This is a genomic window from Rhizobium sp. SRDI969, assembly GCF_025152725.1.
In the GTDB taxonomy this organism is placed as follows: domain Bacteria; phylum Pseudomonadota; class Alphaproteobacteria; order Rhizobiales; family Rhizobiaceae; genus Rhizobium; species Rhizobium leguminosarum_I.
This window is the reverse complement of the sequence record NZ_CP104035.1, coordinates 4417551-4473321: the sequence shown is the minus strand read 5'-3', so window position 1 is coordinate 4473321 and position 55771 is coordinate 4417551. Positions and strand designations below refer to the sequence as shown.

The following is a 55771-nucleotide window of genomic DNA, read 5'->3' as shown; positions in this document are numbered from 1 at the left end:
TCCCGCAACTGCTACTTTGAAACCCATTTCTCAAGCTCTCTTTCTCTTCTCTCCTCTTGTCCGGTGAGGGGAAAGGCGCGATCAATCGCGTCTTCCTGTCCCCAGCCGAGCCGGGGAGAGAGCGGCAGGCCAGAGACGTCAGACGGTTTTCGTCGTCGTTTTGGCCTTGATTTTGGCAGAAACCGGAACGGCAATATCCACCCCGGCAACCCGTGCCCGGTCATTGCATTCGGCAATGGCGTGTTCGTCGCGAACCATGGAGATTCCTTTTCCGCTGTTGCTCTTAGAAGGTTTTCCACAGGAGTCAAGGTTTTTGCGCTCAGAGCCTGCAGGTGAAAGCGGCGGCCGCAATCCTGCGACATTTTGTCATGCCGATGTCATCCTCGGGAGGTATCCCGGCCGGGTTGTTAATGTCTGCAACGAAAACGGGGGTTTTCCATGCGTACGCTTCTCGCCGCCTTTGCGGCCACCACCATCCTTGCGGGCGCCGCTCAGGCGACGACGGTCTATCCGCTTGATCGCGCGACGATCCTTGCCGGTTCGCCGTTCGATTTCAAGGTCGAGCTCAACAAGCAGGTTAAGGCCGAAGATGTGAAGATTACGGTCAATGGCCAGGACTACAAGGCCGTGCTCGAGGGCGAGGCGCAGTTCGTCGAACTGGAAAAAGGCAAGGACGACAAGGCTCTCGGTTCCGCTATCCTGCTGCGCGGCCTGAAGATTTCCGCGCCGGGCGACTACAAGATCGAAGTCGCGGCCGGAGACGAAACGAAGTCCGTCACCTGGAACGTTTACGAAACGGCAGCCCAGCCGAAGGCCAAGAACATCATCTTCCTGCTCGGCGACGGGCTTTCCGTTGCACATCGCACCGCTGCCCGCATCATGTCCAAGGGCATGACCGAAGGTAAGGCGAATGGCCGCCTGAATATGGACGATCTCGATCGCATGGCTTTCATCGGCACGTCGGCGACGAATGCCGTTGCCACGGACTCGGCCAACACCATGTCCGCCTACATGACGGGCCACAAGACAGCCGTCAACGCGATCGGCGTTTATGCGGACCGTACGCCGGCCTCCCTCGATGACCCGCGTGTTGAAACCTTCGCAGAAGCCGTTCGCCGCCTGACCAAGAAGGCGATCGGCATCGTTGCAACGGCGGAGGTCGAAGACGCCACGCCGGCCGCGGTCGTTTCCCACACCCGCAACCGCGGCGATAAGGCCGACATCGTCGGCATGCTGCTCGACGTCAAGCCGGAAGTCCTGCTCGGCGGCGGCTCGGCCTATTTCCTCGGCAAGGAAGTTCCCGGTTCCAAGCGCAAGGACAATCAGGATTACATCAAGCTTTTCCAGGATGCCGGCTACAAGCTAGCGACCGACAAGAACGAGCTCGCAGCCAATGCATCGGCTGAAGGCAATCTCCTTGGCCTGTTCCACACCGGCAATATGGACGTCACGCTTGATCGCGAGTTCCTGAAGAAGGGTACCGTCGACAAGTTCCCGAACCAGCCGGGTCTCGTCGCCATGACCAAGGTTGCGCTCGACCGCCTTTCCAAGAATCCTGATGGCTTCTTCCTGATGGTCGAAGGCTCGTCGATCGACAAAATGTCCCATCCGCTCGATTGGGATCGCGCCGTTATCGAAACCATCGAATTCGACCAGGCGATCGGCGTTGCCCGCGACTTCCAGAAGGCGCATCCGGACACGCTGATCGTCGTCACCGGCGACCACACGCATGGCGTATCCATCATCGGCACCGTCGATGATGAGAAGCCCGGTACGGAAATGCGCGAAAAAGTCGGGACCTATGCCGAAGCCGGCTTCCCGAACTACAAGGACGAAAACGGCGACGGCTATCCCGATAAGATCGACGTCAGCCGCCGACTGTTTCTCAGCGCCAACAACGGCCCTGACCACTATGAGACCTTCCGTCCGAAGCTCGATGGTCCCTTCGTTCCGGCCGTCCAGAACGAAAAGAAGGAATACGTCGCCAACGAACAGTACAAGGATGTTCCAGGCGCAGTCTTCGTTCAGGGCAATCTTCCCAAAAGCAGCGAGAGCGGCGTCCACGCGGTCGACGACGTCGTTCTGCAGTCGGCTGGTCCGGGCGCTGAAGGCTTCCACGGCTACCTGGAACAGAGCGACGTCTATCGCGTGCTCGCCGACGTCTTCGCTCTCGGCGCCAAGCAGACCAACTGATCTGGCAAGGCCGCTTGCCGGCCTTGCCTCTTTCATCGATCATGGTCCCGGCCGTTCAGCGGCCGGGATTTGCTTCTTGGAGGTCGCCATGGAAACAGTTTCTTCGTTGCATCTCAGCCGCCGCCGGCTGATAGGCGCCGCCATTATGCTTCCCCTCACCGCTTCCCTCGTTCGCGCTGCCGATTCTTCGCTTGCATTCGGTGAGCTCTACGGCAAGTTCGGCGTGCTCGGCCTTGAATTCTCAGACAAGGTGAAGCGCCTTGCCGGTCAGGACATCAGTATGAAGGGCTTCATGGCGCCGCCATTGAAGGCCGAGGCCCAGTTCTTCGTGCTGACCGAAGTGCCGATGTCGCTCTGCCCCTTTTGTTCCTCGGATGCGGACTGGCCTGATAATATCGTGGTCGTCTATCTCTTGGAGAAACAGACCTTCGTGCAGTCGCGCCAGACGATCCAAGTGCGCGGCACGCTGGAATATGGTTCGTGGACGGATCCGGACACCGGCTTTGTCAGCCTGCTGCGAATCCGCCAGGCCGAATATTTCGCCGTCTGAACCGATATGCTCGCTCTCGATATCGAAAACCTGACCGTCACCTTCCCGGGCCTGTCCTCGCCGGCACTGGCGATCGGCCGCCTGTCGATCGATGCAGGCAGCAGGGTCGCCATTACAGGCGCGTCAGGCTCCGGCAAGAGCACCTTCGTCAATATCGTTGCCGGGCTGGAGCGGACACGGCAAGGCCGCATCCGCTGGAACGGCGAGGATATCGCGGCTTTTTCAGAAAGCCGGCGCGACCGGTTCCGTGCCGCCAATATCGGCCTGGTCATGCAGGAGTTCCATCTCTTTCCCGGCCTGTCGGCGGTGGAAAACGTGCTGCTGCCGGCGCGGCTCGCCGGCGCTGCGACAGGTGATGTCATCGAGCGGGCGCATGCACTTTTGAGGACGGTCGGTCTTTCCCGCCCCGGCCAGAAAATCGAAACCATGTCACGCGGCGAGATGCAGCGCGTGGCGATCGGCCGAGCGCTGCTGCGCAAGCCTGGCGTCATCATCGCCGACGAGCCGACCGCAAGCCTCGATGCCGAAAGCGGCGAGGCGGTCGGCGATCTCATCCTCGATCTGGCCATTGCCGAGGGCAGCACGCTGATCGTCGTTTCACACGACCATCGCTTGGCCAACCGCCTCGACCGGCGCATCACCTTCGGTTCCGGTCGGATCAGCGAAGATTCCGCGACGACGGCGGGAGAGGCTGCATGATCCGCTTCATCCTTTCCGATCTTCGTCGCCTCTGGGCGGGGTCGCTGGTGGTCGTGCTGCTCGTGGCGCTTGCGACCGCGCTTGGCGTTTCCGTCGTCCTGCAGGAGCGGGCGCTTCGCCTCGGCAGCGCCCGCGCTGCCGACAAGTTCGATCTTGTGATCGGCGCCGGCGGCAGCGAGACGCAGCTCGTACTGTCCTCCGTCTTCCTGCAGCCCTCGCCGCTGCCGCTGATGCCGGGCGAGGTCCTGGGCAAGCTTGCCGCGGATCCACGGGTCGATTGGGCAGCCCCGATCGGCTTTGGCGATTCCTTCTCCGGCTATTCGATCGTCGGCACAACGACCATGCTGGCGGAGAACCTGTCCGGCGGTTTAGCAGAAGGCAAGATTTTTGCGCGCGAGGGCGAGGCAGTGATCGGCTCGGCCGTCAAGCTGCCGCTCGGCGGCGAGATCAAGCCGATGCACGGATCGCTGGAAGAGGGCGGCGAGACCCATACCGAGCTCGTCTATCATATCGCCGGCCGTTTGCGGCCGACCGGCACCACCTGGGACCGAGCGATTCTTGTTCCGATCCAGGCCGTCTGGCACATCCATGGCATGGAGGCGGAGGAGCATGCGGAGAATGGCGCCGAGGCTCTACATGATGATGAGCATGAGGAAGCCAGCGCCGATCATGGGCATGGGCATCACGGGAAAGCCGATCCCGATGCCGCGCTTGATGAGAGCTGGACTGCGGAAGCTCCCGGCCTTCCCGCCATTCTCGTCAAGCCGAAGACGATCGCCGATGCCTACAAGCTGCGGCAGGACTATCGCAGCGGCAATACCGTCGCCGTCTTTCCCGGCGAGGTGCTGACCAATCTCTATGCCACGCTCGGCGACGCCAAACAGATCCTCGTCGCGGTCGCCTCCGGCGCGCAAGCTCTCGTCGCAGCCTCGCTGGTGCTGGTCACGGTCATCCATATCGGCCAGCGCCGCCGTCAGATTGGCGCGCTGAGGGCCTTCGGCGCCCCGCGCGGCGCGATTTTCGGCATCGTCTGGCTCGAATTCTTCTTCCTGGTGGCAATTGGCATCGCACTCGGATTCGCGCTCGGTTATGCCGCGGCCCTCATCTTGTCCGGCATGCTCTCACAAACGAGTGGGGTCGCCATGCCGGTCGGCTTCGCGCGGGAAGACGCCTGGCTTGCGGCAGTGCTGCTTGCCTTTGCCACAATTCTTGCCGCGCTGCCGGCAGTGCTCGCCTACCGGCAATCGCCGGCGCAGGCGTTGAGAGCGTAACGGTCCACATCACAATCCGCGGCGAAGCCTTCTTCCAAACCTCCGGCAGCTCCATCGTCACGGCGGTGGCGAGCTTGATGCGCATGACAAAGCGTGGCGCCATTAGACTAAAGTCATAATCCCAAAGCATCTCTCTTTTTGATCTGTCGTTTCTGGCACACTCTCGTCAGGCGTGTCGTGGCCAGGGGTATGCTTTGAGGAAAGTAGGCCGCGCGCGTGCTCATCACTCTGTGGAGGACAGACAATGGCAAATGTCGCAAGCGTCGACGGCGCGAAGGCCGGTCCGATGACCGGCGAGGAGAAGAAGGTCATCTTCGCATCTTCGCTCGGCACCGTTTTCGAATGGTACGATTTCTATCTCTATGGTTCGCTCGCCACCTATATCGGCGCGACCTATTTCACCCAATATCCTGAGGCAACGCGCAACATCTTCACGCTGCTTGCCTTTGCCGCCGGCTTCCTGGTACGCCCCTTCGGCGCGCTGGTGTTTGGCCGTCTCGGCGATCTCGTCGGGCGCAAATACACCTTCCTGGTGACGATCATGATCATGGGTCTGTCGACCTTCCTCGTCGGCGTCCTGCCGGGCGCCGCCACGATCGGCATCGCCGCCCCGATCATCCTGATTGGGCTGCGCCTGCTCCAGGGTCTGGCGCTGGGTGGTGAATATGGCGGTGCGGCGACCTATGTCGCCGAACATGCGCCGAACGGGCGCCGCGGCTACTTCACCTCGTGGATCCAGACAACGGCGACGCTTGGCCTGTTCCTGTCGCTGATCGTCATCGTCTTTGTGCAATATCTGATGGGTGCGGCTCAGTTTGCCGCCTGGGGTTGGCGCATTCCGTTCCTGGTCTCGGTCGTCTTGCTCGGCGTTTCCGTCTGGATCCGCTTGAAGATGAACGAATCGCCGGCGTTCCAGCGGATGAAGGCGGAAGGCAAAGGCTCCAAGGCGCCGCTGACCGAGGCCTTCGGGACGTGGAAAAATGCCAAGATCGCGATCATCGCGCTGCTCGGCGCCACCATGGGCCAGGCGGTCGTCTGGTACGGCGGCCAGTTCTATGCGTTGTTCTTCCTGCAGAACGTGCTGAAGGTGGATCTGTTCTCGGCCAATGTCATGGTCGCCATCGCACTCCTCCTCGGCACGCCGTTCTTCGTCATCTTCGGCGGTCTCTCCGACAAAATCGGCCGCAAACCGATCATCATGGCAGGTCTTCTCATCGCGGCGGTGACCTATAATCCGCTGTTTAAGGCGATGACCTGGACGGCGAACCCGGCGCTTGCCGAAGCGCAGGCTTCGATTCGGGCAACGGTGACTGCTGATCCGGCGGATTGCCGGTTCCAGTTCAACCCGACCGGTACGGCCAAGTTCACCAGCTCCTGCGACGTGGCAACGGCGTTCCTGACGAAAAACTCGGTGCCTTACGATGTCGTGCCCGGTACCGCCGGGCAGCCGGCAACGGTGAAGGTCGGCAACGCGACGATCCCAAGCTTCGACGTCGTCGCTGCCGGCGACAAGGCCAAGAGCATGACCGCCGCCTTCGAAAAGGGTGTCAACATCGCGCTCCACGATGCCGGCTACCCGCTGAACCGCGGCGCCGTCAAAGTGCCGGATGCCAAGCTCGATGCCTTTATCGCAGCCAATCCGGAACTGTCGCTCAACGCCGATGCCGTGCGCGCCGGCGAGAAGGAAACCGTGCCGGCGGCCAAGCTGGTCGAGACCAAGCTGCTGACTGCGGATGAGGCCAATGGCGTCACCGACATGGCGGTCTATAACATCGCCAATGGCGGTAGCTTCGCCATGGTCGCCGATCCCAACCGCGTCAACTGGATCGGCACGATCGCCGTGCTGTTCGTCCTCGTCCTCTATGTGACGATGGTCTACGGCCCGATCGCCGCTCTGCTGGTCGAGCTCTTCCCGACCCGCATCCGCTATACCGGCATGTCGCTGCCCTATCACATCGGCAATGGCTGGTTCGGCGGCCTGCTGCCGGCGACGGCCTTCGCGATGAGCGCTGCCGCAGGCGATATCTACTACGGTCTCTGGTACCCGATTGTCTTTGCGACGATCACGCTGGTGATCGGCCTGATCTTCCTGCCGGAAACGAAGAACAGGGATATCCACGCAATGGATTGAGAGGCGCGTCAGCGCTCAAGAAAAGAAGCCCGGCGCTCACAAGGCGCCGGGTTTTTTCGCGTCGGGGAACAAGCGCTTGGCGAGCGGCCAGCCATCCGGCGCCAGCTTGAAGAGCAGGCCACAGCGCGCAAAGACGATCGCCGTCAGCAGCGAGAACCAGGCGCCGAAGGCAAGGCCGGCGATGACGTCGCTCGGATAGTGGGCGCCGACCATGACACGTGTCATGCCGAGCCAGATCGCGCAGACGATGAAGGCAACGCGATAGCGCGGAAACAGCAGTGCGAAGGCGGCGAAGAAGGCGCCGACCGTGGTGGAATGGCCGGACGGGAAACTTTCGAAAGCGGCATGGCCTGAGAAGGGCGTGAAGGAAAAGATGCCGTAGTCGTGGAAATGATCGGGACGCGCCCTGCCGATCGCCCGCTTCAGCAGATTGGCGAGCAGGCCTGAGAAGACGACCGTGGTGAAGAGATAGGCGCCGATCCAGCTGATATAGAGCGCCTGCGCCTTGGAGCGCGCCGTCTTGACAAGCTTGTAGCCTGCCCGTCCCTGAAAGAACAGCAGGATGCTGATGTAGATCAGCCAGGCGGAATCACCGAAGCCGGTCAGCATCTCGCCGAGGTGCTTCACCGGTGCAGGAGCCTCGCTGGCGCCGATCGGCGCGTCGAAGAGCAGCATGGAAAGGATCACGGCATTGAGTGTGACGAAGAGGCAGGCCTGCCAGCGCAAAGGCGGCATGCCAGCGCCATTCCGGCGCCAGCGCCTGTTCAGGGAAGCCCAAAATGCCCGCATTCCGTCGTCCGTTCAAATTTGCCCTAAAGTGCCACGACGCGCTAAGGACGCTCTATTATTTTGAGTTGGCGCATAATCCATTGGAAGATCGCTTCCAATGGATTATGCGCCCGTTAAAATCCGGCGCAAAAATACACGAGATTGTGGCCGAGGATAGTCGGTTTGGGATAATTCGACCAAGCCGATGCGGTTCGCGGCCTTGAGAAAAAAGCCCTCCGCAAGAATGCTGCGAAGGGCCGGAACTGTTTCACGTGAAATATCAGGCAGAAAGCGTCTTGAATTCGGCGAGGATCGTATCGCCCATCTCGACGGTGCCGACCTGTCTTGCGCCGTCGGCCATGATGTCGCCAGTGCGGATGCCCTTGTCGAGCACGTTGGCGATCGCCTTTTCCAGATCGTCGGCTTCCTTCACCAGATTGAAGGAGTAACGCAGGCACATGGCGAATGAGGCGATCATGGCGATCGGATTGGCGATGCCCTTGCCGGCAATGTCGGGGGCCGAGCCATGCACCGGCTCGTAGAGCGCCTTGCGCTTGCCGGTCTTGCCGTCAGGCGCGCCGAGCGAGGCCGACGGCAGCATGCCGAGCGAGCCGGTCAGCATGGCGGCGACGTCTGAGAGCATGTCACCGAAGAGGTTGTCGGTGACGATCACGTCGAACTGCTTGGGCTGGCGCACCAGCTGCATGCCGCCGGCATCGGCCAGCATGTGTTCGAGCTGGACGTCAGAATATTTTGCCTTATGCGTCTCGGTCACCACCTGGTTCCAGAGCACGCCCGACTTCATGACGTTGCGCTTTTCCATGGAGCAGACGCGATTCTGCCGCGTGCGGGCCATTTCGAAGGCGACGCCGGCGATGCGCTCGATCTCGTAGGTATCGTAAACCTGCGTGTCGATGCCGCGCTTCTGGCCGTTGCCGAGGTCGATGATCTCCTTCGGCTCGCCGAAATAGACGCCGCCGGTCAGCTCGCGGATGATCAGGATATCCAAGCCTTCGACCAGTTCCGGCTTCAGCGACGAGGCCGCAGCAAGGGCCGGATAGCAGATGGCGGGGCGCAGGTTCGCGAAGAGTTGCAGATCCTTGCGCAGGCGCAGCAGGCCAGCTTCCGGGCGCACTTCGTAAGGCACGCTATCCCATTTCGGGCCGCCGACGGCGCCGAAGAGAACGGCATCGGAGGCAAGCGCCTTCCGCATGTCGGCTTCCGAGATCGCCGCACCATGCGCATCATAGGCGCAGCCGCCGACAAGGCCTTCGTCGGTGACGAAACCGGCATTCATCGCCTCGTTCATATAGGCGATGATCTTGCGAACCTCGCCCATGGCCTCGGGACCGATGCCGTCACCCGGCAGCAGGAAAAGATTGCGCGCTGTCATGAAACCCTCCTGGGAAAAACAAGTTGCGGTTTCTTAGACCCCGTAAATGGGCATTTCAAGCGACAGAAGCGGTGAATCGGTACGCATCGCTCTGAGCAGCGATGATTGCTCCTGCGCCCGCAAACGGATTAGAAAGGTAGCTCCTAGCTTTATTTCCCTGGATGGTTCCCCATGCCTTTCGTACCTCTCCATCTCGACACGCCCTTGGTTCAGACAGCACCTGGCCATAGCGCCAGCGGCAAACCGCTCTGGCTGAAGCTTGATGCGCTGCAGCCTTCCGGCAGCTTCAAGCTGCGCGGCGTCGGCCGACTTTGCCAGTACGAGGTGGAAAATGGCGCGCGCGAGATCTTCTGTGCTTCTGGCGGTAATGCCGGCATTGCGGCGGCTTATGCCGGCCGGGCGCTCGGTGTGCCGGTCACGATCGTCGTGCCGGAGACGACGGCGGCCGATGTCCGCCAGACGATTGCCGCAACGGGCGCCAATGTCCTCGTTCATGGTTCGGTTTTCGACGAGGCCAATGCCCATGCAGTCGAACTCGCCCGAAGCCGCAAGGCAACCTATGTGCACCCCTTCGACCATCCGCTTCTGTGGGATGGCCATGCCACGCTGATCGACGAGGTGGTGGCGAAGGGGGCAAAATTCGATTGCGTCGTCACCAGCGTCGGCGGTGGCGGGCTGCTTGCCGGCATTGTCGAGGGCTTGAAGCGAAACGGGCTTTTCGATGTGCCTGTTATCGCCGTCGAAACGGAAGGGGCGGCTTCGCTGAACGCCAGTCTCAGGGCGAATGAGCGCATCACCCTTTCCGCCATTACTTCGATTGCCAATTCGCTCGGCGCGCGGCAAGTGGCGCAGCATGTCTTCGACCTGCCGAAGCAGCATCCGATTGAAAGTGTTGTCGTCAGCGACGCCGATGCCGTTGCCGCCTGCCTGAAATTTGCCGATGCGCAGCGCATTCTGGTCGAGCCGGCTTGCGGCGCGGCCCTTGCCGTTGCCGATGTGCATGCCGGACTGCTTCAGCGCTTCGACCATCCGCTTATCGAAGTCTGCGGCGGCATCGGTGTGTCGCTCGAAAAACTCAGGGGCTGGAAAGAAAAATTTCTTTGACCCACACCAAAGAAAAAGCCGGGCAAATGCCCGGCTTGATCGGTAATCGATTGGATTGGGCTCAGGCTGCCCAGGGGTGCGAAGCGGCATTCTTCTTTTCGAAGTTGTCGATCGCCTTGCCTTTTTCCAGCGTCAGGCCGATATCGTCGAGACCGTTCAGCAGGCAGTGGCGCTTGAATTCGTCGAGATCGAACTTGATCAAGCCACCATCGGGACCGGTGATCTCGAGGTTTTCGAGGTCGACGGTGAGGATGGCGTTGGAGCCGCGCGAGGCGTCGTCCATCAGCTTGTCGAGATCTTCCTGGCTGACCTTGATCGGCAGAATGCCGTTCTTGAAACAGTTGTTGTAGAAGATGTCGGCGAAGCTGGTCGAGATCACGCAGCGGATGCCGAAATCGAGAAGCGCCCAGGGGGCGTGCTCGCGCGAGGAGCCGCAGCCGAAATTATCGCCGGCAACGAGGATCTTGGCATCGCGATAGGCCGGCTTGTTCAGCACGAAATCCGGGTTTTCTGAGCCGTCCTCGTTGTAGCGGGCTTCCGCGAAGAGGCCGGTGCCGAGGCCGGTGCGCTTGATCGTCTTCAGATAATCCTTCGGAATGATCATGTCGGTGTCGACGTTGACGACCGGCAGCGGCGCTGCAACGCCCGTGAGCTTCACGAATTTATCCATGATCCATGCTCCATTTCAGCAAATCTACTTTCTGAATTTGCATCTAGTCCAGTTTTTCGCCGAAATGAAGGAGAATCTTTTCACAGACGGCGGCCACGCGACGTTTCGCGCGGTCCGCCGATTGAGGCTGTCCCTTATTTGGACGGCGCGTTCAGGCCCCAGAGGACGCCGAACGGATCACGAAGCTGGCCGTAGCGGTCGCCCCAGAACATCAGTTCGACCGGCATGACGATTTCGGCGCCGGCAGCCACGGCACGGTTCCACCAGAAATCGATATCGTCGACCACCAGCTGAATGGCGAAGCCTTCATGGCCTTTGAAGGGATGACCGTATTCGGGATAGGCATCCGACAGCATGAGGGAGCTGCCGTTGATGTAAAGATGCACATGCATCGTTCGGCCGCTCTCGTCGACCGGCACGAGATAGGCCTCTTCGGCGCCGAAGGCCTTCTTGTAGAATTCCGCAGCTTTCACTGCGCCGTCGATCGTCAGATAGGGCAGCAGGCCATTCTTGACCGGTGGCATCTTGGTCGGGTTGCTCTCTGTCGTCGTATCCATGCTTGTCCTCCATTCGTTTCCGAAGCGCCGGCTGAATGCCCGGCTGCTTCAAAGACGTAACATGGACGCGCGATGCGACAGTGTCGGCCAAATTTTCAGCGAAAAGATGATCAGAGATCGATGATCGTGCCGCGGCCGTCGTTCCACACCCGCATTTCGCGATGGCCGTTATTTGCCTTGGCGCGAACCGGAGCGGGCTTCATCTTCATCGAAAGCGCACGTCCGACCATGAGCACGGTCAGGATGCCGCCGACGGCGAGCGTCACCGAAAAGGTGAGAAGCAGCATAGCCACGAAAACGGTGGCGCCGGCAAGCATGAGGAAGATGGAGCGAATGTTCTGCATGGTTAGAGACCTTTCTTCGGAAAGGAATGTGGTCCTTCTCTTTCCTCTCTGCAAGGCAAGCATGGCTTTTTGTTGTTCTGCTCGATGTTCTGGGGTGGGCTGCTTGCTTCGGCTTTCAAAGCTTGGCACTAATTCGCCATGAGCCGAAATCCCACGACCCGCTCCGCCCGCCTGCGCCGTTCGGTGTTGAGTGCGCCTGCCATCAATCCCCGCGCCCTCGAAAAGACCCATGCGGTCGATTGCGATGCCGTGATCTTCGATCTCGAGGATTCCGTGGCGCCGGAAAGAAAGGCGGAAGCGCGGGAAAATCTGAGGAATTTCTTTTCGGCTCGGCCGCTCGAAGGCAAGGAGCGGATCATCCGCATCAATGACCTGTCGACCAATTTCGGTCTGGCGGACATGGAACTGGTGATCGCGCTCAATCCCGACGCCGTGCTGCTGCCGAAGGTCGACGAACCGCAGGATGTCATGGCGCTCAGTGACCTTCTCTCCGAGGCCGAAGCACCGGAAGATCTGCGCATCTGGGCGATGATCGAGACACCGCGTGGCATCCTGAATGCGGCTGTTATCGCCGAAGCCGGACGCACCCCGGGCTCGCGGCTCGATTGTCTCGTCGTCGGGCTCAACGACCTACGCAAGGAAACCGGTGTGCTTCCACAACCGGGGAGGAGCTATCTCGTGCCGTGGCTGATGCAGGTCGTCCTTGCGGTCAGCGCCTACGGGCTCGATGCGATCGACAGCGTCTTCAACGATTTCAGGGATGAACAGGGTTTCGATGCCGAATGCCTGCAGAGCCGGGCCATGGGTTTTGCCGGCAAGATGCTGATCCATCCGGCGCAGATCGAGCCCGCCAACCGCCATTTCGGCCCCGATCCGGCGGCGATTGCAGAAGCGGAGGCGATCATATCAGCCTTTGCCGACCCCGCTTCCGATGGGCTGAACGTCATCAATGCAGGCGGGCGGATGATCGAGCGGCTGCATCTTGCCCAAGCGGAAAGTCTGGTCCATAAAGCCCGCCTGATCGCAGCCCGCCAGATTGCAGCACGAAAGATGATGTAATGAAACTTTACCGCTTCCTGACCGGTCCCGACGATGCTTCCTTTTGCCACAAGGTCACCGCCGTCCTCAACAAGGGCTGGTCGCTGGAGGGCTCGCCGACCTATGCTTTCAATGCCGCGACCGGCGCGATGCAATGCGGCCAGGCCGTCGTCAAGCATGTCGAAGGCAAGGATTACGATCCTGAGATGAAGCTCTCAGAGCAGTGAGGTTTTAGCGCATAACCCCGAAATTGTAATCGATTTTCGGAAAGGATTATGCGTGATTGAAAGTGATAGAGCGTCCTTAGCGCGTCCTTGGACGCGCGGCGCTCTATCGTTCGGCGGCTTCCTCGGCGCTTGCCTCGATCCGCTCCATGTCATCGTCGCTTAGGCCGAAATGGTGACCGATCTCGTGGATCAGGACGTGGGTGATGATATCGCCGAGCGTCTCGTCGTTCTCAGCCCAGTAGTCGAGGATGGGGCGGCGGTAGAGGCGGATGCGGTTCGGCATCTCGCCGGTCTCCAGCGTGAAACGTTCGGAAATGCCCCTGCCCTCGAAAAGGCCGAGCAGATCGAAAGGGGTTTCCAGCGCCATGTCCTCGAAAACGTCGTCATCGGGGAAATCTTCAATCTCGATCGTGAGGTTGGTCGTCAGCTGGCGAAATTCATCCGGCAAATGGCTATAGGCCTCCATCGCCAGCGACTCGAAGGTGCTGATCGTCGGCGCATGGCGGTCCCGCCAATCATCGCTCTGGTCTATGCGGGCCATGAATATTCCTTCCTTTGCGGGCCCATATAGAACCTTTATCGCCGATTTTCGAGTGCGGAATCAAAGGCAGGAATAAATTCATAGAAAATGGCCGTTGACTCTTCATTAGCTCTCTGGAATCTATAAGAACATAACAGGAACAAGACGAATTGGAGAACGCCATGGCGCAGCACGCCCTGGCGCGCGAGCGGCTTTTTGCGCTCCGCGAAACCATCGCCAGACTGGAGGGAAGGCTCGCGCCGGCGCTTGCCGCGGCGGAGCAGGAAGCCTTGGCGGCAGGAGGTCAGACACCCAGGAGACGCATTCTGCCGCCCTTGGCGTTTGGGGTTGAATTTCTCGACAGCGCGCTGGAAGGCGGGTTGCCGCTCGATGCGATCACCGAATTCCGCTCGGCTCTGTCTCGCGATGCCGGTGCGGCAAGCGGGCTGGCGATGGCTGTTGCCGCGCGGCTGCAGAAACAGGAAGCGGATGCCGGCAGGCTTATGCCGTTGCTCTGGATCGGCGATGCCGTCGGCACGCTGGAGGCCGGTCGTCCCTATGCACCAGGGCTTCGGGATTTCGGGTTAAGCCCGGAGCGGTTTCTCCATGCCGCGCCGCGCAAGCTGGACGAGGCACTCTGGCTGGCGGAGGTGGCGGTGGAAAGCGCTGCCTTCTCGGCCGTCATCTTCGAAGTGCGAGGCAATCCCGCCCATTTCGGCCTGACCGAAAGCCGCAGGCTCAGTCTCAGGACGCATGCTGTCCGCCGTCCGCTATTCCTTGTCCGCCAGGCCGGATCAGAGGAGGCAAGCAGTGCGGCCTTCCGTCTGCATATTGAGCCGGCCCCGTCCGGTCTGCGGCCGTTGCCGGATGGATCGAAACTTTCCGGCAGCATCGGCAATCCGATTTTCCGTCTTACGCTGGAGAAGAGCCGCAATCCGGCCCCGCTCTCCTTTCTTCTGGAGTGGAACCCCCATGACCGCCAATTTCTCCCTGTCGCCGAACCAAACCTCGTTCGTCCTCCAGGCGAACAGTCAGCGCATTCTGGCGCTCAGCTTCCCGCATCTGCCAACGGACCGGATCGCCCGCAAGCGATGGGGGCTCTCCTGGCGTTCGAAAGGGCGTCCTGAAACGCCGCCTATCGTCTGTTCCGGCAAGCTCAACAATGCCATGCGGCTGACGGCACTGGACGAGTTGGCCGAAAGGTTGGGGCTGAGGAAGGAGCTGGGCGTTGCCGAAGCGCGCGCCATGTACCCCATGCTCGAGGTGGCGGAAGAGGATCCGGCGGCCGACCGCCGGTTGCTGGAGGCAATTGCCGACTGGTGCGACCGCTATACGCCGCTGGTGGCGTTCGACGGCAAGGACGGTCTGTTTCTCGACATTAGCGGCTGCGCCCATCTCTTCGGCGGTGAAAAGGCGCTTCTCAAGGATGTGCTGTCGCGGCTTTTCCATATGGGATTCGATGCCCGCGGCGCGGTCTCATCGTCATCAGGCCTTTCCTGGGCTGCGTCCCGCTTCGGGCAAGGCGGCGTGATCGGGGACGAGGAGGCGGAACATGTGCTGATGTCCTTGCCGGTCGCAGCCTTGCGGCTGGAAGGACAAACCGTCGCTGCCCTGAACAAGCTCGGTCTGAAATATATCGGCGACATCATCGATGCACCGCGCGCGCCGCTGACCCGCCGGTTCGGCCCGGAGCTGCTTCTGCGTCTCGACCAGGCGCTGGGACGTGAAGAGGAGCCGGTCTCGCCCCGGCGTCCTGTTGCCAGCCTCTCGGCCGAAAGCCGCCTGATCGAGCCCATCGGGACGGAAGAGCAGATCCTTGCCGTCACCAGGCAGGTCGCCCTATTGCTGCAGCCGTCGCTGGAGGCGCGGGGAGCTGGCGGGCGGGTGTTCGAACTGGTCCTGTTCCGCGTCGACGGCAGGGTCTTTCGCATCTCCGTCGGCGCTTCGCAGCCGCTTCGCGAACCAAAGTTCATCGCCGGACTTTTTTCCGAGCGATTGCAGGCGGTCTATGATGATCTCGATGCCGGCTATGGCTTCGAGATCCTGCGGTTGAATGTGTTGCGGCATGATCCCTTCAACGAGGCGCAGGGTGATTTCGAGGGCGACCGACAGGGAGAGATGTCGCTTTCGACCTTCGTCGACCGGGTCTCGGCCCGGCTGGGTGCGGATTGCCTGCAAAGCTTCCAGCTTCGCGAGAGCCATGTTCCGGAACGCGCCGTCATCACGGTTCCTGTGATGGAGAGCCTTCCCAGGCGGAAGGCGGAGCAGGACATCCAGCTTCCTTTCCGCGAAGAGCGCCCGCTGCGGCTGTTTGCAACGCCGGAGCCCGTCGAGACCATACTTGCCGAAGTCCCCGACGGTCCGCCGCAGATCTTTCGCTGGCGGCGTATGCAGCATCAGGTGGCAAGAAGCGAAGGGCCGGAACGGATTGCCATGGAATGGTGGATCGATGGAAATGACGCCGAGGCGCGTGACTATTTCCGCATCGAGGATGAGACCGGACATCGCTTCTGGATCTATCGGCGGGGCTTCTATGGTCAGGAGCTTGATCCTCGCTGGTTCATGCATGGTGTGTTCGCATGACAACCACGCGCGCATTCTTTGAGATCGGCACAAGGACAAATTTCTCGTTTCTTGAAGGCGCCTCCAGCCCGGAAGAGATGGTCGTGCAGGCCTCTTACCTGAAACTCGGCGGCCTCGGGATTGCGGACCGGAATTCGGTTGCAGGCGTCGTGCGGGCGCATGCCCAGGCGGAGCAGCTTGAGGAGAGATACAAAAACAGGAATGAGATTCTGGCCCAGGCTGAGAAGGAAGGAAAAATGGAGGTCATCCTCGATCCTATCCGGGTTCAACCGGGCGCCCGTCTCGTCTTTTCCGACGGAACGCCTGATATCCTCGCCTATCCCCGCAGCCGGCGCGGCTGGGCCAATCTTTGCCGCCTTCTCAGCGCCGGCAATCTGAAGGAGGAAGCGATCAAGGGAAGCTGCATTCTGACGGAAGCGGAGCTCATGGAATGGGGGGACGAGATGATGCTTGCCCTCGTTCCCGATCGCACCCTTGTCGGTCATCAGGCGGGTCAGTCGACGCTGGAAGATTATCTGGAACGGTTTCGCAGACGCTTCCGCAAGGCTTTTTTTATGGCGCTGGCGCCAGCCTATGACGGTCGAGACAGGCAAGTCTTTGCGGTGATTGCCATGCTTGCTGCCGGAAATCGCGTGCCGCTGATTGCGACCAACCAACCACTTTACCACCATCCCGAACGCCGGCCGCTTTCGGATGTCGTGATCGCGATCCGGGAGCATGTGCAGATAGCGCAAGCCGGATTCCTGCTGGCGCCGAATGCCGAACGCTATCTCAAGGATTCACGTGAAATGGCCCGGATCTTCCGGGACTATCCCGGTGCGGTCGAGAACACGCGGGCTTTTTTCGACAGGCTGACCTTTTCGCTGAAGGAACTGGAGCATAATTATCCGCCTGAAAACGATCCCGGCGAAACACCGCAGGAAACTCTCGAAAGGCTGACGAGAGCAGGAGCGACAAAACGTTATCCTGATGGCATTCCTGAGAAAGTTGCAAAGCAGATCGATTACGAACTGAAGCTTATCAGTGATAAGAATTACGCCTCTTATTTCCTGACGGTGCACCGGATCATCCAGCACGCCCGCTATGAACTCAAGGTCTTGTGCCAAGGGCGCGGATCGGCGGCAAATTCGGTCATCTGCTATTGTCTTGAGATAACGGAGGTCGATCCCGAAAAGAGCACGCTGCTGTTCGATCGCTTCATTTCGATGGATCGCGACGAACCGCCGGATATCGATGTCGATTTCGAGCATGACCGACGCGAAGAGGTCATCCAGTTCATCTACAAAAACTACAAAAGAGAACATGCCGGGCTGACGGCGGGAGTGACCACCTACCGCACCCGTTCGGCCGGCCGCGAAGTCGCCAAGGCCTTCGGGCTGTCGGAGGATGTCCAGTCGGCGATCAGTAGTCTCGTCTGGGGGTGGTCGGAGGACAATCTCTCCGAACGCGACGCCAAGGCGGCGGGTCTCGACGTCAAGGATCCGGTGACGCAGAACGTGCTGAAATATGCCTCCGAGCTTCTCGGGTTCCCGCGCCACCTCACCCAGCATGTCGGCGGCTTCGTCATTACGCGGGACCGGCTCGACGAGGTGGTGCCGATCATGAAGACGGCGATGCCGGATCGCTACATGATCGAATGGGACAAGGACGACCTCGACAACGTCAAGATCCTCAAGGTGGATGTGCTGGCGCTCGGCATGTTGACCTGCCTGCGGAAGGCCTTTTCGCTGCTGGAGCTGCATTACGATGTGAAGAAGACGCTCGCAGACCTTGGCCACAAGGAGCACGGGGACGAAGGTGAGCCGGTCTACGAGATGATGGGCCGAGCCGACACGCTCGGCGTCTTCCAGATCGAAAGCCGGGCGCAGATGAGCATGCTGCCGCGTCTTAAGCCGAAGGTGTTCTACGATCTCGTCATCGAGGTGGCGATCGTTCGGCCAGGTCCGATCCAGGGCGACATGGTGCATCCCTATCTGAAACGCCGGGAGCAGCGGGCCAGGAACATTCCGATCAAATATCCGAGCAAGGAGCTGAAAACGGTTCTGGAAAGAACCCTCGGCGTGCCCTTGTTCCAGGAACAGGCCATGCAGATCGCCATTACCGCCGCAGGCTTCAAACCGGCGGAAGCCGACAAGCTTCGCAGAGCGATGGCGACATTCAAAAGAACGGGTACGATCGGTAACTTCGAAAAGCGGTTCATCGAGGGAATGGTCGCAAAGGACTATGATCCGGAGTTCGCGCAACAGTGTTTCAACCAGATCAAAGGCTTCGGTGAATACGGTTTTCCGGAAAGCCATGCCGCCTCCTTTGCGCTGCTCGTCTATGCCTCCTCATGGCTCAAGGCCTATTATCCCGACGTCTTCTGCGCGGCGATGCTGAATTCCCAACCGATGGGCTTTTATGCGCCGGCGCAGCTGGTGCGGGATGCACGCGAGCACGGGGTAAAGATCCTGCCGGTCGACATCAATGCATCGAACTGGGAGTGCGGTCTGGAAGAGGCTGCCTTCGATCGGAATGCCATCGATTTCCGGCATGACAAGATGCGCGAGATCATCAAGACCCGGCATGCGGTGCGGCTGGGCTTCCGGCAGATCAAGGGTCTCTCGACAGACGATATGAAACAGCTCGTCGACAATCGAGGCAAAGGCTACAGTTCGGTGCGCGATCTCTGGCTGCGGTCCGGCCTGCAAAAATCCGTCATCGAGCGACTGGCGGATGCCGATGCGTTCCAGTCCCTCAAACTGTCACGACGCGACGCGCTTTGGGCGGTGCGGGCGCTGGATGTGAAAAGCGCGACCGAGGAGCTGCCGCTTTTCGAGCAGGTCCGTCATGTCGACCTCCAGGCCGAGCCTGCGACGAAGCTGCCGGACATGCTGCCGGGCGAACAGGTGATCGAGGATTACCGTTATCTCTCCCTGTCGCTCAAGGCGCATCCGGTTTCCTTCCTGCGGGAGGAACTTCAGGAAATGGGCATCACGCGCAATGTCGATCTTCTGACAGTACCGAACGGAAAGAGGGTGACAGTTGCTGGATTGGTGCTGGTGCGGCAGCGTCCAGGTTCGGCCAAAGGGGTGATCTTCATGACGCTGGAGGACGAAACCGGGGTCGCCAATGCCATCGTCTGGAGCAAAGTATTCGATAAATACCGGGCGATCGTCATGGGTGCCCGGCTGGTGAAAATCCGCGGCAGGCTGCAAAGCCAGAGCGGGGTGATCCATACCGTTGTCGAGCATATCGAGGACATGACGCCGGCGCTCGGTATCCTGCAACGCGAGGCCCGGCGTTTCGGCGTCTGCGAGCGATCGGACGAGGTACTGAGGCCGGGTGTCGATCAGCGGCAGAGAAAGCTCGCGCAGGTACGAGAGAGGGCGGAGCTGGAAAAGCGGATGGCTGCCGCAAGCGGCCATGCGGTTGTGGCGGAAACAGCCCAAGTCATGCCGCGGGGACGGAATTTCCATTAAAAAAACGCCACGCGCTTTCGGACGACGTTGTGCTGTATACCTTTGATCTAGATAGAAATTCGGATTTCAGGCCAATTCTTCAAAAGCTGTCCGCCTCCGGAGCGCCCTTCGGCCGCCCGACTGAATGACCCGCGACTCAAATTTTTTCTTGACAGTCACCATCTTCTTTAGCAGAAAACACGATAGTCAGTGTCATGTTTGGAATGAAGACGTGCTTGTCTGCAGCTGCAATTATATAACCGATAAGGAAATCCGGGAGGTTATCACCAACCTTCTCGATGAAGATTGTTGGCAGCTTATTGTGCCTGCGAAGGTCTACCACGCCATGGAAAAACGCGGCCGCTGCTGCGGCTGTTTTCCCAACGTCGTCGACATCATTATCCAGACGACCGAGGAATATCACGCCCGTCGTCACTCGACGGAGACCGAAATATTTGATTTCATGTCCCGCTTGAAACAATTCCATGAGGAAAACAGGAGAGCGGACATTGAAAGGCGACAAAAAGGTCATCGAGCGGCTTAACGAGGCGTTGTTCCTCGAGCTCGGGGCAGTCAACCAATATTGGGTTCACTATCGTCTTCTTGAGGACTGGGGTTACACCAAGCTCGCCAAGAAGGAGCGCGCCGAATCCATCGAAGAGATGCATCACGCCGATAGGCTTGTCGCCCGCATCATCTTCCTTGAAGGCCATCCCAATCTGCAGACCCTTGCACCTCTACGCATCGGCCAGAACGTCAAGGAAGTTCTGGAAGCCGATCTTGCCGGCGAGTACGACGCCCGCACAGCCTACAAGAAGTCGCGCGATATCTGTCATGACGCCGGCGACTACGTTTCCATGAAACTTTTCGAGGAGTTGCTGGCCGACGAGGAAGGTCATATCGATTTCCTCGAAACACAGATCGACCTGCTCGAGAAAATCGGCGAGAGCAAATACGGCCAGCTCAACGCCGATTCCGCCAATGAAGCCGAATAAGGTTCGAACGGGATGCCGGCCGCTCATGGCGGCCGGAGATCCTATTCCCGCCGCCGAGCGCAAACGGCGGCAGTCATCCCGCCGTGATCAGTCTTCCGATTGAAGTGTTTCCAAATGCTGGAACTCGGCCACCACCTGGTCGTAGACGGCGCGCTTGAAGGGCACGATCAGCCCCGGCAGTTGCTGCATCGGCTTCCATTCCCAAGCATCGAATTCCGGTTCGTGGCCGCCAGGCGGCGGGTTGATGGCGATCTCGCTGTCGTCGCCGTCGAAGCGGAAGGCGAACCAGCGCTGCGTCTGGCCGCGGAATTTCCCCCTGAGCCCGATGCCGATCAGTGCCGGCGGCAGATCATAATTGATCCAGTCTCTCGCTTCGGCAAGCAGGGTCACCGTCCTCATGCCGGTCTCTTCGTAAAGCTCGCGGTAGGCAGCGTCCAATGGATCTTCGCCCTTGTCGATGCCCCCCTGCGGCATCTGCCAGAGCTGCGGCGAGCCGTCATATTCGGAATTGCCATCGGGGATGCGCCGCCCGGCCCAGACGAGGCCATCGCGGTTCAGGATCATCACCCCGACGCAGGGGCGGTAGGGCAGATCCTCGGCTTTCACGCTCGCCTGGTTCATCTTCTTCTCCGTTTTGGGATTCTTCTCAGGGATGCTCTCAAGGATTCCGGGGGTCGTTGGAAAGGGCGGCAACGCCGACGATCTCGACGCCGCGCATCGCCGCCTCCTCGCTCCATTTGGCGATGGCGTCAACGCTCTCATCGAAAGCCGAGGCGATGCCGATCGCCTGGCCATTCTTGCGAGCGATGCGCTCGAGCTCGTCGAGCTTCTTCAGGACGGCGTTGATATCAAGCTGGCCGTCGAGCTGCAGGTCGGCGAAGGCATAGGGCAGTTCGGTTCCCTTGGCGATCGCCGCCGTCTTCGACTGCGCCGAGGTGCCGTCGTCGAGAAACAGCAACCCGCGCTTGCCGATGTCTCGCATGACAGGTTCCATGGCGGCGGGATCAGACAGGAAACGGCCGCCGAGATAATTCATGACGCCGGTATAATTGGTGATCTCACCCATCGCCTTGTGCAGGTTTTCGATGTTGCGGGCGGCCGATTTCGTAGTCAACAGCGTTTCGGGGCCCGGATCGTTTGCCGGATAATCAAAGGGTTCGAGCGGCACCTGCAGAAGGATCTCGTGACCGCCGCGGCGGGCTTCCTGCATCCAGCGCTGCAGGCTGTTGCCGCTTGCGGCAAAAGCGAAGGTGATCTCCTCCGGCAGCTGCGCGATGGCGCGCTGCGTTCCGGTCTGGCTGAGCCCGAGGCCACTGACGACGATGGCGATACGGACGCCGCGCGCGCCGGACGAGGGACGCGCATATTGATCCATCGGCCGCCGGCCATCGGGGCCGACGATCGGCAGCCTGCCAAAAGGCGTCTCTTCGAGCAGTGCTTCATTGGGCTGGGCCGCGATGCGCGGATCCTGGCCGATCTGCATGGCGTCGACCAGCACCGGCCCGCCGCCGTCGCGCGGGCGGGGGCTGAATTTGGTGACAACCGAGCCGTCGCCCGTGACCATCTGCTCGACATTGGCTCCCGAGCGCGGGTCGGCGCGGGGCATACCGTCGCCCGCTTTGTCCGCGGTGGCCATCGGCGGCTGAGGGCTATTGGAAGGGGGCGTTGCGGCTTGTTCGGCCGCCGGTGGTTTGATGCGTTCGAGCTCATTGCCGCGAAACGCCGTATAGAGGGAAAAGCCGCCTATGGCGAAAAGGCAAAGACTGGCGGCGATGCGGCCCAGGCGCAGAACACCCGGACGCTTGCGGCCGGTTTTGCGGTTGCGGCCCAGAGGCGTATGCAGGTCCGTTCCCAATTTTTCGCCCGCTCCAAAACCGGGAAACAGCAGAAAGGCTCAAGGCCGGGCGAGGTGCCCGGCCTTGAGACGATCGATTACTTGGCGACGACGGCCTTATCTGGGTTCGGCGGGAAGGCCGGATCGGTCTTCTTGCCGCGCAGAAGGTCGAGCGCGTAGTTCAGCTGAACGTCGTCCTTCGGATCCGGCGGTACGTAGGCAATGGAGCCCGAACCTTCGTCGGTTTCGCTCTGGCCCTTGATGTGGCCGCGCAGGCTGGATTCACCTTCGGTCACCATCTTGCCCTGCAGTTCCTGCGGCAGCGGCTCCTCGACCTTGATGTCGGGAGTGATGCCGGTACCCTGGATCGAGCGGCCCGACGGCGTGTAATAGAGCGCCGTGGTCAGGCGCAGCGCGCCGTTTTCGCCGAGCGGGATGATCGTCTGGACGGAACCCTTGCCGAAGGAGCGCGTGCCGAGAACGGTGGCACGGCGCAGATCCTGAAGAGCGCCGGCGACGATTTCCGATGCGGAAGCCGAACCGCCGTTGATCAGCACAATCACCGGCTTGCCATCCGTCAGGTCGCCCGGGCCGGCATTGAAGCGGCGGGTTTCATCCGGGTTGCGGCCACGGGTCGAAACAACTTCGCCGCGCTGCAGCAGGGCATCGGAGACGTTGATCGCCTGGTCGAGCAAACCGCCCGGATTGAGGCGCAGGTCGAGAACATAACCCTTCAGCTTGTCGGCCGGAACGGTTTCCTTGATCTTCTTGATCGCCTTTTCCATGTCAGGATAGGTCTTCTCGGTGAAGGAGATGATGCGGAGATAACCGACATCGTCCTCGACACGCGACTTGACTGCCTGGACGGCAACGACGTCACGGACGATCGTCAGCTCGATCGGCTTGTCGGCACCCTTGCGGATCAGCGTCAGCTTGATCGGCGTGTTGACGGCGCCACGCATCTTCTCGACGGCGTCTTCCAGCTTCAGGCCGCGCACGGACTGGCCGTCGATTTCGGAGATATAGTCGCCGGCAAGAACGCCGGCCTTGGCGGCGGGCGTGTCGTCGATCGGGGTGATGACCTTGACGAGTTCGTCTTCCATCGTGACTTCGATGCCGAGGCCGCCGAACTCACCCTTGGTCTGGGTGCGCATGTCCTCGGCGTCCTTCGAATTCATGTAGCTCGAATGCGGGTCGAGCGAGGAGAGCATGCCGTTGATGGCGTTCTCGATCAGCTTGTCTTCCGCAGGCGGCGTCACATATTGCGCACGCACACGTTCGAAGACATCTCCGAAAACCGAAAGTTCCTTGTAAGTCGAGGATCCGGCCGCTTCTGCCGGCACACCCGCCGAGTAAATGACGCTCATTGCGGTCGCACCCATCAATGCGCCGACCAGAACAAGAGAAGCCCTACGAATCATTGCGTGCCTTTCCAGTGTCTTTGGCGGTCCACCACGGCCGGGAATCGACCGGTTTACCGTCCTTTCGAAATTCAATGTAAAGCGTTGGCCGGTTCGTTTCCAGCGCCAATGCAGTTGCGCTTGCCACTCTTTTCGCGCCCATCACCGCAAGTGGCTCACCGGAGAAAACGAATTTTCCCTGACGGGTATTGATCGTATCCATTCCCGAGAGAACCAGGTGGTATCCATCGCCCGCGTCGAGGATGATCATCTGGCCGTAACTGCGGAATGCGCCGGCGAAAACCACCAGACCATCCGCAGGCGCCGTCACCACCGTTTCTGGATTGGTGGCGACCGTCATTCCCATGGCTTCATGCCCGGTGCCGTCGGCATCGCCGAACTGGCGCAGGATATCGCCCGTAACGGGCACCTCCAATTTCGCCTTCAATTCTCCGAAGGGATATGCGGGCGCAATGCGGTTTTTATCGGGCACGCCGCTGTCGGCGAGTGCCTTGGCCTGGGCGCGCTGCTCGTCCGTCAGCAGCTTGCGGTTCTCCTCCGCCTGGCGGGCGGCAGCGGCGGCATCCCGCACTGAAGCGATCTCTGATTCCATCGAGGCGACGAGGCCTTCGAGGCTCGTCGCCTTGCCTGCCAATTCCTCCGAGCGTTTCCGTTCGGTCTCGAGTTCGGCGGCGTTGCTGCGGCTGAGCTTGTCGTTTTCGGCAAGCAGCAGATCCATGCGCCGCTCTTCCTCGATGCCGTTGGTCATCGTCGCTGTCAGCGAGGTCTTCTCGGCAGCGCTTGCGGTCTGCAATGCGGCGAGGTTTGCGAGGTCTGCAGCAAGCTTGTCGGTCTCCTTGCGAATGCCGGGCACGACGGCGCCGAGCAGAATGGCGCTGCGCACGGAGGCAAGCGCATCGTCGGGGGTGACAAGCAAAGCGGGCGGCGGGTTGCGGCCCATGCGCTGGAGCGCTGCCAGCACCTCGGCCAGCAGACCGCGCCGCTCGTGCAGGGAATGGCGGATGCCGTCCTCCTTGACACCGAGATCGGCAAGCTTGTTCTCGCTTTCGAGGAGCTGCTTTTCGAGTGCCTTGCGGCGGGCGGCGGAATCGATCAGTGCCTGGCGGATGCTTTCCGTGCTCTTTTCGAGATCGGCGATGCTCTGCTGAAGCGCGCTCACCTTGTCGGTGGAGAGGCTGATCGTCTTCGACAGGGTTTCGAGTTCGGCACGAGTCTGATCACGTTTGGCGGCAAGTTCGGCGGCTGGATCGGGTGGCGCCAGCCCGGCTGCCGGCTGCGGTGCAGATTGTGTCGCCTCGGGCGCGGCATCTTGCGCCCGGACGATGAACGGATCTGCCGACACGACGATCACCGCCACAGCGGCGCCGGCCGCGATAGCCGGTAGGATCATGCGGTGTCGCCTGATGGATGCTCTCGTCATGCGTGTTGGGGCACTTTCTCAAATCGCGCGGAGACTAAGCTGATTTGGTGCACTTTGCCAGAAAGTTCGAAGGAGAACGGGTGGCCAGGCAAACACGGCTGCGTGACATTCCGACGCATTGCCGGGGTATCGGGCCGACGAATCAGGCCGACACGGCATCAGACGCGGTGATAGGGGTGGCCGGACAGGATGGTAACGGCGCGATAGAGCTGTTCGGCGATCAGCGTGCGCACGAGTTGGTGCGGCCAGGTCATCTTGCCAAGGCACAGCGTGGCGTCGGCACGATCGTACAGGGAGGGATCGAGTCCGTCGGCGCCGCCGATCGCGATGGTCAGTTCGCGTTTGCCCTGGTCGCGATAGGAGCCGAGCAGGTTTGCGAAGGCTTCGCTGTCGAGCGCCTTGCCGCGTTCATCGAGAAGAATGAGGATACTGCCATCTGCAAGCGATTTCAGAAGCATCGCCGCCTCTTCGCGCTTGCGGGTCTCCGCATTGGAGGCACGGCTTTCGGCGACTTCGGCAACACGGGTCAGTTCGAGGCCGACGGCAGGGCCGGCCTTGGCGAAACGATCGAAATAACGGGCGGCAAGATCCTTTTCCGGGCCGGACTTCAGCCGTCCCACCGCAAAAAGACCTATTCGCATTCATCGGCTCCCGCTCATGCGACACTTCGGGCGCACACTGCACCAGCGGCCGGCTTGTGATGTTTGCCGGCCAGCCAATGCCACGTCTCAGGCGCCGGACAGAATGCCGGCTCGCCCGTCAGTGCCGTGTTTCTTCATCCATATCCGGAGCCGCCCACATCTTTTCGATGTTGTAGAACTCGCGGATTTCGGGACGGAACACATGCACGATAATGTCACCGGTGTCGATCAGGACCCAATCGCCGCCTTCCTGACCTTCGACGCGGGCCGTACCGAGGCCGTCGTCCTTAAGGTCGGTGAGCAGGTGATCCGAGATCGCCATGACATGCCTGTTCGAGCGGCCGGAGACGACGATCATGTAGTCTCCCAGGGCCGATTTTCCGGCAATGTCGATGGTAACGATATCTTCAGCTTTGGAGTCCTCGAGGCTGGCGAGGACGGTTTCTAGGGCGCGGGCGGCGGCATCGGCGCCACGTTCCGCACTCTTCGGGATAACGGCAAACGTTTTTCCCTTGGCGTGTACTGTTGTCAGTGCTTTCCCTTTCCTGGAATGACAAACCATGCACAACACAGATTCGATCGCGACCGGATATGGTTAAGATAGGCATCAAACCATTAATGTTTCAAGACATGCTAAGGTACGGAACGGCCGAAAACCCGATCTGCCGTTCGAATTGAAGCATTTGGCTGCTCGGGGCGGCCTCGTGCGGGCGGTGTACAGTTTCCATGCCGCAGCGTAAAGTGCGGCAAATTCCACGATCTCCCGATTCAATGACCGACTCAGCCGCAAAAACACTCGTGCCCGTCCTGCGAATCAGCTTCCCGGATGAGGATCGTCTCGGCCATGGCAAGATGGAACTGCTGGAACATATCCGCCAGACCGGATCGATCTCGGCGGCCGGGCGGGCGATGGACATGTCCTATCGGCGGGCATGGCTGCTGGTCAGCGAGATGAACCGGATGTTTAACGAACAGGTGGTGGAATCGCAGCGCGGCGGGCAGAAGGGCGGCGGCGCGGCGCTGACGCCGTTCGGTGAGGAATTGCTCGAGCGTTTCCGCCGGATGGAAAGGACGATGCGCACCAGCCTTGCCGACGATCTCGCATGGCTTGAGGGCAAGCGCAACCTACAGCAAGGCGAGCGCGGCTGATCAGGCCTCCAGGGCAACTGTCTTGATGACGGCGAAGACCGCCCTTCCCGGTCGAAGATCCAGACGCTCGCAGGACAATGTCGTGATCCGGGAAAGAATGATATCGCCGCCGCAATCGAGCCGGATTTCCACCGTTCCGTCCTCGGTCGACGACATCCCGTCTATCCTTGCTTCCAGGATATTCAGCGCGCTGAGCCCCTCTGGCCTTGCGGTCGCCAGCATGACATCGCGGGAGGGGATGCGGATGCGAACCGATTTGCCGGGCGCAAGGGCGGCGCCCGGAATATGGAGTTGACAGGATTTCAGCGCGACCGTCGATAGACGGTGCCGCGCATCGAAGCTTTCGACCGTGCCTTCCAGCAGTGCGCCCGCTTCCCGCCGGTCGGAGGCGGTGGAGGGGCGGCTCAATATGTCGATGGCAGGGCCTGTCGCTTCCACCTTGCCGTCACGCATGACGATGACCTGGTTTGCCAGCCGCGCCACCTCAGCGATCGAATGGCTGACATAGACGATCGGTATGTCGGTCTCGTCGCGCAATCGTTCCAGATAAGGCAGAATCTCGGCCTTGCGCGCATCATCGAGGGCGGCGAGCGGCTCGTCCATCAACAGCAGGCGGGGCGAGGAGAGAAGTGCGCGGCCGATGGCAACGCGCTGCTTCTCGCCGCCGGAAAGTTTTGATGGGCTGCGCTCCAGCAGCGTCTCGATGCCGAGCAGGTCGACGATGTGATCGAAGCTCTCGCCGTGTGCCGGTCTCGGCGCGAACCAACGGCCATAGGTGAGATTGGCGCGAATGCTGAGATGCGGGAAAAGTCGGGCCTCCTGGAAGACATAACCGAAGCGGCGACGATGTCTCGGCACGAAGATGCCGGTTGCGGTTTCGGTCAAGACTTCGCCGTCGAGGATGACGCGGCCTTCGTCCGGGCGGGCGAGACCGGCGATGATGCGGATCATCGAGGTCTTGCCGGAGCCGGAGCGGCCGAACAGCGCGGTGACGCCACGCTCGGAGGTAAAGGCGGCATTGAGCGAAAAGGCGCCGAGCCTCTGTTTTGCCTCGACGATCAGCGTCATTCCGGGTCGATCCTCCGGCCGGCGAGACGAGCGAGGAATTCGGAGGCGAGCAGGGCGGCCATGGAAATGACGACGGCGACGAGCGTCAGGCGGAGCGCGCCGGCATCGCCGCCCGGCACCTGGGTGAAGGTGTAGATCGCCGACGACAGCGTCTGGGTTTCGCCCGGAATGTTGGAAACGAAGGTGATCGTCGCGCCGAATTCGCCCATCGCCTTGGCAAAAGAGAGGATCATGCCGACGATTATGCCGGGCAGGGTCAGCGGCAAGGTGATCGTCAGGAAGATCCAGACGGGGCCGGCGCCGAGCGTTCCGGCCGCCTCTTCCAGCTTGCGGTCGACCGCCTCGATCGACAGGCGGATGCTGCGCACCATCAGCGGAAAGGCCATGACGGCGCAGGCCAGCGCAGCACCCGTCCAGCGGAAAGACAAGACGATGCCGAAATACTGGTCGAGCAGGCTGCCGATCGGACCGCGGCGGCCGAACAGGATGAGGAGAAGAAAACCGGTGACGACCGGAGGCAGGATCAGCGGCAGATGAACGACACCGTTCAGTATCGACTTACCCCAGAAGCGGCCACGGGCAAGCAACAAGGCGACGAGGATGCCGAGGGGCAGGCTCGCCAGCATGGCGACGATCGAGACGCGCAGGCTGAGCAGGATCGCCGTCCATTCCTCATTGCTCAAGCCGAAGATGTCCAAATGCAGTTGTCTCCCTGGAAATTCGGTGTCACCCAGTGCCTGCCCCTCATCCGCCTGCCGGCACCAACCAGGGTCGAGCCACGGGTCTCGACCCGTCCTTCGGACCCCCGCTTGCGGGGCGAAGGGGAATAGCCGCACCCTCTCGGTTCCTCTCAAACCTTTCGCAGGGCACGTCCCCTCGCCCCGTTTACGGGGAGAGGGTTAGGGTGAGGGGCAGCCTCACGCTAGGCCGTCACTGTTGATTCCGCAATCATTTCGCCCCTCAATCACTTGAGAACGGTAAAACCCTGCGCCGCGAAGAAGGCGGCGGCCTTGTCGGATTTCAGGAAGTCGAGATAGGCTGTCGCATCCGGGTTCTTGCTCTCGGCAAGGATTGCGATCGGATAGATGATCGGCGGGTGGGAATCGGCGGGGAATGTGCCGACGATGGCGACACCCTTATCGGCTGCGGCATCCGTCTGGTAGACGATGCCAAAGGGCGCTTCGCCGCGCGAGACGAGGGCAAGGGCGGCGCGCACGCTTTCGGCGCCGGCGACCTTGGTTTCGACCGATTTCCAGACGCCGAGCTTTTCGAGCGCGGCCATGCCGTATTTGCCGGCCGGAACCGATTTCGGCTCACCCATGGCAAGCTTGCCGTCGCCCAGAAGCCCGGCGAGATCGAAGCCTTGCTTGATCTCAACCGGTTTTGCCTTGTCCTTTTCCGCAACGAGCACGATCTTGTTGCCGAGCAGGTTGGAGCGGGTGTCGGCCTTGATCAGGCTCTTTTTGGCGAGATAATCCATCCAGTCGAGATCGGCCGAGATGAAGACATCGGCAGGGGCCGCGTTTTCGATCTGCTTGGCCAGCGCCCCGCTCGCCGCATAGGAGGCGACGGCTTCCTTGCCGCTTTCCTTCGTCCAGGCGGCATTGGCGGCGTCGAGCGCATCCTTGAGACTCGCCGCAGCAAAGACGGTGAGCTTTTCGGCTGCGGCTGCAGGCGCCGAAAGCGCTGTCGCGCCAAGCCAGAGGGCTGAGATCGCGGCGATTGCCAGTTTCATCCATCGGCGGCGGTTCTGCATAATTCATTCTCCGAAGTTCGAAATATTGCGACGAATATAACGGTCGAGACGTCTTGGCTAGGGATATATCCAGGAAAATATAACCGTATCGACGCTCGCGTTCGCAGCGGCGCAATGTTCACGCATTCGTGAGGTGCATGGCTTCCGCCGAAAGTGAGATCAGCAGCGCGAAAATACCCGGGAGTCAGGTTTACAAACCGCAAGGACTCCCGGCGACCGGGACTGGTTCGTTATTGTTTGCTAATAAAAACAGCAATGGGGAAGCAAAATTCACCTCGAGATTTGCATCCGGTGCATTGCTGCAATGCACCAATCGGTATTCACCTTTTTGTCGAATATGATAAAACATACTCATCGATACGGCTTCTCCTCCTCCCATAGCCGTTCGATAGGGTCGACAACACTCCTCCTCCCAGTTGTCGATCGAGTTTATAAGCCCGACGGATCTCCTCCCCCGTCGGGCTTTCTCGTTTTCTGGATCTTCTGAAATCAGGCTGACGCATGCGTCTTGCCGGGCGCTCGGCGCTCTATTCGGCGTCGCCGTGCGACGAGCCGTTGCGGATTGCCGTCGAGCTCAGGCCGGAGCGCGGCCCGTGGATAAAGGTCCAGGCCGGGGCACGCTTCTTCCAGAGAATACGGGCATCATCCTCATCGACACGGGCGAAATCGAAGGTCCTGGCCATTTTCGAGGAGAGGAAGGAAAGCGTCGCACCCGGCCGATCGATCACCGCGATCGGGAAGGTGCGGGCAATCTCCTGCCACTTCTGCCATTTGTGAAAGGTCTGCAGGCTGTCTGCGCCCATGATCCAGATGAAATGAACATGCGGATTGCGCGCCTTGACGCGGGCAAGCGTGTTGGCGGTGTAGCTGGTGCCGAGCGTCTGTTCGAAGGCGGTGACCTTGATGCGGGGATCGGGTGCAACACGCTCGCTTTCGGCAATGCGCTCGGCGAGTGGTGCGAGCTGGTTGCGGCTTTTCAGTGGATTGCCGGGTGTGACCATCCACCAGAGCTGGTCGAGGCCGAGCCGCTTGAGGGCGATCTCGGCGACGAGCGCGTGGCCCTGATGCGGTGGATTGAACGAACCGCCGAACAGACCCACGACCATGCCGCGCTCGCTGTGCGGCATGCGCAGATAGTGCCGGTCCACATTGTCGGTCGTCACGTCAGGGCCGCGTTTGTCCGGCACCATGCACCCGATATTTGAAAGAGGTGAGCTGTTCGACGCCGACCGGACCACGGGCGTGCATCTTGCAGGTGGCGATGCCGATTTCCGCACCCATGCCGAACTCGCCGCCATCGGCAAACTGCGTCGAGGCATTGTGCAGCAGGATCGCTGAATCGACCTCGGTGAAGAAACGCGCGACGACGTCAGGGTCCTCGGCGATGACTGCCTCGGTGTGGTTCGAGGAATATCTCTGGATATGGGCGATGGCGCCCGAAATGCCGTCGACGACGGCAACCGAAATGATCGCGTCGAGATATTCGGTCGACCAGTCTTCTTCGGTCGCGGGCTTCATGCCGGGGGCGACCTTCAGCACCGTCGGCGAAGCGCGGATCTCGCAGCCGGCCTCCGTGAGAACCTCGAGCAGCGGCGTCAGATGCGTGCCGATTGCGGCGCCATCGACGAGCAGGGTTTCGGCTGCGCCGCAGATGCCGGTGCGGCGCATCTTGGCGTTGACGATGATCCTCTTGGCCATCTCGATATCGGCCGAGGCATCGACATAGATGTGGCAAAGGCCTTCGAGATGGGCAAAGACCGGCACACGCGCCTCGCTCTGCACGCGGGCGACCAGGCTCTTGCCGCCGCGCGGCACGATGACGTCGATCGCCCCGTCCAAGCCGCGCAGCATGGCGCCAACGGCGGCGCGGTCGGTAACCGGCACGAGCTGGATAGCATGCTCTGGAAGCCCTGCCGCTTTCAGGCCCTCGACCAGGCAGGCATGGATAGCCTGCGATGAACGGCGCGAATCCGAGCCGCAACGCAGGATGACGGCATTGCCTGCCTTGAGGCAGAGGGCGCCGGCATCCGCCGTGACGTTCGGCCGGCTTTCGAAGATCACGCCGATGACACCGAGCGGCGTGCGGACGCGCTCGATTTTCAAGCCGTTCGGCCGGTCCCAGGCAGCGATGACTTCGCCGACCGGATCGGCAAGGGCGGCGATGGCGCGGATTCCCTCGGCCATCTCGGCGATGCGCTTGTCGTTCAGCGTCAGCCGGTCGACGAAGGAAGCGAGCATCTCGGTGCCTTCGATGTCCTTCAGGTCCTTGGCATTCTCGGCAAGAATATGTGCCTTGTTCGCCAGGATCGCATCGGCCATGGCGTTCAGCGCGCTGTTCTTGGCCTCGGTGGACGCAAAGCCCAGCGGTCGTGCGGCAGCCTTTGCCTTGCGGCCGATGTCGTTCATCAGCACGTCAATGTCAGGGCTCGGCGCAACGGTATCAAGCATAGCTCGCGTCCTTCTTCTGCCTTTCCGATTTCGAACCGATCTGCGCGGTCATCACCATGTCGTCGCGATGGACCATGGCGGCGCGCCCGGCATAACCGAGGATGGCCTCGATCTCCGCCGACTTGCGACCGGCAATCCGGCGGGCGTCGTCGGCATCGTAGCTTACAAGGCCGCGGGCGATCTCGCGGCCGGCCGGGCCGATGATCGCCACCGTATCGCCGCGGCTGAAGAGGCCGGAAACGCTACGCACGCCGGCGGGAAGCAGGCTCTTGCCGGCGCCGAGCGCTGCGACGGCGCCGTCATCGACATGCAATTCGCCGGCCGGCTGCAGCTGCCCGGCAATCCAGGTCTTGCGGGCGGTCACGGGTGTGCCCGATGGCGCGAACCACGAGGAACGCGCGCCGTTTTCGATCGCCGACAGAGGATTGTCGGTCTTGCCGGAAGCGATGATCATCGCGCAGCCCGATGCCGTTGCAATCTTGCCGGCATCGATCTTGGTGCGCATGCCGCCGCGCGAAAGCTCGGAGGCAGCACCCCCGGCCATTGCCTCGATCTCGGCGGTGATTTCGGCAATCGTTTCCAGGAACGTCGCGTTCGGATCGAGATGCGGCGGCGCGGTGTAGAGGCCGTCGATATCGGAGAGAAGAATGAGCAGATCGGCGCCGGTCATCGTCGCGACGCGGGCGGCCAGGCGGTCGTTGTCGCCATAGCGGATCTCGCTGGTGGCGACGGTGTCGTTTTCATTGATGATCGGCACGGCGCCGATCTTCAAAAGCTGATTGATGGTGGCGCGCGCATTGAGATAGCGGCGGCGCTCCTCGGTGTCACCGAGCGTCAGCAGGATCTGGCCGGCGACGATCTCGTCGCGCGACAGGCTTTCCGACCAGGCGCGCGCCAGCGCGATCTGGCCGACGGCCGCCGCCGCCTGGCTTTCCTCCAGCTTCAGCGCGCCTGACGGCAGGTCGAGCACCGAGCGGCCGAGCGCGATTGCGCCCGAGGAGACGACGAGCACGTCGATGCCCTTGGCCTTCAGGCTAGAGATATCGGCGCACATGGCATTGAGCCAGGCCTTCTTCAGCCCGGCCTTGCGATCGACCAGAAGCGCGGATCCGATCTTGATGACGATGCGACGGTAGCGGCCAAGCGGCTTACGGCTGGTCATCGTCCTCGTCCTTGTCCTGGCCCTCATCGGTGACGACCATGTCGCGATGGCGCAGCTTCGGCACCTTGGCCGGCCTCTCTTCGGTATTGGCGTCGACGATGATGTCGCGCAGCGCACGCAGCACCTCGGTCATGCCTTTGCCGGTAACGGCCGAAATCTGGAACGGCGTCTTGCCGCAGGCCTTGGCCAGTTCCTTGGTCTTCTTCTTCAACTCGGCATCGTCGAGCACGTCGATCTGCGACAGCGCCACGATCTCGGCCTTGTCGGTCAGCTCGTTTCCGTAGGCTTCGAGCTCGTGTTTGACCGTCTTATAGGCCTTGCCGACCTTTTCTTCCTGGGCGGAGATGAGGTGGAGCAGCACGCGGGTGCGCTCGACATGGCCGAGGAAACGGTCGCCAATGCCGACACCTTCATGGGCGCCTTCGATCAGGCCCGGAATATCGGCCAGGATGAATTCGCGCTCGTCGATGGTGGCGACCCCGAGGTTGGGATGCAGCGTGGTGAAGGGATAGTTGGCGATTTTCGGCCGGGCACGGGTGACGGCAGCCAGGAAGGTCGATTTGCCGGCATTGGGCATGCCGACGAGGCCGGCATCGGCAATCAGTTTCAGATGAAGCCAGATGGTTTTTTCTTCGCCGGGCAGGCCGGGATTGGCCCAATCCGGCGCCTGATTGGTCGAGGTCTTGAAGTGGGCGTTGCCGAAGCCGCCATTGCCGCCATGGGCGAGGCAGTAACGCTGGCCTTCGACAGTCAGGTCGCAGATCAGCGTTTCCTGGTCTTCCTCGAAGATCTGGGTGCCCACGGGAACCTTCAGCGTCACGTCGCTTCCATTGGCGCCGGTGCGGTTCCTGCCCATGCCATGGGTGCCGATCGTCGCCTTGAAATGCTGCTGAAAGCGGAAATCGATCAGCGTGTTGAGGCCGTTGACGGCCTCGACCCAGACGTCGCCGCCGCGTCCGCCATCACCGCCATCCGGGCCGCCGAACTCGATGAATTTCTCGCGCCGGAAGGAAACGCTGCCGCCGCCGCCGTCCCCGGACTTGATATAGACCTTTGCTTCGTCGAGAAATTTCATTTTACTTCCAATACTCAGTGGCAGTTGGACGGCCCGTCTTGGCCCATTCGATATAGGCGGTTCCGACGGAGGTCAAAGATTATCGTGAATTTCGCGAGCTATAACATACAGTACGGCTTCGGTCTCGACGGCAGGTACGATCTGGCGCGCATTGCCCGGAGCCTCGAGGGAGCCGACGTCATCGCGCTGCAGGAGGTGACCCGCGGCTTCTCCCGCAACGGTTTTGCCGACATGGTGGCCGATGTTGCGGCCTTCTTTCCCGACTATTTCTGGGTGTATGGGCCAGTCTGCGACATGCATGTCGAAGCGGATGAAGACGGGCTCCAGCCGGTGCGCGGCACGCGTTTTCAGTTCGGCAACATGGTGCTGTCGCGCTGGCCGATCGTCTCGACCCGAACGCTGCTTCTGCCGCGCAGCCGGACGATCGGCAAGATCAACCTGCAGCGCGGCGCAACCGAGGCGGTAATCGACGCACCCGGCGGTGCGATCCGCGTCTACTGCGTGCATCTCGACCATGTCTCCCCTGACGAGCGCATCCGACAGCTGCAATTTCTGAATGCCCATATCAATGCTTTCGTCCAGGAGGGTGGGTCGCTGACCGGGGCTGGCGAATTCGACCTGCCGGAGCCGCCGCTGCCGGAGGATTACCTGATCATGGGCGATTTCAACATGGAGCCGGAATCGCCGGAATATTGCGCGCTCGCCGGTGCTGGCGGCGGATATTATGGCCGTGTGGCGAGGATCGGCACGCCGGTCGACTCCTTTGCGGCGCTGGAGGCTTACTCTCCGGGGAGCTACAGCTGGATGGATCCCGAAGATCACGGCAAACGCATGCATCTCGATTACTGCTTCGTCAGTTGCGGCCTGCAGAGCCGGTTGAAATCCGCCCGGATCGATACGCAATCCGTCGGTTCCGATCATTTCCCCGTATGGGTCGAGATCGGCGATTGATGGAATTGATGGAGACGCCGCCGGTGCGGCGACGTCTCGGGTTTAATCACGCCATCTTTCGCGGCGGCTGCAGCATACCCGACTGCAGCACGGTTTCGATGTGCGACACCATGGTGTTGCGGGCGAAACAATAGATTTCGCCGCAACCCGTCATGCGGAAACCGAGCTTCTCCTGCAGTCGCAGCGAAGCCGGGTTGTCGGCGAAAACGCCGGAATGAACCGGCGTCTCCGGCATGCGGCGCGAGAAACGCTCGATGATCGCCGCCACCGCCTCGCTCATATAGCCCCGCCGCCAGTAGTAGCGGTTCAGCCAGTAGCCGAGGTGCCAGCGACCATGGCGCAGCTCGATCGAGACGTTGCCGATATGGACATCGTCCTTATCGGTGATCGCCAGCGGCCAGTCGGGCAGGGTGCCCGAGGTGACCGGGATCAGCCAGTCCAGCGCATCCTGCCGGTCGAACGGCGCGGGTACGCGGGACAGCATGCGCGTGACCGCGAAATCGGAGAGCGATTCCGCGATCGCAGGCGCATCGCTCAGCCTGTGGGGGCGGAGCGTCAGCCGGGCGGTCGAGATGACAGGCGCGGGGCCGGGCATCATCGGCTTGACCTCAGGCCTTTGCAGCGCAGTCGTGCTCATGCGATGTTCCCCCAGCTTCGGAGGGACATCCAGGTCTTGCGGTCGAGCCTGTACCATTCGACCGGCACGTTGCTGCCGAGCGCCAGCGAGGCGGCGAGCCCCGAACCCTGGAACTGGAAGCCGCACTTCTGGATGACGCGGCGCGAGGCGACGTTCATGACCCGGCAACGGGCGTCGATCTGATCGACGTCCTGACGGGTCCTGAACACCATATCGACCAGGGCATGGCAGGCCTCGGTGGTATAACCCTTGTTCCAATAGGGCTCGCCCAGCCAGTAGCCGATCTCGACGGTTCTGCCGTCCGCATGCGGCTCGACGCCGCAGCAGCCGATAAAGGCGCCGTTTTCGGCCTTGGTGATCGCATAGACGCACTTGCCAATATCGCCATTTTTCGTGCGACGCACGAAGTCAGCAGCATCATCGGCGGTATAAGGGTGCGGCATACGCGATACCATGGTGGCGACTTTGGCGTTGTTGGCGAGATGGGCAAGGGCGTCGATGTCTTCTTCGTGGGGCGCGCGCATGACGAGCCTTTCCGATAACAAGACAGGGCAATCGGTCCTTAACCGTTCCGGCCTCAGCCGTTCTTCGGAAGACCGCTGGTCTTCCCGGGGAGACCGTGATTGGTCTGCCCTTAACAATTCGCCTTGCATGGTTCAGTCCTCCTTGAGGGGTAAAGAAAAAGGGGAGATGGCGCCCCATCTCCCCTGTTTTCTAGACTGAACCTGATACGGCCAGCCGGGTCGATGAGACGCCGGCTGTTTTTGAGCGCTACCGGCTTATTCCGCTGCTTCCGCTTTCGGCATGACAGACACGTAGACGCGACCGTTGGCCTTGGTTCGGTAGTTCACATTGCCGGCGGTAAGCGCAAAAATCGTGTGATCCTTGCCGAGGCCGACGTTGGAACCCGGATGCCACTCAGTACCGCGCTGACGCACGATGATGTTGCCTGCGATGACGGCTTCGCCGCCGAACTTCTTCACGCCAAGGCGCTTGGACTGAGAATCGCGACCGTTGCGCGATGAACCGCCAGCTTTTTTGTGTGCCATTGGAGTTCTCCTTTAAAACCTTGTCCCGTTGATCTTACTTGGCAGCCACGATGTCCGTGATACGGACGACCGTGTGATGCTGACGATGGCCGCGCGAACGCTTCGAATTCTGACGGCGGCGCTTCTTGAAGGCGATGACCTTCTTGCCGCGGTTCTGTTCGACGACTTCTGCCTTGACAGAAGCGCCGGTTACGAAGGGCGCACCGATCGCAGCGTCGGCGCCTTCGCCGATCACGAGCACTTCGGTGAATTCAATGGAGTCGCCAGCGGTGGCTTCCAGCTTTTCGATGGTCAGCACGTCGTTGGCTGCCACACGGTACTGTTTACCGCCGGTCTTGATGACTGCGAACATTTTTTATCCTTTCATGTTCGTTCCAGCTCTCCTCGCTGACTGAGCAAGGTGGCCGTCTTTTTATCAGTCGAAGTTAAGCAGGGATTTCAGAGGTCTAATCCTCGAACTCGTCCTGCCGGTGAAGCCCCGCGCAAGCGCAGGACCAGCTAGGCGCGGATTTCTCCAAACCTATTGCGCAGCCGAGATAGCCGAGGGACAAAAAGCTGTCAAGGCAAAAGGATGGAATGCTTCGACTTTTCGGCTTGCCAGCCTGTCATTTGCCCGTTATGAGAACGCCCGCGCCGAACAAGCGCCGACCAGACCGCGGAGAGGTGGCAGAGTGGTCGAATGCACCGCACTCGAAATGCGGCATACCTGCAAGGGTATCGTGGGTTCAAATCCCACCCTCTCCGCCATCAAACATAATTGTCATATGATGGTGCACGTGCGGTTTTAACGTGCGTCACATTTGATTGCACGACCACATCTGCGGCGCGGCTGAAGCAACCTGTCCCCTTGAGGTCGACGCAGGTGGTTACGGTCCGTTGACGATCCGATACACAGAAGCATTGCCCTCAACTCCGTGGAGCGAGGAGCCAAACTCCACAACATGGTGGTCGGCCAGGAGATGAATGACACCTGGCGCCGTATAGAGCGCTTCCGAGATACAAATCTCGCCCGCATCCGCCAGAGATTGCACGCGTGCGGCAACATTTACGGTCTGACCAAAATAGTCGAGATTATCGTTTAGTGTGACAGCAATCGATGGGCCGCAGTGTGCTCCGATTTTGAGGATGATGCCCGGCTCACCATGTTCGAGATTGAAGCGCTCGATTTCCTTCAATATCTGCAATGCCGCCGAAACCGCGTCGGTTGGACGAGAGAAGACGGCCATTACCGCGTCGCCGATCGTCTTGACGATGGCGCCGGAATGTTGCTGTGCCGTCAATTCGAGAAGAGCAAAATGCTCCCTCACCAAGGCGTAGGCGTTCAGGTCGCCCAGGCGCTCATACAGAGCCGTCGAACCTTTTAGGTCTGTGAAGAGGAAAGTCACCTGGCGAATGCCGAGCCCTTCCCGCTCATCAACGCGCTCGGATCGGAACAGGCGCCTGAAGGTCTGCCTTGCCAGCAACATCCCGCCGGAGATATACGGCTCGAATTCGAGCTGCGGCTTGATTGTCAGGGCTGCCACCTCGGGCGGCCAATTTATCAAAAGCAGCGAGCCACGAACGGGTCCGGTATTTTCCACCTCGATAATACACGGCCCCGGCGATAAAACGGCCAAGGCCGGGGAAAAGCGTTGCCCATCATACCTGACCCGTAGCAGCGTGGGCACTGTGGCCGGCTCACCTGATATCGGCGTCATGAAGGCGGCTTGCGTTTGGACATTCACGCCGGAGAGAACACCGGAACCCAGCTCCGCCCGGAGCGTGACGCTCGAGGTCGGCGGCAGATAGGTGAGGCCGCGGACCAATCCGCGCAGGTAATCGAGAAACCGAGCTTGCTGGCCGGGCAGCCTCCCGTCGTTGGCGAAGCGAAGCTTCCAGTGGAAGTCTTCGACCGAGAGCGAGTCGGGATCATGAAACGGCAGCCGCCGAAGATGTGGTGATACGGAGAATGTAACTTCGATGAAGTCATCGAGGTCGGTTTCGCCCGATACGTCGCACAAGCCACAGACGTAATGGGTCTTGAGCGTGCGCAAGGCGCCGAAGCTGTCGAGCACCATTCCAGATTGAGGACAAAGCACATCCCAGGTCATCTCGAACAGGCCGCATCGGGCGGCATGGAGGAACAGGTCAATGGATTCCGTGTCAGCTATCGCGCGGTCACGTGCAAACGCCAGCGGATTGACACGATAAAGGGAGAGGTCGTTGCCGTCCCTGATCAGCGCTTCGAACTTAGAGATCACGCGTGGGCTCCAGGATCGAGCCTGCTCGATCTGGATCATCTTGCTTTCGAGAAGCCGATCGTCGACGCCAGTCATGATCAACTTGTCCGCAGGCACTACGAGCGGATTTCAGTGCGCCACCGGGATCGAGCTCCCAATAACCTAAATACTCGAACGCGCCGCTGTAGATTTCCAGCCTCGATCCTACCGAATGAACCCTGCTGACACAAGGTCGTGAACGGAGCAGGGTTTTGCGAATACGCTAACTCCTCGCGCAGCCAGCGTCAGCCCAGCGCCTTCTTCACCCAGACTCCAATCTCATCGCCGCTGCTCATGTCCGCCTGCACCAGCCCGTCGATCATGAAGGTCGGCGAGACGTGGATGCCGTTCTGCCGGGCATATTTACAATGCCATTTGATCTCCCGGTCAAGATCCGCGATGGCGAAGGCTTCTTTCAGCTTGATGACGCTGTAGCCTTCCAGACGCTCGATGATCTGGTTTGGCGTTGCACCCATATTCGCGCCGCCGGCGTGGTGGTCGAACTCGAATTCCTCTCGATGCGCGGCGATGGCAGCCATGACCTTCTTTGCCGTCTCCTTGCCGCCTTCCAGCGTCGAGGCCGCGATGATGCAGCGGACGATCACGCCGGAATACATGTGCCAGGGCTGCGATTGCAGACGGATTTTTACGGTGACCTTATCTTCGCCGGCTTGGCTGAGCAACGCATCAAGTTTGCCGAACGCCCTGACGGAGTAAGGGCAGGTCGGCTCGAGAAAGATCTCGAAGATGCGCGGGCCATTGCCCCAGGTCAGCGGATCGGCACGCCACGCGGTTCCGGTCATTGCGATGTCCTTTTCGTTGAGGAGGTTGGCTATTCGGCCTAACGCAGAAGGCTCCAGAAGCCATGCTTGTTTCCGTGTTGACGCTTCAGCTCGGCGACATAGGCGTCGTGAGGCCGGGCGCTGCCGAAATCGTCGATGTGAGGCGCGAGCGAGGCGCATTCCGCCAGATGACGCGCGGCATGTTTGTAACGGCTGGATCGGCCGTTCTCGAGGGCGAAGCCGATCATCGACCGTAGCAGCATGGTTGCCGCGAGTGGATGTTTCTCCCGCAGCATTTCGGCGCCCGATGTCATCAGCTCGTAGAGGTCGCCGTCCAGTTCCGTCTGATGCCTGGAGACGAGTTTCGCGGCCTCGGCGTGTGCGGGCCAGGCGAGGAAAAAGGCAAGGGCTCGATCAACATCCGTAAAGCTGTGCGCGAAGGCGAATGCCTTCTCCTCGGCCTGGATATCGTCGAAGTCGGCGAGCTTTCGCAGGAAAGCGCGAAGGTGCTCCCCGTTCAGCGACTGCTCGAAGCATTGCCATCGATAGGCCTGCGCTTCCTCCCCCCGTTCGAGCGCTTCGAGCGTCTCCGCGCGGGCTTCCTGCCATTCAAAAGGCATTTCGAACCGGTGGTCGACGCCGTCCAAAATCCTCAATGCTTCCTCGGCGCGTCCAGCCAAGAGCAAGCGGTCGGAAATTGCGATCGCGACCATCGGCATCCTTAAGGTCTCTTCCGGCTGCTGAGCGATGAAGGCATCGACATCATCCTGGGCATCGGCAATGTCCTGCAGAGCGATGCGCGCCGCCTGTTGCCGATGCTTGGCGTAGATCTCGTTCAGGTAGCTCGCTTCGCTGCCGCCCCAGCCGAGAATTTTCCGGTCGGCACCGGCAGGCTCCTCCTCCGCTTCGTGCAACCATTGCACCAGGAGGCCCTTCAAACGTTCAAGGCCATCCTTGCCCAGCGCCGGAACCATCTCGGCGATCAGCGGGTCATATTGGCCGTGGTCGTTATCCTGCAATGCCGTGAAGACCTTATCGGCAAGGACATCGATACCGATTCCCGCGGACCTGGCGATGATGCCGGCATCGGCGCATGCCTGATGGAACGTCTCCGTGAAGGCGATGTCGCTGCTGTTGGATCGGTGGAAAATCGAATCGGCAACGGCAAGGAATTGCCAGATGAGATCGAACGCTTCCTTCGGATCATTGGCGGCCACGACGGTGACGATCGCGGATCGCTGCGTTTCGAGGTCCGCGTTGACGGCTTTTACTTTGTGCCATTCGATGACGCTCTGCGCTCGTGCGATGCTGCCGAGGCGCTTGCGTATCTCACGCGCGACCTCGGTGCTGCCCAGATTGCCGGCCAGTTCCATCCGAAGCCGCCGTTTATGGGCGGCGCTGCCGGTGCTGATTTCGATCAGCAGTTCGGCGAGACGTTGTGCACCGAGAGCTTCCAGGTTTTTCGCGTTGAGAGTCGTCTTTGCTGCCATAGGTCACCGCTATCGTTTCGCGCCGACCCTAACTCGGTATTCAAATCAGTCCAAGGTGCCGAGCGAGGGGTGCAGCCATATCGCACCGCGAATTCGTATGACTTTATCCCCGGTTAGTCTCGCCGAATCATGGCCGTTAGCTAAAAACTAACGCTGCCTCGTAACGACTCCTAAAGCCGGTTTTGGCACCTTGTTGCCTGTCGAATATTGCTTCCAAATTTTCCGCTGGGGTTGGTCATGAGTCATAATAGAGACGCCTGGGTCAGCCAGCGCGCTTATTCACTATGGGAATTGGAAGGCAGGCCGGACGGGCGTGGGGAAAGCCATTGGGCGCAGGCGCTGAGGGAGTTCGAGCAGCTGGAGCTGACGCGGGCTTCGCCTGATGGAAACGATCTCATCGAGAAACTGAAGGCAGCCGGGCGGCTGATGCGGATCTATGACGGGGCGGCCCCCGCCGTCGAGAACGACCGGCAGATCAAAGCGGCTCGGTAGACCGTATTTCCAATTCCTGAGCTGCCGAAATATTCAGGCGCATTCCAGGCGGACGACCGGCCTTGCGGGCAGGCGTCTTGCCACTTCGACGAAACCGGCACCCAGAAACATCGAGAGCGTTCCGGGATAAAGCTCGGCTCCGTTCGAAGCACGGGCAGCCTGGTCGACGGGGTATGCCTCGAGACATTGGGCGCCGTTTGTCTGCGCAAATTCGACCGCATGTTTCAGCAATAATCGCGATAATCCCTGCCGCCGGAACGGCTTTCGGACGATGAAGCAATTGATCGACCAGACCGGCCTGTCATCGACCGGCGCAAAGGGTTTTGAGCGGCGCAGCCGATCGAAGACGACGCGCGGCGCGACGCCGCACCATCCGGCCGGCTCATTCTCGTGGTAGCCGAGAATGCCGGGCGGGCGCGGTTCGGCGAGCAGGCTCCGGAACCAGTTGCGATTTCCCTCGCCCCATCCTGCCTTGTAGTCGGCATTCGGACGATACCAGTAGGCGCAGCGACAATTCCGGCCGTCGGCGCAATCGTCGAAGACCGCTTCTATATCGGCCAGGCGGTCGGTGGTGGCGGGGAAGAAAGACAAGCGATCCTGCATTCGGCCAAATTATGGCGCAGGCGGACGATCGGCAAGCGGTCGACCGTGCCGGCCGATCATGCGCGGCTGCCCTCCAGCTTGAAAGCTCGTTCTTCAGCCGCCGACATCGTTTGGCTGTCGCCGCCGATCCTCGTTCGAGGGCGATCGTCCTGACGCTACTGGCGTGCAGCCCAACTCAGGCCCCGCCGCAGGATGACGGGCATGTAGGGATGGTCGAATTCGGCTGCGACATGGCCGAGGGCGGAATAGAAGATGCGGCCGGCACCGAAATGGCGCTTGAAGACGACGGGCATCACCACATTGCGGGCTGTCGGATCGTAGGCGCCGGTGAAGGTGGTGGTCGCAAGGATTTCGACTGTGGGATCATAGTGGAGGTAATATTGCTCCGAACGATAGTCGAAGTCGGGAATGCCCTCCATGACGGGGTCGTCCTGGCGGGTGACGGCGACCCGGAAGTCGATGATATTGCCGGGATGGGCGACCCAGGTGACGCCGGAGACATAGCGAAAAGGCGCGCTTTCCTTGAAGGACGTGGCGAGAGCGCCGTGATGGCCGGCAAGCCCGAGCCCGCCGCGCACCGCTTCGACGAGGCCAGCGGCATGCTCCTTCTCAAGCTTTTCGCCGGTGATGATCGGCACCAGCAGATCGGCTTTCGCCAGCGTCGGAGATCCAAACACGCCGAGATCGCCGGTCACCTCGACGGTAAAATCGTCCTCGCGCAGCAGGTCGGCGACAATATGAGCGCATTGCTCCGGCTCATGGCCTTGCCAGCCGCCCCAAACGACCAATGCCTTCCTCATTCGCGCTCTCCCTGCTTTATAGCTGCAGACCGTTTATCATCACATGGTGGTGGAAAGCCCATTAGATCGGGCTACTGTGCAAATCACGCGAATAATTCAAGACTATTTGCTGATCCGGCACAAACTCCGCGAATGGGGCTTCGGCATTTGACGTATTGTCCATTGACGCCGATCGCAGTTCCTTCTTTTTATTGACGTGTATCTCGTCTAGGTTTCTCCCATCTCTCGTGAACAATAAGGGTGGTGCATGGCAGGTGAAACTGTTCTTGTCGTCGGCGGCGCCGGCTATATCGGCTCGCATACGTGCCTCGACTTGGCGAACAAGGGCTATAAGCCTGTCGTCTTTGATAATTTTTCGAACGGCCATCGCGAGTTCGTCAGATGGGGGCCGGCCGAAGAGGGTGATATTCGTGATCGCGCCCGCCTGGACGAGGTGCTGGCCAAACACCAGCCGGCGGCGATCCTGCATTTTGCGGCACTGATCGAGGTCGGCGAATCGGTCAAGGATCCGGTTTCCTTCTACGAGAACAATGTGATCGGCACTTTGACGCTGCTTTCGGCGGCACAGGCGGCCGGCATCAACGCCTTCGTCTTCTCCTCCACCTGCGCGACCTACGGCCTGCCGCAGAGCGTGCCGCTCGACGAGACGCACCGGCAGGTGCCGATCAATCCCTACGGGCGGACGAAATATATCGTCGAACAGGCGCTCGCCGACTACGATCAGTACAGAAGCCTGCGCTCGGTGGTGCTGCGCTATTTCAATGCGGCCGGCGCCGATTTCGAGGGCCGTATCGGCGAATGGCATCAGCCGGAAACGCATGCGATACCCTTGGCGATCGACGCGGCGCTCGGCCGCCGCCAAGGTTTCAAGGTGTTCGGCAGCGATTACGAGACCCGCGACGGCACCTGCGTGCGCGACTATATCCATGTGCTCGATCTTGCCGATGCGCATGTGCGCGCCGTCGAATATCTGCTGAAGGGCGGCCAATCCGTCGCGCTCAACCTCGGCACCGGCACCGGCACGACAGTCAAGGAATTGCTCGGCGCCATCGAGGACGTGTCGAACCGGCCTTTCCCGGTCGAATATATCGGCCGTCGCGAAGGCGATTCGCATACGCTCGTCGCCAATAACGACAAGGCGCGTGACGTGCTCGGCTGGGTGCCGCAGTATGATCTGTCTGAGATCATCCGCTCCGCCTGGGACTGGCATGCAAAATCCAACCAGCATTGAGCCAACCGGCATTGAAAAGGCTCGCCGGCCGAACATCCTGCTGATCACGGCGGACCAGTGGCGCGGCGATTGCCTGTCGGCTGTCGGTCATGCCTGCGTGAAGACGCCTGGTGTCGATGCGCTGGCGCGCGAAGGCACCCTCTTCCGGCGGCACTATGCCGGGGCAGCACCCTGCTCACCGGCGCGGGCCACACTCTATACCGGTCTCTATCAGATGAACCACCGGGTCTGCCGCAACGGTTCGCCACTCGATGCCCGCTTCGACAATCTGGCGCTGGCGGCCCGGCGGGCGGGATACGACCCGACGCTGTTCGGCTACACGGATACGGCGCCCGATCCGCGCGCGATGGATACCGCCGATCCGCATCTGACGAGTTATGAAGGCGTGCTGCCCGGCTTTACCGCCCGCCAGCTTCTGCCCGAGCATGAAAGACAATGGCTCTCCTGGCTCAGGTCCCGTGGCCACGCGGATGCCGTCAACCGCGATATCCATATTCCGGTCGGTGCTGGAGCTGGAGACATTTCCGATGCGCCACCGGCCTATTCACGCGATGAGACCCAGACGGCTTTTCTGGCCGGCGAGTTCATCCGCTGGATGGGCGAACAGGACAGGCCGTGGTTTGCGCATGTCTCTTTCTTACGTCCGCATCCGCCATTCTCCGTGCCGGAGCCGTTCAACCGAATGTTCATGCCGGGCGAGGGACCGGCTTTTGCGCGCGCGGCAAACCGCGAAGCGGAACAGAACAGTCATCCCTATCTCGCCTATGCCATGCCACGCTCCGACAAGGGCAACTTCATTCACGGTGCAACGGGGCCGCTCAGCGGCTGGAACGCCGAGGATTTTGCCGCGATCCGGGCGATCTATTACGGCATGATATCGGAGGTCGATGCACAGCTCGGCCGCATCTGGCAGGCCCTCAAGGATGCGGCCGCCTGGGACGACACGCTTGTTGTCTTCACCTCCGATCACGCCGAGATGGCCGGCGATCACTGGATGCTCGGCAAGGGCGGCTTCTTCGACGGCAGCTACCATATTCCGCTTGTCATTCGCGATCCCGCAAGCAGTGCTGCGGGCGGGGTCATCGAGAAATTCACCAGCGCTGCGGATATCTTTCCGACCCTTTGCCAAAGGCTCGGCATCGACGCGAAGAACGGGCTCGATGGCCGATCGCTCATGCCGTTTGTCACGGGTGGGAGCGGAAACGGCTGGCGGGAGGCGGCATTTTGGGAATTCGATTTCCGCGACATTGCGCATGGCGAGGCGGAGCGGCATTTCCGGCTGCGGTCCAACGAATGCAATCTCGCGGTGATCCGCGACGCGCGGTTCAAATATGTGCATTTCACCGCATTGCCGCCGCTGCTCTTCAATCTTGCCGACGATCCGATGGAGCTCAATAATGTCGCCGCGGATCCGGCTTATGCGGCGGTACGGCTCGACTATGCCGAGAAGCTGCTGTCGCTCCGAGCGCGCCATCTCGATCAGACGCTCGCCTATACCGAGCTGACGGAAAGAGGGCCGGTGACGCACCGGCCCTGATATCACTTAGCCGAGATAATCGCGCTTGCCGATCGGCGCACCCTGGTTGCGCAGGATGGCGTGGGCCGTCGCGACGTGGAAATAGAAGTTCGGCAGGGCGAAGGTGGCGATGTATTCGTCACCTGGCAGCACAATCCCACTCTTTCCCGGCAGGGTAATCTGGCGGGTTTCTGTGCCTTCCAATGCTTCCACCGAGAAACCGGCGAGATAGGCGTCGGTCTTTGCCAGACGCTCACGCAGGTCGTCGAATGTCGTTTCGTTGTCCTCGAACTTCGGGGCATCGGTCGCCGTCAGGCGGGCGAGCGCAAATTTGGCGGTGTCGCTGGCGCGCTGATACTGGCCGGAGAGCGGCAGCATGTCGGGCGCGAGGCGAGCGGCGATCAATATAGCCGGATCGATATTCTTTTCCTTCGCATAGGCTTCGGCCTTGTCGAGGTAGGTTTTCAGGCTGGCGAGGCCGCGCTGGAACATCGGAACGGTAAGGCGATACATCGAAATGGACATTTGTCCTGTCTCCAAAATCTTAAAATGATCAGGCCGCGGTGAGCGGTCGAAGCGCTTGCGGCCGTGAGCCTGTCTTCGACCCATCCCATAGATGGATGCTCGCCTGGTCTTTGACAACACAGGAATGCGGTGCGGTCGTGACGCCCGCATGGCATTGCGCCCTGATCCATATCTCGTCGTCGCTAAAGATACTTGACGCCGTTCCCAGAAAATGGAATGAATATTCCGCAGAACAGATTTGACGGTTTGTTTGTTCCGTTTTGCGGAGCGCCGCGGGAGAGGTGGCGCAGGGGAATTGCGGCTTCAGAGCAAATGCCTGGAGCTCCGGCGTGAGGAGGGTGCAGCCGGGCACCGCTTTGTGGAGGAAGTGAAAATGAAAAAGTTTATCCTGGGCACTGCGATGGCGCTCGTCATGTCGACGGCCGCTCACGCAGAAACGGTCGGCGTCTCGATGGCAAAATTCGACGACAATTTCCTGACCGTGCTGCGCAATGGCATGACCGATTATGCAAAGACACTGAGCGGCGTGACGCTGCAGGTCGAAGACGCACAGAACGACGTTTCCAAGCAGCAGAGCCAGATCCAGAATTTCATCGCCTCCAAGGTCGATGCAATCATCGTCAACCCTGTCGATACCGATGCGACCACGGCAATGTCGAAGCTCGCGGCCGATGCCGGCATTCCGCTGGTTTACGTCAACCGCCAGCCGGTCAACGTCGACACGCTGCCGGAGAAGCAGGCTTTCGTTGCATCCAACGAGCAGGAATCCGGCACGCTGGAAACCAAGGAAATCTGCCGCATTCTCGGCGGCAAGGGCAAGGCCGTCGTCATCATGGGCGAGCTTTCCAACCAGGCTGCACGCATGCGGACCCAGGACGTTCACGACGTCATCAAGTCGGATGAATGCAAGGGCCTGGAGATCGTCGAGGAGCAGACGGCCAACTGGGACCGCACCCAGGGCGCCGACCTGATGACCAACTGGCTCTCCAGCGGTATCGAATTCGACGCCGTGATCTCCAACAACGACGAAATGGCCATCGGCGCCCTCCAGGCGCTGAAGGCAGCCGGCAAGGATATGAGCAAGGTTGTCGTCGGCGGTGTCGACGCCACGCAGGACGCGCTTGCCGCCATGCAGGCCGGTGATCTCGACGTCACGGTGTTCCAGGATGCCGCCGGCCAAGGCAAGGGCTCTCTCGATGCAGCGCTCAAGCTCGCCAAGGGCGAAAAGATCGACAAGAAGGTCTACATTCCCTTCCAGCTCGTGACGCCTGCCAACGTCAAGGACTTCGTCACCAAGAACTGAGACGAATGCCAAGCAGGATGCGGGCTTTGCCCGCATCCTTTTCGCCTACCCGTATCTGGAGGAGATGATATGGCCGTCAGCCCGACAACCATGGCCGCCGTTCGTGCAAGCGGCGCCGTCCCGAATGCGGAATATCTCTTGAGCGCCGAGGGTGTCCGCAAGGAATTTCCTGGGGTCGTCGCACTTGACGACGTGCAGTTCCGGCTGAAGCGCGCCTCCGTGCATGCGTTGATGGGCGAAAACGGCGCCGGCAAATCGACGTTGATGAAGATCCTCGCCGGCATCTATACGCCCGACAAGGGCGATATTCGCCTGAAAGGGATCGAGATCCAGCTGAAATCTCCACTCGACGCACTGGAAAACGGCATTGCCATGATCCATCAGGAACTCAACCTGATGCCGTTCATGACGGTCGCCGAAAATATCTGGATTCGCCGGGAACCGAAGAACCGCTTCGGCTTCATCGATCACGGCGTGATGCACCGCATGACCGAGGAATTGTTTACTCGGCTCAATATATCAATCGATCCCGATATCGAGGTCCGGTTCCTGTCGGTCGCCAACCGGCAGATGGTCGAGATCGCCAAAGCGGTTTCCTACAATTCCGACGTGCTGATCATGGACGAGCCGACTTCGGCGCTGACGGAGCGCGAGGTCGAGCATCTTTTCCGTATTATCCGCGATCTCAGGGCCCAGGGCATCGGCATCGTCTACATCACCCATAAGATGAACGAGCTTTTCGAGATCGCCGATGAGTTCTCCGTCTTCCGCGACGGCCGATATATCGGCACGCATGCCTCGACCGACGTCACCCGCGACGACATCATTCGCATGATGGTCGGGCGCGAGATCACCCAGATGTTTCCCAAGGAAGAGGTGCCGATCGGCGAGGTCGTGCTCTCCGTCAAGGATCTTTGTCTCAAGGGCGTCTTCACCAACGTCTCCTTCGAAGTGAGAGCCGGCGAAATCCTCGGCATCGCCGGCCTCGTCGGATCCGGTCGGTCGAATGTCGCCGAAACGCTGTTCGGGGTGACGCCGGCAAGCTCCGGCTCGATCGAGCTCTACGGCAAGCCGGTGACCATTTCTTCGCCGACCGAGGCCATCCGCAATCGGATGGCGTTCCTGACCGAAGACCGGAAAGATACCGGCTGCCTGCTGATCCTCGATATTCTCGAGAACATGCAGATCGCCGTTCTGCAGGACAAATACGTCAAGGGCGGCTTCGTGCAGCAGGGCGCAGTCGAGGCAACCTGCGAAGACATGGCAAAAAAGCTGCGCGTGAAAACGCCCAATCTTTACGAGCGGGTGGAAAATCTTTCGGGCGGCAATCAGCAGAAGGTGCTGATCGGGCGCTGGCTGCTCACCGATCCGCGCATCCTCATTCTCGACGAGCCGACGCGCGGCATCGATGTCGGCGCCAAGGCGGAAATCCACCGGCTGGTCACGGAGATGGCGCGAAACGGCGTGGCGGTGGTGATGATCTCGTCCGAGATGCCCGAAGTTCTCGGGATGAGCGACCGCATCATGGTCATGCACGAAGGACGCGTGACCGGTTTCCTCAATCGCGACGAAGCAACGCAGATCAAGGTGATGGAGCTGGCGGCGCAGTGATGCGCTGACGGCGATTGCCCCAAAGGGAGGTTTGACATGACTACCAAGGCAGCAGAGGGCGCGGCTCCGCTCGCAACCCGGCAAAGGCGGCGGCGCATACCGACGGAGCTCAGCATTTTCCTCGTGCTCGTCGGCATCGCACTCATCTACGAAGTGCTCGGCTGGATGTTCATCGGCCAAAGCTTCCTGATGAATTCGCAGCGTCTGACGATCATGATCCTGCAGGTCTCCGTCATCGGCATCATCGCCGTCGGCGTCACGCAGGTCATCATCACCGGCGGCATCGATCTTTCGTCGGGTTCGGTCGTCGGCATGACGGCGATGATCGCAACAAGCTTCGCCCAGTCCTCGACCTGGGGACGAGCGGTTTTTCCCTCGCTGACCGACCTGCCGGCCTTCGTGCCGATTATCGTCGGTCTGCTGATTGGGGCGACGGCAGGTCTCGCGAACGGCGCCCTCATCGCCTACACGAAGATCCCGCCGTTCATTGCAACTCTGGGCATGTTCGTTTCGGCCAGAGGCGTGGCGAAGTGGTATACGAAGGGACAGCCGGTTTCCGGGATCACCGAACAGTTTCATTTCATCGGAACGAAAGCCTGGCCGGTTGTCGTCTTCCTGGTCGTCGCGCTGATCTTTCATATTGCGCTGCGCTATACCCGTTATGGAAAATTCACCTATGCCATTGGCGCGAACCCGCAGGCTGCACGTGTTTCCGGCATCAACATCGAGGCGCATCTCGTCAAGGTCTATGTGATTGCCGGATTGCTTGCCGGCCTTGCCGGTATCGTCACGGCGGCGCGTGCGGAAACCGCACAGGCCAGCATGGGTGTCGGATATGAACTCGACGCGATCGCCGCAACCGTCATCGGCGGCACCTCGCTCACCGGCGGCGTCGGGCGCATCACCGGCACCGTCATCGGCACCATCATTCTCGGCGTCATGACCTCCGGCTTCACCTTCCTCAGGATCGACGCCTATTACCAGGAGATCGTCAAGGGTCTCATCATCATCGCGGCTGTTGTCATCGACGTCTACAGACAGAAGAAACGTCGCAAGCACTGATCTCCGGCATGCGATGGTTTTTTTGCGGGGGCTTCGGCCCCCGTTTCGTTTTCAGTGCTGACGAATTTCTAAAAAAGAAGTGGCGAATTCCGTCAGCTTTTCTATTCTGCCGCTTCATTCGCCCTCCAATCGATTCCGATTTAAGGAATTAGGCAGTGGGCAGCGCAGGAAGACAGATGCAATTCGTATTTGACGGTCACAACGACGTTCTCCTTCGACTCTGGACACATTCAAAAGACGGCAGTGACCCGATCGCGGAATTCGTAGACGGCACGACGGTCGGCCATATCGATGCGCGTCGGGCCAGAGAGGGCGGTCTTTCGGGCGGTCTTTGCGCCATCTACATTCCCTCAGGCGATCTCGTCTTCGCCGATCCGGATGCCAGCGGTCGCTATATCACGCCGATGGCGGCCCCTCTTGATCCGCTGCCTTCCCTTGCCATCGCCAATGAAATGGCGGCGATCGCGCTGCGCCTCGATCAGGCCGGCGCCTGGCGGCTTTGCCGGACGGTGAAGGATATCCGCGGCGCCATGGCGGATAACATTTTCGCCGCCGTCATGCATATGGAAGGCTGCGAGGCGATCGGCGCCGATCTTTCGGCGCTCGAGGTATTCTACGCGGCGGGGCTGCGGTCGCTCGGGCCGGTCTGGAGCCGGCACAATGTCTTCGGTCACGGGGTGCCCTTCGCCTTCCCGATGTCGCCGGACACGGCGCCGGGCCTCACCGCTGCCGGCTTCGCGCTGGTCAGGGAATGCAATCGCCTCGGCGTCCTGATCGACCTCGCCCATATCACCGAGAACGGTTTCTGGGACGTGGCGAAGACGACGGACCAGCCGCTGGTCGCCAGCCATTCCAATGCCCACGCCCTGACGCCGGTCGCGCGCAATCTGACGGACAGGCAGCTCGATGCGATCCGCGAAAGCCGCGGTGTCGTCGGTGTCAATTATGCGACCGCCATGCTGCGTGCCGACGGCCGCTCGGACAGCGATACGCCGCTTGCCGACATGATCCGCCATATCGACTATCTCGTGAACCGCATCGGCATCGACTGCGTGGCGCTCGGATCGGACTTCGACGGGGCCACCATTCCTGAGGAAATCGGTGATGCCGCCGGCAATCAGAAGCTGATTGCCGCTCTCAGGGAGGTTGGTTATGGTGAGGCAGAGTTGACGAAACTCGCTCGTGACAACTGGCTTCGCATTCTGGCACAAGCTTGGCGGGAGGACCGCGCCTAGGCCTATAAAACGTTTGTATTCAAACAATACAGGGGAACAGACCATGATGATCACCAAGCTCAGCCGCAATGTCCGCATGCTCTCGGCAGGAGCCGCTCTTTCGCTCCTGATGGCGACCGCACCCTCGGCCTTTGCCGAGACGCCCAAGGATACGCTGGTCGAGGGCCTTGCCATCGACGACATCATCACGATGGATCCGGGCGAGGCTTTCGAACTTTCCACGGCGGAGATCACCAGCAACAGCTATAGCCTTCTCGTTCGCCTCGACCTCAACGACACATCCAAGGTTAAGGGTGATCTGGCGGAGAGCTGGAACGTCTCAGATGACGGCCTCACCTATACTTTCAAGCTGAAACCAGGCCTCAAATTCGCCTCGGGTAATCCAATCACCGCCGAAGACGTCGCCTGGTCCTTTGAGCGCGCCGTCAAGCTCGACAAGAGCCCGGCCTTTATCCTTACCCAGTTTGGCCTGACCGGCGACAATATTGCCGAAAAGGCGAAAGCGGCTGACGCCAATACATTCGTCTTCACGGTCGACAAGGCCTATGCGCCGAGCTTCGTGCTGAACTGCCTGACAGCAACGGTCGCTTCCGTCGTCGACAAGAAGCTGGTGCTGGATCATGTGAAGGCGGTGACGACGGATGCGGACCACAAATACGATAATGATTTCGGTAACGAATGGCTGAAGACCGGCTATGCCGGCTCCGGCGCGTTCAAACTGCGCGAATGGCGGGCAAACGAAGTCGTCGTGCTGGAGCGCAACGACAATTATTACGGTGACAAGCCGAAGCTCAATCGCGTCATCTATCGCTACATGAAGGAGAGCTCAGCTCAGCGGCTGGCGCTCGAAGCCGGGGACATTGACATCGCCCGCAATCTCGAGCCGGGTGACATCGACGCCGCTTCCAAGAACGCGGATCTGACGACCACAAGCGCGCCGAAGGGCACGATTTACTACGTCAGTCTGAACAATAAGAACGAGAACCTGAAGAAGCCGGAAGTCCAGGAGGCTTTCAAATATCTAGTCGACTATGATGCGATCGGTGAGACCCTGATCAAAGGCATCGGCGAGATCCACCAGACCTTCTTGCCCACGGGCCAACTCGGCGCGCTTGATGAAAACCCCTACAAACTCGATGTCGCCAAGGCCAAGGAGCTACTGGCCAAGGCCGGGGTCCCGGACGGCTTCTCGGTGACGATGGACGTGCGCAACACGCAGCCGGTGACCGGTATCGCCGAATCCATGCAGCAGACGCTGGCGCAGGCAGGTATCAAGCTGGAGATTATCCCTGGAGATGGCAAACAGACGCTGACCAAATATCGTGCCCGTACTCACGATATCTATATCGGCAATTGGGGCTCGGACTATTTCGACCCGAATTCGAATGCCGATACCTTTACAAGCAATCCTGACAATTCGGATGCCGGCACTGTGAAGACGCTGGCATGGCGCAATACCTGGGAAGCACCTGAGCTCGACAAACAAACCAAAGCTGCGCTGCTTGAACGCGACGCTGCGAAGCGCGCTGCCATGTACGAGGACATCCAGAAGAAATTTCTCGCCAACAGCCCCTTCGTCATCATCTTTCAGCAGACGGAAGTGGCCGGATATCGCAAGAATCTGAAGGACTTCAAGCTGGGTCCGAGCTTTGACACCAATTTCGTCGGTCCGATCGCCAAGGAATGATCCGGCAGGGCTAGTCGCTTGAGCATCATCGAAGCAACCCAGGCGGCGCGACCCCGAAAGGGCCGTGCCAGCGCCTTCGCCAAGGCGGCCGGGCGGTTCCTCTTCGCCGCCGCCACCACCTATCTCGGCCTGCTGGCCGTCACCTTCTTCATCGGCCGCGTCGTGCCGATCGATCCCGTGCTCGCCATCCTCGGCGACCGCGCGCCCACCCATGTTGTCGAACGCGTGCGACAGGAAATGGGCTTCAATCTACCGCTCTATCAGCAGTTCTTCATCTATATCAAAGGCGTTCTTTCGGGCGAATTCGGTAATTCGGTCCTGACCACCAATCCCGTCATGGTCGATATCCGCCGTGTCTTGCCGGCGACAATCGAACTCGCGACGCTCGGAACGCTCATCGGCGCTTTCGTCGGCGTGCCGCTCGGGGTTCTCGCGGCGGTGCGTCGCGGCAGCATCGCCGACCAGGTCGTGCGCGTCATCGGCCTTGTCGGTTATTCGGTGCCGATCTTCTGGTTGGCGCTGATTTCGCTCGTCATCTTTTATGCGCAACTGCGCTGGGTGGCCTTTCCAGGCCGGATCGATATCGTCTTCGAATACACCTTCACGCCGATCACCGGCTTGTACCTCTTCGACAGCGCCTGGCAGGGGCAGTGGGATGTCTTCTACGACGTGTTCCGCCACATCATCTTGCCTGCATCCCTGCTCGGCTATTTCTCGCTCGCCTATATCAGCCGGATGACGCGCAGCTTCATGCTGAACGAGCTTTCGCAGGAATATATCGTCGCCGTGCGCGCCAAGGGGCTTTCGGAAACACGGGTGATCTGGGGCCATGCGCTGCGCAATGCCGCCGTGCCGCTCGTTACCGTGATCGCGCTTTCCTATGCCGGCCTGCTCGAAGGATCGGTGCTGACCGAGACGGTCTTTTCCTGGCCGGGCATCGGGCTCTACATCACCAATTCGCTGCAGAACGCCGACATGAACGCCGTTCTTGGCGGCACGATCGTCATCGGTACGATCTTCATCGGTATCAACCTTCTGTCCGATCTTCTCTACCGGACGCTCGACCCGAGGACGCGAAACCGATGACGGCCAATGCCAGCCCATCTCCTGCGATGAGCCGCCGCGAATGGCTGCTTTCCGACCGGCCGCAATCGCGCCTGCAGGCCCGCCTCGGCCGTGCCTATGTCACATGGCGGCAGTTCACGGCCAACAGGCTCGCCGTCGTCGGCCTGCTGATCATCGTGGCGCTGCTTTTCATCGCCGCCTTTGCCGATGTGCTCGCCACGCATAATCCGGTGGTCGGCGATCTGCGCAATGCCCGCCTGCTGCCGCCCGGCTTGGGGGAATTCTGGCTCGGTTCGGATGACCAGGGCCGCGATATCTATTCGCGGCTGATCTACGGATCGCGATTGACGCTGCTCGTCGTCGCGCTCGTCGCCGTCATCTCGGCGCCGATCGGGCTGATCGTCGGAACCGTCTCCGGTTATGCCGGAGGCTGGGTGGATGCGACGCTGATGCGGATTACCGATATCTTCCTCGCCTTTCCGAAGCTGGTGCTGGCGCTCGCCTTCGTCGCGGCGCTCGGGCCCGGCATCCAGAATGCGATCATCGCGATTGCGATCACCTCCTGGCCGCCCTATGCCCGTATCGCGCGCGCCGAGACGCTGACGGTCCGGCGTTCCGACTATATTTCGGCGGTGAAGCTGATGGGAGCCTCGCCGCTTCGCATTGTCGTGCGCCATGTGATGCCGCTCTGTATTTCCTCGCTGATCGTGCGTGTGACGCTCGACATGGCGGGCATCATCCTGACGGCGGCCGGTCTCGGTTTCCTCGGTCTGGGGGCGCAGCCGCCGCTGCCGGAATGGGGTGCGATGATTGCCTCGGGACGGCGTTTCATCCTCGATCAATGGTGGGTCGCGGCGATGCCCGGCATCGCCATCCTCATCGTCAGCCTCGGCTTCAATCTCCTCGGCGACGGCCTGCGCGACGCGCTCGATCCCAAGGAGAGCGGCCAATGACAACACTTCTGACGGTGGACAAGCTCAAGGTCAGCTACCCCACGCGCACCGGCGTGATCGAGGC

At 60.8% G+C, this 55771-nt stretch carries 57 protein-coding genes and 1 tRNA gene (2 of these 58 only partly in view); 27 read left to right on the top strand and 31 right to left on the bottom strand.

All coding sequences use genetic code 11. The features are described from left to right. Positions 1-27 carry the beginning of an aspartate-semialdehyde dehydrogenase gene (locus N2A41_RS22095; protein ID WP_017966032.1) on the bottom strand. 1008 nt of this gene lie to the left of the window's left edge, so the window shows 27 of its 1035 coding nt (coding positions 1-27); its start codon is at positions 25-27; its stop codon lies beyond the left edge, outside the window. A gap of 111 nt (positions 28-138) precedes the next feature. Next, on the bottom strand, positions 139-351 hold the full coding sequence (locus N2A41_RS33345) for a hypothetical protein (RefSeq protein ID WP_170260831.1): 213 nt from the start codon (positions 349-351) through the stop codon (positions 139-141). Positions 352-438: 87 nt separating this feature from the next. Here N2A41_RS33345 and N2A41_RS22090 point away from each other — a divergent pair, with 87 nt between their 5' ends. The 5 genes from N2A41_RS22090 to N2A41_RS22070 all read left to right on the top strand — a co-directional run bounded on the left by N2A41_RS22090 (position 439) and on the right by N2A41_RS22070 (position 6844). Further along, positions 439-2193 carry an alkaline phosphatase gene (locus N2A41_RS22090; protein ID WP_260109719.1) on the top strand — a complete coding sequence of 585 codons (1755 nt, stop codon included), beginning with the start codon at positions 439-441 and terminating at the stop codon, positions 2191-2193. Positions 2194-2281: 88 nt separating this feature from the next. Further along, entirely contained in the window at positions 2282-2743 is a 462-nt protein-coding gene (locus N2A41_RS22085; protein ID WP_260109718.1) for a hypothetical protein, read from the top strand. 6 nt (positions 2744-2749) lie between these two features. Next, positions 2750-3442: an ABC transporter ATP-binding protein gene (locus N2A41_RS22080; RefSeq protein WP_170260828.1), complete on the top strand. Its 693-nt coding sequence runs from the start codon at positions 2750-2752 to the stop codon at positions 3440-3442. Then, on the top strand, positions 3439-4713 hold the full coding sequence (locus N2A41_RS22075) for an ABC transporter permease (protein WP_170260827.1): 1275 nt from the start codon (positions 3439-3441) through the stop codon (positions 4711-4713). The genes N2A41_RS22080 and N2A41_RS22075 overlap by 4 nt, the downstream gene beginning before the upstream one ends. A 244-nt stretch (positions 4714-4957) precedes the next feature. After that, on the top strand, positions 4958-6844 hold the full coding sequence (locus N2A41_RS22070) for an MFS transporter (RefSeq protein WP_170257997.1): 1887 nt from the start codon (positions 4958-4960) through the stop codon (positions 6842-6844). A gap of 36 nt (positions 6845-6880) precedes the next feature. Here N2A41_RS22070 and lpxE read toward each other — a convergent pair whose 3' ends face one another. After that, positions 6881-7633 (bottom strand): lipid A 1-phosphatase LpxE, encoded by a 753-nt coding sequence (gene lpxE, locus N2A41_RS22065; RefSeq protein ID WP_222384345.1) that lies wholly within the window; start codon positions 7631-7633, stop codon positions 6881-6883. A 259-nt stretch (positions 7634-7892) separates the two neighbouring features. Further along, a complete protein-coding gene (gene leuB, locus N2A41_RS22060; RefSeq protein ID WP_260109717.1) occupies positions 7893-9005 on the bottom strand; it encodes a 3-isopropylmalate dehydrogenase in 1113 nt (370 codons plus the stop codon). A 171-nt stretch (positions 9006-9176) separates the two neighbouring features. On the opposite strand from leuB, the gene N2A41_RS22055 reads away from it, so the two are divergent. Then, on the top strand, positions 9177-10109 hold the full coding sequence (locus tag N2A41_RS22055) for a pyridoxal-phosphate dependent enzyme (protein ID WP_222384347.1): 933 nt from the start codon (positions 9177-9179) through the stop codon (positions 10107-10109). 61 nt (positions 10110-10170) lie between these two features. On the opposite strand, the gene leuD is transcribed toward N2A41_RS22055, so the two are convergent. The 3 genes from leuD to N2A41_RS22040 form a co-directional block, all read right to left on the bottom strand. Further along, positions 10171-10779: a 3-isopropylmalate dehydratase small subunit gene (leuD, locus tag N2A41_RS22050; protein WP_130675953.1), complete on the bottom strand. Its 609-nt coding sequence runs from the start codon at positions 10777-10779 to the stop codon at positions 10171-10173. Between the two features lie 134 nt (positions 10780-10913). Beyond that, the gene (locus N2A41_RS22045) at positions 10914-11336 is read right to left on the bottom strand and encodes a VOC family protein (RefSeq protein ID WP_017966042.1); all 423 of its coding nucleotides are present in this window, start codon (positions 11334-11336) and stop codon (positions 10914-10916) included. A gap of 110 nt (positions 11337-11446) precedes the next feature. Beyond that, positions 11447-11680, bottom strand: coding sequence for a hypothetical protein (locus N2A41_RS22040; protein WP_162114985.1), 234 nt, complete (start codon positions 11678-11680; stop codon positions 11447-11449). Between the two features lie 138 nt (positions 11681-11818). On the opposite strand from N2A41_RS22040, the gene N2A41_RS22035 reads away from it, so the two are divergent. Further along, entirely contained in the window at positions 11819-12739 is a 921-nt protein-coding gene (locus N2A41_RS22035) for an HpcH/HpaI aldolase/citrate lyase family protein (RefSeq protein ID WP_162114986.1), read from the top strand. Then, the gene (locus N2A41_RS22030) at positions 12739-12945 is read left to right on the top strand and encodes a DUF1737 domain-containing protein (protein ID WP_017966045.1); all 207 of its coding nucleotides are present in this window, start codon (positions 12739-12741) and stop codon (positions 12943-12945) included. Before N2A41_RS22035 ends, N2A41_RS22030 begins: the two co-directional genes overlap by 1 nt. A gap of 103 nt (positions 12946-13048) precedes the next feature. Here N2A41_RS22030 and N2A41_RS22025 read toward each other — a convergent pair whose 3' ends face one another. Further along, complete coding sequence (locus tag N2A41_RS22025) at positions 13049-13486, bottom strand: metallopeptidase family protein (protein ID WP_003589582.1); 438 nt, start codon at positions 13484-13486, stop codon at positions 13049-13051. 161 nt (positions 13487-13647) lie between these two features. Between N2A41_RS22025 and N2A41_RS22020 the strand changes: the two genes are divergently transcribed. The 5 genes from N2A41_RS22020 (at position 13648) to bfr (ending at position 20483) form a co-directional block, all read left to right on the top strand. Then, positions 13648-14592 carry an ImuA family protein gene (locus N2A41_RS22020; RefSeq protein ID WP_260109716.1) on the top strand — a complete coding sequence of 315 codons (945 nt, stop codon included), beginning with the start codon at positions 13648-13650 and terminating at the stop codon, positions 14590-14592. Between the two features lie 40 nt (positions 14593-14632). Beyond that, on the top strand, positions 14633-16048 hold the full coding sequence (locus N2A41_RS22015; RefSeq protein WP_260111085.1) for a Y-family DNA polymerase: 1416 nt from the start codon (positions 14633-14635) through the stop codon (positions 16046-16048). Beyond that, positions 16045-19509, top strand: a complete 3465-nt coding sequence (locus tag N2A41_RS22010; protein WP_260109715.1) for an error-prone DNA polymerase — start codon at positions 16045-16047, stop codon at positions 19507-19509. Before N2A41_RS22015 ends, N2A41_RS22010 begins: the two co-directional genes overlap by 4 nt. Before the next feature lie 124 nt (positions 19510-19633). Further along, positions 19634-20032, top strand: a complete 399-nt coding sequence (locus tag N2A41_RS22005; protein WP_017966049.1) for a (2Fe-2S)-binding protein — start codon at positions 19634-19636, stop codon at positions 20030-20032. Continuing rightward, positions 19998-20483 carry a bacterioferritin gene (bfr, locus tag N2A41_RS22000; RefSeq protein WP_017966050.1) on the top strand — a complete coding sequence of 162 codons (486 nt, stop codon included), beginning with the start codon at positions 19998-20000 and terminating at the stop codon, positions 20481-20483. The genes N2A41_RS22005 and bfr overlap by 35 nt, the downstream gene beginning before the upstream one ends. A gap of 87 nt (positions 20484-20570) precedes the next feature. On the opposite strand, the gene N2A41_RS21995 is transcribed toward bfr, so the two are convergent. The 6 genes from N2A41_RS21995 to rsfS form a co-directional block, all read right to left on the bottom strand. Beyond that, positions 20571-21104, bottom strand: a complete 534-nt coding sequence (locus N2A41_RS21995) for an RNA pyrophosphohydrolase (RefSeq protein WP_162114990.1) — start codon at positions 21102-21104, stop codon at positions 20571-20573. 37 nt (positions 21105-21141) lie between these two features. After that, complete coding sequence (locus N2A41_RS21990) at positions 21142-22338, bottom strand: divergent polysaccharide deacetylase family protein (protein ID WP_260109714.1); 1197 nt, start codon at positions 22336-22338, stop codon at positions 21142-21144. Positions 22339-22415: 77 nt separating this feature from the next. After that, on the bottom strand, positions 22416-23738 hold the full coding sequence (locus tag N2A41_RS21985) for a S41 family peptidase (protein ID WP_017966053.1): 1323 nt from the start codon (positions 23736-23738) through the stop codon (positions 22416-22418). Beyond that, positions 23728-25128 carry a murein hydrolase activator EnvC family protein gene (locus tag N2A41_RS21980; protein ID WP_260109713.1) on the bottom strand — a complete coding sequence of 467 codons (1401 nt, stop codon included), beginning with the start codon at positions 25126-25128 and terminating at the stop codon, positions 23728-23730. The genes N2A41_RS21985 and N2A41_RS21980 overlap by 11 nt, the downstream gene beginning before the upstream one ends. Before the next feature lie 188 nt (positions 25129-25316). Further along, positions 25317-25799, bottom strand: a complete 483-nt coding sequence (rlmH, locus tag N2A41_RS21975) for a 23S rRNA (pseudouridine(1915)-N(3))-methyltransferase RlmH (RefSeq protein ID WP_011654027.1) — start codon at positions 25797-25799, stop codon at positions 25317-25319. 118 nt (positions 25800-25917) lie between these two features. After that, a complete protein-coding gene (rsfS, locus tag N2A41_RS21970) occupies positions 25918-26361 on the bottom strand; it encodes a ribosome silencing factor (protein ID WP_003589592.1) in 444 nt (147 codons plus the stop codon). Positions 26362-26570: 209 nt separating this feature from the next. Between rsfS and N2A41_RS21965 the strand changes: the two genes are divergently transcribed. Next, positions 26571-26948, top strand: a complete 378-nt coding sequence (locus N2A41_RS21965) for a winged helix-turn-helix domain-containing protein (protein WP_162114994.1) — start codon at positions 26571-26573, stop codon at positions 26946-26948. On the opposite strand, the gene modC is transcribed toward N2A41_RS21965, so the two are convergent. The 7 genes from modC to obgE form a co-directional block, all read right to left on the bottom strand. Further along, positions 26949-28016, bottom strand: coding sequence for a molybdenum ABC transporter ATP-binding protein (gene modC, locus N2A41_RS21960; RefSeq protein WP_162114995.1), 1068 nt, complete (start codon positions 28014-28016; stop codon positions 26949-26951). Then, entirely contained in the window at positions 28013-28714 is a 702-nt protein-coding gene (gene modB, locus N2A41_RS21955) for a molybdate ABC transporter permease subunit (RefSeq protein ID WP_260109712.1), read from the bottom strand. The genes modC and modB overlap by 4 nt, the downstream gene beginning before the upstream one ends. A gap of 266 nt (positions 28715-28980) precedes the next feature. Further along, on the bottom strand, positions 28981-29772 hold the full coding sequence (modA, locus tag N2A41_RS21950; RefSeq protein ID WP_170260818.1) for a molybdate ABC transporter substrate-binding protein: 792 nt from the start codon (positions 29770-29772) through the stop codon (positions 28981-28983). Between the two features lie 527 nt (positions 29773-30299). Further along, on the bottom strand, positions 30300-30962 hold the full coding sequence (locus N2A41_RS21945; protein ID WP_260109711.1) for a nicotinate-nucleotide adenylyltransferase: 663 nt from the start codon (positions 30960-30962) through the stop codon (positions 30300-30302). After that, positions 30937-32220: a glutamate-5-semialdehyde dehydrogenase gene (locus N2A41_RS21940; RefSeq protein WP_260109710.1), complete on the bottom strand. Its 1284-nt coding sequence runs from the start codon at positions 32218-32220 to the stop codon at positions 30937-30939. The genes N2A41_RS21945 and N2A41_RS21940 overlap by 26 nt, the downstream gene beginning before the upstream one ends. Further along, positions 32213-33382 (bottom strand): glutamate 5-kinase, encoded by a 1170-nt coding sequence (gene proB / locus N2A41_RS21935; RefSeq protein WP_260109709.1) that lies wholly within the window; start codon positions 33380-33382, stop codon positions 32213-32215. The genes N2A41_RS21940 and proB overlap by 8 nt, the downstream gene beginning before the upstream one ends. After that, the gene (gene obgE, locus N2A41_RS21930) at positions 33369-34457 is read right to left on the bottom strand and encodes a GTPase ObgE (protein ID WP_260109708.1); all 1089 of its coding nucleotides are present in this window, start codon (positions 34455-34457) and stop codon (positions 33369-33371) included. Before obgE ends, proB begins: the two co-directional genes overlap by 14 nt. 84 nt (positions 34458-34541) lie before the next feature. Between obgE and N2A41_RS21925 the strand changes: the two genes are divergently transcribed. Continuing rightward, positions 34542-35408 carry an endonuclease/exonuclease/phosphatase family protein gene (locus N2A41_RS21925; protein ID WP_260109707.1) on the top strand — a complete coding sequence of 289 codons (867 nt, stop codon included), beginning with the start codon at positions 34542-34544 and terminating at the stop codon, positions 35406-35408. Positions 35409-35454: 46 nt separating this feature from the next. On the opposite strand, the gene N2A41_RS21920 is transcribed toward N2A41_RS21925, so the two are convergent. The 4 genes from N2A41_RS21920 to rplU form a co-directional block, all read right to left on the bottom strand. Beyond that, a complete protein-coding gene (locus N2A41_RS21920) occupies positions 35455-36045 on the bottom strand; it encodes a GNAT family N-acetyltransferase (RefSeq protein WP_170257973.1) in 591 nt (196 codons plus the stop codon). After that, on the bottom strand, positions 36042-36698 hold the full coding sequence (locus tag N2A41_RS21915; protein ID WP_017966066.1) for a GNAT family N-acetyltransferase: 657 nt from the start codon (positions 36696-36698) through the stop codon (positions 36042-36044). The genes N2A41_RS21920 and N2A41_RS21915 overlap by 4 nt, the downstream gene beginning before the upstream one ends. 126 nt (positions 36699-36824) lie before the next feature. Further along, on the bottom strand, positions 36825-37094 hold the full coding sequence (rpmA, locus tag N2A41_RS21910) for a 50S ribosomal protein L27 (RefSeq protein WP_003543909.1): 270 nt from the start codon (positions 37092-37094) through the stop codon (positions 36825-36827). Between the two features lie 34 nt (positions 37095-37128). After that, a complete protein-coding gene (rplU, locus tag N2A41_RS21905) occupies positions 37129-37446 on the bottom strand; it encodes a 50S ribosomal protein L21 (RefSeq protein ID WP_003543907.1) in 318 nt (105 codons plus the stop codon). 305 nt (positions 37447-37751) lie between these two features. On the opposite strand from rplU, the gene N2A41_RS21900 reads away from it, so the two are divergent. Beyond that, positions 37752-37841: transfer RNA gene (locus tag N2A41_RS21900), tRNA-Ser, on the top strand. 119 nt (positions 37842-37960) lie between these two features. On the opposite strand, the gene N2A41_RS21895 is transcribed toward N2A41_RS21900, so the two are convergent. From N2A41_RS21895 to N2A41_RS21885, 3 genes are all read right to left on the bottom strand, one after another. Continuing rightward, positions 37961-39409 (bottom strand): adenylate/guanylate cyclase domain-containing protein, encoded by a 1449-nt coding sequence (locus N2A41_RS21895; protein WP_260109706.1) that lies wholly within the window; start codon positions 39407-39409, stop codon positions 37961-37963. Between the two features lie 188 nt (positions 39410-39597). After that, a complete protein-coding gene (locus tag N2A41_RS21890; RefSeq protein WP_260109705.1) occupies positions 39598-40155 on the bottom strand; it encodes a DsbA family protein in 558 nt (185 codons plus the stop codon). A gap of 38 nt (positions 40156-40193) precedes the next feature. Further along, on the bottom strand, positions 40194-41624 hold the full coding sequence (locus tag N2A41_RS21885; RefSeq protein ID WP_260109704.1) for a DUF6880 family protein: 1431 nt from the start codon (positions 41622-41624) through the stop codon (positions 40194-40196). A 237-nt stretch (positions 41625-41861) separates the two neighbouring features. Between N2A41_RS21885 and N2A41_RS21880 the strand changes: the two genes are divergently transcribed. Beyond that, positions 41862-42116, top strand: a complete 255-nt coding sequence (locus N2A41_RS21880) for a DUF2934 domain-containing protein (RefSeq protein WP_017966072.1) — start codon at positions 41862-41864, stop codon at positions 42114-42116. 33 nt (positions 42117-42149) lie between these two features. Here the strand turns inward: N2A41_RS21880 and N2A41_RS21875 are convergent, their stop codons facing one another. Together N2A41_RS21875 and N2A41_RS21870 are read right to left on the bottom strand one after the other, a co-directional pair. Continuing rightward, positions 42150-42719 (bottom strand): GNAT family N-acetyltransferase, encoded by a 570-nt coding sequence (locus tag N2A41_RS21875; protein WP_170260805.1) that lies wholly within the window; start codon positions 42717-42719, stop codon positions 42150-42152. Positions 42720-42874: 155 nt separating this feature from the next. Continuing rightward, entirely contained in the window at positions 42875-43519 is a 645-nt protein-coding gene (locus N2A41_RS21870) for a ThuA domain-containing protein (RefSeq protein WP_260109703.1), read from the bottom strand. 247 nt (positions 43520-43766) lie between these two features. On the opposite strand from N2A41_RS21870, the gene galE reads away from it, so the two are divergent. Together galE and N2A41_RS21860 are read left to right on the top strand one after the other, a co-directional pair. Beyond that, positions 43767-44750 carry a UDP-glucose 4-epimerase GalE gene (gene galE, locus N2A41_RS21865; RefSeq protein WP_170277798.1) on the top strand — a complete coding sequence of 328 codons (984 nt, stop codon included), beginning with the start codon at positions 43767-43769 and terminating at the stop codon, positions 44748-44750. After that, positions 44728-46287, top strand: coding sequence for an alkaline phosphatase family protein (locus N2A41_RS21860; RefSeq protein ID WP_260109702.1), 1560 nt, complete (start codon positions 44728-44730; stop codon positions 46285-46287). Before galE ends, N2A41_RS21860 begins: the two co-directional genes overlap by 23 nt. 6 nt (positions 46288-46293) lie before the next feature. Here the strand turns inward: N2A41_RS21860 and N2A41_RS21855 are convergent, their stop codons facing one another. Continuing rightward, positions 46294-46791 carry a DUF1993 domain-containing protein gene (locus tag N2A41_RS21855; protein WP_170279964.1) on the bottom strand — a complete coding sequence of 166 codons (498 nt, stop codon included), beginning with the start codon at positions 46789-46791 and terminating at the stop codon, positions 46294-46296. A gap of 373 nt (positions 46792-47164) precedes the next feature. Between N2A41_RS21855 and N2A41_RS21850 the strand changes: the two genes are divergently transcribed. The 8 genes from N2A41_RS21850 to N2A41_RS21815 form a co-directional block, all read left to right on the top strand. Next, positions 47165-48094 (top strand): sugar ABC transporter substrate-binding protein, encoded by a 930-nt coding sequence (locus N2A41_RS21850; RefSeq protein ID WP_017966078.1) that lies wholly within the window; start codon positions 47165-47167, stop codon positions 48092-48094. A 69-nt stretch (positions 48095-48163) separates the two neighbouring features. Further along, the gene (locus N2A41_RS21845) at positions 48164-49705 is read left to right on the top strand and encodes a sugar ABC transporter ATP-binding protein (RefSeq protein WP_260109701.1); all 1542 of its coding nucleotides are present in this window, start codon (positions 48164-48166) and stop codon (positions 49703-49705) included. Between the two features lie 36 nt (positions 49706-49741). Next, positions 49742-50767, top strand: coding sequence for an ABC transporter permease (locus N2A41_RS21840; RefSeq protein WP_162115016.1), 1026 nt, complete (start codon positions 49742-49744; stop codon positions 50765-50767). A 176-nt stretch (positions 50768-50943) separates the two neighbouring features. Beyond that, complete coding sequence (locus N2A41_RS21835) at positions 50944-52002, top strand: dipeptidase (RefSeq protein ID WP_260109700.1); 1059 nt, start codon at positions 50944-50946, stop codon at positions 52000-52002. A 43-nt stretch (positions 52003-52045) separates the two neighbouring features. Further along, on the top strand, positions 52046-53689 hold the full coding sequence (locus tag N2A41_RS21830) for an ABC transporter substrate-binding protein (protein WP_260109699.1): 1644 nt from the start codon (positions 52046-52048) through the stop codon (positions 53687-53689). A gap of 18 nt (positions 53690-53707) precedes the next feature. Further along, a complete protein-coding gene (locus N2A41_RS21825) occupies positions 53708-54775 on the top strand; it encodes an ABC transporter permease (RefSeq protein ID WP_260109698.1) in 1068 nt (355 codons plus the stop codon). Further along, on the top strand, positions 54772-55707 hold the full coding sequence (locus N2A41_RS21820; protein ID WP_260109697.1) for an ABC transporter permease: 936 nt from the start codon (positions 54772-54774) through the stop codon (positions 55705-55707). The genes N2A41_RS21825 and N2A41_RS21820 overlap by 4 nt, the downstream gene beginning before the upstream one ends. Next, a protein-coding gene (locus N2A41_RS21815) for an ABC transporter ATP-binding protein (protein WP_170260798.1) crosses the window boundary here: on the top strand, positions 55704-55771 show its 5' portion. It continues 766 nt past the right edge of the window; only the first 68 of its 834 coding nucleotides appear in the window; its start codon is at positions 55704-55706; its stop codon lies beyond the right edge, outside the window. The genes N2A41_RS21820 and N2A41_RS21815 overlap by 4 nt, the downstream gene beginning before the upstream one ends.

Bases quoted from the DNA above. Each gene is read 5' to 3' on its own strand.
- N2A41_RS21840 (WP_162115016.1), top strand. From the start codon at position 49,742: ATGACTACCAAGGCAGCAGAGGGCGCGGCTCCGCTCGCAACCCGGCAA.
- obgE (WP_260109708.1), bottom strand. From the start codon at position 34,457: ATGAAATTTCTCGACGAAGCAAAGGTCTATATCAAGTCCGGGGACGGC.
- N2A41_RS21875 (WP_170260805.1), bottom strand. From the start codon at position 42,719: ATGCAGGATCGCTTGTCTTTCTTCCCCGCCACCACCGACCGCCTGGCC.
- N2A41_RS22030 (WP_017966045.1), top strand. From the start codon at position 12,739: ATGAAACTTTACCGCTTCCTGACCGGTCCCGACGATGCTTCCTTTTGC.
- N2A41_RS22045 (WP_017966042.1), bottom strand. From the start codon at position 11,336: ATGGATACGACGACAGAGAGCAACCCGACCAAGATGCCACCGGTCAAG.
- N2A41_RS22035 (WP_162114986.1), top strand. From the start codon at position 11,819: ATGAGCCGAAATCCCACGACCCGCTCCGCCCGCCTGCGCCGTTCGGTG.
- rsfS (WP_003589592.1), bottom strand. From the start codon at position 26,361: ATGGTTTGTCATTCCAGGAAAGGGAAAGCACTGACAACAGTACACGCC.
- N2A41_RS22005 (WP_017966049.1), top strand. From the start codon at position 19,634: ATGACCCGCGACTCAAATTTTTTCTTGACAGTCACCATCTTCTTTAGC.
- galE (WP_170277798.1), top strand. From the start codon at position 43,767: ATGGCAGGTGAAACTGTTCTTGTCGTCGGCGGCGCCGGCTATATCGGC.
- N2A41_RS21980 (WP_260109713.1), bottom strand. From the start codon at position 25,128: ATGATCCTACCGGCTATCGCGGCCGGCGCCGCTGTGGCGGTGATCGTC.
- modA (WP_170260818.1), bottom strand. From the start codon at position 29,772: ATGCAGAACCGCCGCCGATGGATGAAACTGGCAATCGCCGCGATCTCA.
- leuB (WP_260109717.1), bottom strand. From the start codon at position 9,005: ATGACAGCGCGCAATCTTTTCCTGCTGCCGGGTGACGGCATCGGTCCC.
- rplU (WP_003543907.1), bottom strand. From the start codon at position 37,446: ATGTTCGCAGTCATCAAGACCGGCGGTAAACAGTACCGTGTGGCAGCC.
- N2A41_RS22080 (WP_170260828.1), top strand. From the start codon at position 2,750: ATGCTCGCTCTCGATATCGAAAACCTGACCGTCACCTTCCCGGGCCTG.
- N2A41_RS22075 (WP_170260827.1), top strand. From the start codon at position 3,439: ATGATCCGCTTCATCCTTTCCGATCTTCGTCGCCTCTGGGCGGGGTCG.
- N2A41_RS21915 (WP_017966066.1), bottom strand. From the start codon at position 36,698: ATGCAAGGCGAATTGTTAAGGGCAGACCAATCACGGTCTCCCCGGGAA.
- leuD (WP_130675953.1), bottom strand. From the start codon at position 10,779: ATGGATAAATTCGTGAAGCTCACGGGCGTTGCAGCGCCGCTGCCGGTC.
- proB (WP_260109709.1), bottom strand. From the start codon at position 33,382: ATGACCAGCCGTAAGCCGCTTGGCCGCTACCGTCGCATCGTCATCAAG.
- rlmH (WP_011654027.1), bottom strand. From the start codon at position 25,799: ATGCGAATAGGTCTTTTTGCGGTGGGACGGCTGAAGTCCGGCCCGGAA.
- N2A41_RS22085 (WP_260109718.1), top strand. From the start codon at position 2,282: ATGGAAACAGTTTCTTCGTTGCATCTCAGCCGCCGCCGGCTGATAGGC.
- N2A41_RS22040 (WP_162114985.1), bottom strand. From the start codon at position 11,680: ATGCAGAACATTCGCTCCATCTTCCTCATGCTTGCCGGCGCCACCGTT.
- lpxE (WP_222384345.1), bottom strand. From the start codon at position 7,633: ATGCGGGCATTTTGGGCTTCCCTGAACAGGCGCTGGCGCCGGAATGGC.
- N2A41_RS21845 (WP_260109701.1), top strand. From the start codon at position 48,164: ATGGCCGTCAGCCCGACAACCATGGCCGCCGTTCGTGCAAGCGGCGCC.
- N2A41_RS21820 (WP_260109697.1), top strand. From the start codon at position 54,772: ATGACGGCCAATGCCAGCCCATCTCCTGCGATGAGCCGCCGCGAATGG.
- rpmA (WP_003543909.1), bottom strand. From the start codon at position 37,094: ATGGCACACAAAAAAGCTGGCGGTTCATCGCGCAACGGTCGCGATTCT.
- N2A41_RS22025 (WP_003589582.1), bottom strand. From the start codon at position 13,486: ATGGCCCGCATAGACCAGAGCGATGATTGGCGGGACCGCCATGCGCCG.
- N2A41_RS21835 (WP_260109700.1), top strand. From the start codon at position 50,944: ATGCAATTCGTATTTGACGGTCACAACGACGTTCTCCTTCGACTCTGG.
- N2A41_RS22010 (WP_260109715.1), top strand. From the start codon at position 16,045: ATGACAACCACGCGCGCATTCTTTGAGATCGGCACAAGGACAAATTTC.
- N2A41_RS21880 (WP_017966072.1), top strand. From the start codon at position 41,862: ATGAGTCATAATAGAGACGCCTGGGTCAGCCAGCGCGCTTATTCACTA.
- N2A41_RS22015 (WP_260111085.1), top strand. From the start codon at position 14,633: ATGCGGCTGACGGCACTGGACGAGTTGGCCGAAAGGTTGGGGCTGAGG.
- N2A41_RS22055 (WP_222384347.1), top strand. From the start codon at position 9,177: ATGCCTTTCGTACCTCTCCATCTCGACACGCCCTTGGTTCAGACAGCA.
- N2A41_RS21965 (WP_162114994.1), top strand. From the start codon at position 26,571: ATGACCGACTCAGCCGCAAAAACACTCGTGCCCGTCCTGCGAATCAGC.
- N2A41_RS21895 (WP_260109706.1), bottom strand. From the start codon at position 39,409: ATGACTGGCGTCGACGATCGGCTTCTCGAAAGCAAGATGATCCAGATC.
- N2A41_RS21860 (WP_260109702.1), top strand. From the start codon at position 44,728: ATGCAAAATCCAACCAGCATTGAGCCAACCGGCATTGAAAAGGCTCGC.
- N2A41_RS21920 (WP_170257973.1), bottom strand. From the start codon at position 36,045: ATGAGCACGACTGCGCTGCAAAGGCCTGAGGTCAAGCCGATGATGCCC.
- N2A41_RS21870 (WP_260109703.1), bottom strand. From the start codon at position 43,519: ATGAGGAAGGCATTGGTCGTTTGGGGCGGCTGGCAAGGCCATGAGCCG.
- N2A41_RS21855 (WP_170279964.1), bottom strand. From the start codon at position 46,791: ATGTCCATTTCGATGTATCGCCTTACCGTTCCGATGTTCCAGCGCGGC.
- modC (WP_162114995.1), bottom strand. From the start codon at position 28,016: ATGACGCTGATCGTCGAGGCAAAACAGAGGCTCGGCGCCTTTTCGCTC.
- N2A41_RS21995 (WP_162114990.1), bottom strand. From the start codon at position 21,104: ATGAACCAGGCGAGCGTGAAAGCCGAGGATCTGCCCTACCGCCCCTGC.
- N2A41_RS21850 (WP_017966078.1), top strand. From the start codon at position 47,165: ATGAAAAAGTTTATCCTGGGCACTGCGATGGCGCTCGTCATGTCGACG.
- N2A41_RS21945 (WP_260109711.1), bottom strand. From the start codon at position 30,962: ATGGTGCCGGACAAACGCGGCCCTGACGTGACGACCGACAATGTGGAC.
- N2A41_RS21830 (WP_260109699.1), top strand. From the start codon at position 52,046: ATGATGATCACCAAGCTCAGCCGCAATGTCCGCATGCTCTCGGCAGGA.
- N2A41_RS21985 (WP_017966053.1), bottom strand. From the start codon at position 23,738: ATGATTCGTAGGGCTTCTCTTGTTCTGGTCGGCGCATTGATGGGTGCG.
- N2A41_RS21885 (WP_260109704.1), bottom strand. From the start codon at position 41,624: ATGGCAGCAAAGACGACTCTCAACGCGAAAAACCTGGAAGCTCTCGGT.
- N2A41_RS21890 (WP_260109705.1), bottom strand. From the start codon at position 40,155: ATGACCGGAACCGCGTGGCGTGCCGATCCGCTGACCTGGGGCAATGGC.
- N2A41_RS22090 (WP_260109719.1), top strand. From the start codon at position 439: ATGCGTACGCTTCTCGCCGCCTTTGCGGCCACCACCATCCTTGCGGGC.
- N2A41_RS21940 (WP_260109710.1), bottom strand. From the start codon at position 32,220: ATGCTTGATACCGTTGCGCCGAGCCCTGACATTGACGTGCTGATGAAC.
- N2A41_RS22020 (WP_260109716.1), top strand. From the start codon at position 13,648: ATGGCGCAGCACGCCCTGGCGCGCGAGCGGCTTTTTGCGCTCCGCGAA.
- N2A41_RS22070 (WP_170257997.1), top strand. From the start codon at position 4,958: ATGGCAAATGTCGCAAGCGTCGACGGCGCGAAGGCCGGTCCGATGACC.